We start from the raw sequence: 57,671 nt of genomic DNA, 5'->3' as shown, positions 1-57,671 counted from the left end.
CAGCGGCTGGGGCATAAAGATATTGTGACCACCTTACAAACGTATTCGCACATTTTAGACGAGATGGAACAAAAAGAATCTCGGCAGGTTGATCTCGCGATGGAGGAGCTCTACCATGCAAAATAGCCGTGCAAAATTCGTGCAAAATTTTTTCGAATTCTATCGTTTTCAATCGGATTTTCGAAAAATAAAAAACGACCGCAAACGCAGTCGTATCAAGGGTTTGGTGATTTTTAATCTGAACCATCGAGATAAAAAAAACGCCCTCGGCAGGATTCGAACCCACGCTAAGAGAACCGGAATCTCTCGTGCTATCCACTACACTACGAGGGCGCAATGATAAATGCACTTACCATTATAGTGAACACATAAAAAAATTGCAAGAGAAATGACGTTTAAAATTTTAGGAAGAGGAAACGATGTAAGAAGGGATGTAGAAGAAAAAAAGCGAATACATATAAGCAGAAGGTGTTTTATTTGACCTTTATTGACCTTTTTTGTATGATAGAAGTACATAAAAAACGATTTATTGGAGGAGGAAGAGTATGAACTTAATTCCTACAGTTATTGAACAAACGAGCCGCGGGGAGCGCGCCTATGACATTTACTCCCGTTTATTAAAAGACCGCATCATTATTTTAGGAAGCCCAATTGACGATCATGTTGCCAACTCGATCGTTTCTCAACTTTTATTTTTAGCAGCAGAAGATCCTGAAAAAGATATTTCTCTTTACATTAACAGTCCGGGTGGATCCATTACAGCCGGCATGGCAATTTACGACACGATGCAATTTATTAAACCAGACGTATCAACGATTTGTATCGGTATGGCTGCTTCTATGGGCGCATTTTTACTCGCAGCGGGCGCCAAAGGAAAACGGTTTGCGTTACCAAATAGCGAAATTATGATTCATCAGCCGCTTGGTGGCGTACAAGGTCAAGCGACAGAAATTGAAATTGCGGCAAAACGCATTTTATTCTTACGCGATAAATTAAACCGCATTTTGTCTGAAAATACAGGACAACCGATCGAAGTCATTGAGCGCGACACAGACCGCGACAACTTTATGACAGCTGAAAAAGCAAAAGAGTATGGTTTAATTGACCGCGTATTAACACGCGTTGACGAAAAATAAAAAAAGGCGGCATGCCCGCCTTTTTTTATTATGCTTCTTGTTCAACATAGTGAACAAGCTTGTTTAACGCTTCTTGTTCATCGGATCCATCCGCATAAATCGTAATGACCGCCCCTGTATGAATCGCCAAGCTCATGACGCCCATAATACTTTTCGCATTTACTTTTTTCCCGTCTTTTTCGATATAAACGTCAGCTGAAAAGCGGTTCGCTTCTTGAACAAACAACGCTGCTGGACGTGCTTGCAATCCTGTTTTTAGGCGTACTTCCACTTGTTTTTCTACCATCATGTATTCCTCCTATTAATTTTATAAAGATTTATGGAAATCAATTGGCTGACCGGCACGAAGTCGTTCCGCAATTTCATCTAATTTGCGCAGACGATGGTTAATACCAGATTTACTAATTTTTCCTCCTGTAACCATTTCCCCAAGTTCTTTTAATGTTACATCTTGATATTCCATGCGCAATTTTGCAATTTCACGAAGTTTTTCTGGCAGTTGATCAAGTCCGATCGTTTCATCAATATAACGAATGTTTTCGACTTGGCGTAACGCTGCACCAATCGTTTTGTTTAAGTTCGCCGTTTCGCAATTGACAAGACGATTGACAGAATTGCGCATATCGCGGACGATACGCACATCTTCAAATCGCAATAACGCTTGATGCGCGCCGATAATGCTTAAAAATTCCCCAATTTTCTCTGCTTCTTTTAAATACGTAATAAACCCTTTTTTTCGCTCGAGCGTGCGCGCATGTAAATGAAAATTCGTGTTCATCAGTTCACAAAGCGATTCGTTATGCTCACGATACAATGAAAAAATTTCTAAATGATAAGACGATGTTTCCGGATTGTTGACAGATCCCCCAGCTAAAAAGGCGCCCCGCAAATACGAACGCTTGCAACATTTTTTTTGCACAAGCTCTGGTGAAATGGAGCGGACGAAAGAAAATCCTTCTTCCATAATTTTTAAATCCGACAATAACTCATGCGTCCCTTCTACCACGCGTACAATATACACGTTATTTTTCTTTAGTCGCATCTTTTTACGAACAAGTAGTTCGACCGCTACGTCGTACCCTTTTTTTAATAACGTATAAATCCGCCTTGCAATTGCGGCATTTTCCGTTTGAATATTTAACAATAGTCGACGATTGGAAAACGAAATCGAACCGTTCATTCGAATTAAGGCGGACAATTCCGCTTTTAAACAACACGTCTTTACTTCGATATTCGTCAATTCTTTTTTTGTTTCCGATGCAAACGACAACAATCTCACCCCCTATGAATATGTGCCGTGGGAAGGAGGTGCAAGGAGCGAAAGGAGCAACGCCGCTACTTTTTTTGTATCGTGACGCACCGTTCCATCTCGCTCATCAATGATCGCATCACAAATGACTTGTAAACCGAGCGCTTCTAACTGCGCTGTATCGCAAACGACCGGCGCAGCCAATTCTTTTGCATATCGCTCCTTTGTTTCTGGCAAAATCGGCGCATCGTTTACAATGATTGCATCTAAAAATGCACACGCCATATGATCATACAGCGCTTTCACATGATCGCTCGCTGTATAGTTTAACGTTTCTCCTGCCTGGGTCATGACGTTGCATATATATACTTTTTTCGCTTTGGATTGACATACCTCTTCGCCAAGTTTAGGAACGAGTAGGTTCGGTAAAATGCTTGTGTACAAACTTCCGGGACCGATGACAATTAAGTCGGCCGACCGCAATTCTATAATCGTTTCTTCGAGCGGTTCAATATTTGTCGGAGTTAAAAATACACGCTTTATTTTTTTTCCGGAATACGGAATTTTTGACTCCCCTGATACAATCGTCCCATCTTCCATTTCTGCATGCAACACAACGCTTTCATTCGCTGCTGGCAACACTTTTCCACGCACATTTAACACTTTCCCCATTTCACGAACCGCATGCACAAAATCGCCGGTAATTGACGTCATCGCCGCTAAAATTAAATTGCCGAGCGAATGACCTGATAACCCATTTCCGTTTTCAAAGCGATGTTGAAATAATTCAATAATTAGCGGCTCCACATCTGAAAGAGCAGCAAGCACATTTCGAATATCTCCAGGCGGGGGCATATCGAGTTCGTCGCGCAATCTTCCTGAACTGCCACCGTCATCTGCAACGGTCACAATCGCTGTTAAATCGACATTATATTGCTTCAGCCCGCGAAGCAACACAGGGAGACCTGTTCCCCCACCAATGACAACAATTTTTTTCATCGGTACGTATCCTTTCTTTTTGCAATATCTCGATGTGACACGTGCGTTGTATATTCGTCTGCAAAATGGCTCGCGATATACTCGGCTAACGTAACAGAACGATGCTGTCCACCTGTACATCCGATTGCAATTACAACTTGGCTTTTTCCTTCTCGTTTATAGTGCGGAAGCATAAACGCCAACAAATCTTTGACTTTTTCAATAAATTTTTGCGTTTCCGTCCACTTTAATACGTAAGATGACACTTCTTCATCTAATCCTGTTTTCGGACGCATATGTTCAATGTAGTGCGGATTTGGCAAGAAGCGTACATCAAAAACGAGATCGGCATCAATCGGTAGACCGTATTTGAAACCAAATGAAACGACATTTACAGAAAAGGTTGTCGTTGTTGGTGTTGCAAATGTTTGAACAATTTTTTCACGCAACTCTCGCGGTTTTAAGCTGGACGTATCAATAATCATTTGCGCCCGCCCTTTTAATTCTTCAAGCAACTCGCGCTCCAACTTAATTCCTTCAAGCGGCAATCCGCTCGGCGCAAGGGGATGGGAACGGCGCGTTTCTTTATAACGGCTCACGAGCGTCGCATCGCTTGCATCTAAAAATAAAATTTGTGGAGTCACCCATGATGTTTCCGCTAAATCATCTAGCGCGGCAAAGAGACGGTCAAAAAAGTCACGGCTCCGCAAATCCATGACGAGCGCAATTTTATTCATTTTATTTCCTGATTCACGAATTAATTCAAGAAACTTCGGCAATAATGTCGGCGGTAAATTGTCGACACAAAAATAGCCTAAATCTTCAAAGCTCTGGATAGCCACCGTTTTTCCTGCCCCTGACATACCGGTAATAATAACCATTTGAATGTGTGCTGAACCTGTGCTCATCTTTCTCTCCCCTCTCTTTAACTCGGATCAAGTCGGTAAGACAACAGCTCAAATTCCTCTGTATACGTAAACGTGCCATACATGATTCCTGTTCCTTTAATGACATAATCAATAATATGGTAATCGCCCGGCGCCATCGGAAGCGTTGGAATGTGCTCAATGGGATGCCAAGCAAGTTCTCCTTCTTCACATTGTAATACGTTTTCACCTTCAAAATGTTCCGCAAAAAATGTGAACATCATCCACTCCGAAACGACTTCTTCTCCTCGTTTCATGACAAATGTAAATACCCCTTTTAATTGCGGGTTTTTAATATAAATGCCTGTTTCCTCACGATATTCACGCACACAAGCTTCTCGTACCGATTCCCCTTGTTCCATTTTTCCACCCGGCGCCACCCACCAGCCACGCCGAGGCTTTTTCAACAAAAGAACGTGTCCGTCTTTTACTAATACGCAGTTCGTTACTCGTTGCAACGTCCGTTCACCTCAATACTCAATAATGAATATGTTTTTTTCATTATACTATTTCTTACAAACGGTCACAAAGTATAAATTTTGAAACGTTTTCATCACATAAAAAAGAAAGCACGGGACGAAAGCCCGTGCCAACAAGTGTATATAAAAAGGGGGTCAATTACTTACTTTTATCATACTCTTTTATTGTTTCAAGCGTGTTACAGTTCAATTAAAGCAACATTACGTTTTTATTACTTAATGTTAAGCTTTTCCTTTAGTTCTTCCACGTAATGTTGTGCGCTTTGTGCCGCAATACTTCCGTCTCCTGTTGCCGTAACAATTTGACGAAGCGACTTTTCACGAACATCTCCCGCCGCAAAAATGCCAGCCACTTTTGTTTCCATCAGCTCGTTCGTTTCAATGTAGCCATTTTCGTTTGTAATGCCGAGTGAAACAAACGGCTTTGTTAATGGAACCATGCCGATGTAAATAAACACACCATCACATGGAAACTCACGCTCTTCCCCTGTTTGCGTATGAACGAGCGTCACGCTGCCGACACGACCATCTTTTTCGTTAATTTGCTTCACAGTATGATTCCAAATGAAATCAATTTTTTCATTTGCAAATGCGCGTTGCTGTAAAATTTTTTGTGCACGCAACTGGTCTCGGCGATGAACGATCGTCACTTTGCTTGCAAAGCGTGTTAAATATACGCCTTCTTCAACAGCTGAGTCTCCACCACCAACGACGACAAGCTCTTTCCCTTTAAAAAACGCTCCGTCACATACCGCACAATATGAAACGCCGCGTCCCCCTAATTCTTTTTCGCCAGGAACGCCGAGCTTTTTATACTCTGCCCCTGTTGCAATGATGATCGCACGAGCTTTATATTGTTGGTTGCTCGTCACAACCGTTTTGTATTCTTCGCCGTCAATCACTTCTTTTACATCACCATATGCGTATTCGGCGCCAAACTTTTTCGCGTGCTCAAACATTTTTGTCGCCAATTCCGGTCCAAGAATATGGTCATAACCTGGATAGTTTTCTACTTCTTCTGTATTTGCCATTTGACCACCGGGAACTCCACGCTCAAGCATAAGCGTCGATAAATTCGCCCGCGATGTGTACACTGCTGCCGTCATTCCTGCCGGACCTGCACCGATAATAATGACATCATAAATTTTTTCTTGTGACACGTTTCTTCCACCCTTTCTGCATGCTTCTCCATTTTATCGTTTCCATATTTCTATCGTAATACAACAAAACAAAAGGGTCTATTAACTTGCTCATTCGTGCCACGTTTGTTTAATCACTTTCACATACTTTCCAATCGTTGCGACGGACACTCCATAACGTTCTCCAAGCATTCGCTGCGTCACACGCTCACCACGATGTTTACGAAACATATATTCAAACGCCGCTGCCCAAGCCTCGTGATTGGAAAATGAATCGATTTCCCTCATCGCCTCAACAAAAAAAGAAAACCAAGCAATATATAAAGCCTCGTATTCAAAACCGTTATGTTGAACAAGTAACGTGACAATGCGGTGCGCATCTACCATAGGTTTTTGAGATTTATTTCCATATATATAATCGCTCCACTGCTGTAAAAACGGATGAGACCACGATTGCTTCGGAAACGGACAATCGTCTGCTACAAACGATTTGCTAATTAAATATAACGCATAAAATGAAGAAGCGATATCTTGCTTTTCAAATAGCGATTGAATATGCTCAATCGTCTGTTCACGATAGCGCCATGGCTCGCTTCCTTTTTTATCTGGATGAAGCACAATTAATTTTTGCCACATCGACTCCGCCAACGTGCGACATCCCATATGATATGCAGCATATGCATACCAATAATAAAACGGTGCATCTCCTTCAAAGCCGCGCCGTTGTAATTGACGAAACCATTGAAAAGCTAAGTCATAGCGTCCAACAATCGCAAACGTCACTCCAAGCTTATAACGATGCTCAAATGAAATCGGATATACGTTTTGCAACGAATGAGTGAGTAAAAACAATCGCTCTTGCTCCCGTAAATAATACGAAAATACCGCATCATTGCAAAGCGCATGTAAATTGCCTGGATTTTTTTCCAAAATATATTCGATCGTTCGTCTCGCTTTTTCGACATTCCCTTGATAAAAATAAGCGAGCGCTAAATTGTTGTAAGCGGCCCAATTTTCTGGATGTTGTTTAATCATTTCTTCAAACAAAGCAATCGCTTCCTGAAATTCACCTTTTTCAAGCAGCGAGCGAGCCCGTTCTTGTTTTATTAACATCTCGTCATAATTGAGCCACTCATCATCATCTTGTTCAATCGTTAAAATATCTAATAAATCGAGCGTATATTCCGCAAATTCCCCGTCTGGCTCGCGCTCCATATATTGTTCAGCATACTTCGCCGCCTCGCCAAATAACCCTAAGTGGGCATAGTTGTTTGCTAAAAAATAAAAGCATTCCGTTAAATCGTCATCACGTTCAATGACGCGCAATAACCATTCGTTCGATTGCGCATATTCCCCTAATTCTGACAATACAATCGCCAATTGACATGCAAATGTGGTTTGTTCTGGCTCAAGTTGTACCGCCCGTTGCAAATATGCTTTCGCTTTATGCAAATCACGGCGACGATAGCATGCTAACCCTTTATTAAAAAAGTACGTACCGTCTTGAATAAACGGAATAACTTTTCCGACACGTTTTTGCAAATGTTTTTCCATCGAACCCTCCATGTTGATTTCTTTCACCGAAAGAAAGTATACCACATTTTCGCTCCAGAACAACATGGATGGGCGAAAAAGCGTTATCGATGACGCTCCGCTAATACAGAAAGCACATCATCAAGCGACACGCGCTGTTCACGCAACAAAACGAGCAAATGATACAATAAATCGGCTGCTTCCCATCGCAGTTCTTCTTTTGAACGGTTTTTTGCTGCAATAATGACTTCTGCTGCTTCTTCCCCAACTTTTTTTGCGATTTTATCGATTCCTTTTTCAAATAAATATGTTGTGTACGATCCTTCAGGACGCTTCGCTTCACGCTCCGCAATGACCGATTCTAACACATTTAGCACTGCAAAACGATCTGGTTTGGCAACAGGCTTTTCATCTTGCAACCGATGATGAAAACAAGAATATTCTCCCGTATGGCATGCCGGTCCTTTTGGCTCAACAAGAATAAGAAGTGCGTCTGCATCGCAGTCGTAGCGAATGTCAACCACTTTTTGTACGTTTCCGGACGTTTCCCCTTTATGCCATAGCTCTTGCCGCGAGCGACTGTAAAACCATGTTTCTTTCGTTTCTAACGTTTTTTGTAGCGATTGCTCGTTCATATATGCTAATGTCAGCACTTCTTTACTGTGCGCATCTTGTACGATGGCCGGCACAAGCCCTTGCTCATTAAATCGAATATTCATCGAACGTTTACCCCCTTTTCGCGCACGTACTGTTTCACTTGTTGGACAGACGTTTCTTTATAATGAAAAATCGAGGCAGCTAATGCCGCATCCGCTTGAGCCATTTGAAACACATCAACAAAATGTTGAGCGCACCCTGCTCCTCCCGATGCAATGACAGGGACGGTCACCGCTTCACTTACTCGTTTCGTTAACTCTAAATCAAATCCATCTTTTCCGCCATCGCGATCCATACTTGTTAATAAAATTTCTCCTGCCCCGCGCTTCACAGCCTCTTTCGCCCAGTCAACGACTTCCCAATCCGTTGGGCGCCGACCGCCATGCGTATAGACGCGCCACGACTGCATCGTTGGATCATACTTTGCGTCAATTGCCACAACAATACATTGCGAACCAAAAAATTGCGCTCCTTCTGTAATAAGCTCGGGACGCAACAATGCCGATGTATTGACAGACACTTTGTCCGCCCCCGCACGCAAAATCGTTTTCATATCTTCTAATGTTCGAATTCCGCCTCCGACAGTAAACGGAATCGCAAGCTGAGCAGCAACACGGCGCACGACGTCTACCATCGTTTTTCGTCCTTCATGTGACGCAGAAATATCTAAAAAAACAAGCTCGTCCGCCCCTTGTTCATCGTATACGCGCGCAAGCTCAACCGGATCGCCCGCATCGCGCAAGGAAACAAATTGCACGCCTTTCACGACGCGACCATCTTTCACATCTAAACAAGGGATAATGCGCTTTGTAATCATTTCTCCACCGCCTTTAACGCCTCAGCGACGGTAAACTGATTTGTATATAACGCTTTGCCGACAATTGCTCCACATACTCCGTCGTTTTCGAATTGTTTTAAAGCGCGTAAATCATCAAGCGAGCGAATGCCGCCGGAGGCAATGACACGTTTGTTCGTTTCTTTCGCTAGCCGAACGACCGCGTCGATATTTGGTCCTGATAACATTCCATCTGTCGCGATATCAGTAAAAATAAACGTTTCCGCCCCAGCTTCCGCAAGCTGTTTGCCAAGTTCAACAGCATCGATCGTTGATGTATGCGTCCATCCTTCCGTCGCAACAAACCCATTTTTCGCATCAATGCCGATGACAATGCGCTCACCATATGTGCGAAGCATCGCTTTTACAAATGGAGGATTTGAAATGGCTGCGCTCCCTAAAATGACGCGTGCCACACCTCGCTCTAAATAATATGCGACATCTTCTTCCGTACGAATGCCGCCACCAATTTGAACACTCACCCCAAGCGTATTTGCTACTTCAACGACGAATGTATCATTCACTCGTCTCCCTTCTTTCGCCCCATCTAAATCGACCATATGAATCCATGTCGCGCCTTGTAAAACGAACGAACGAGCCATTTCAACTGGGGAATGACCGTATACCGTTTCTTGATTGTAATCTCCTTGTGTAAGGCGAACGCACTTCCCACCGCGCATATCGATCGCTGGATAAATAGTAAACATTAGCCCCTCTCCCTTTCTACAATCCTCGCATAGTTTTGCAATAGACGCATACCGAGCGTTCCGCTTTTCTCTGGATGAAATTGTGTACCAAATATTGCGCCACGTCCAACAACCGCAGGAACTTCCACATCATATTGGGCGCTAGCTAACACAACCGTTGGCTCACTCGTTTGCACATAATACGAATGAACGAAATATACGTGCCCTCGCTCAACACCATCAAAAAGCGGAGATCGTTGATGAAAAACGAGCTCATTCCACCCCATATGTGGCACTTTATATCGTTCTCCCTCTTTCGTCACACCGCTAAAACGAACGACGCGGCCTGGGAGCAATTTTAAACCAGACGTCAAACCATTTTCTTCGCTTTCTTCAAACAACAGTTGCATGCCTAAACAAATGCCGAGAATCGGCTTTCCTTTCGCTACTTGTTCGTGGATAAACGAGTCTAGATTCGTTTCCGTCAATATGTGTATCGCATCTTTAAATGATCCAACGCCCGGTAAAATGAAGCCATCTGCTTGGCGCAATTGATCTTGATGACTTTCAACAATATACGGTACGTTTAGCCGTTCTAACGCTTTACTGACGCTGTATAAATTTCCCATTCCATAATCAATGATGCCGATCATTTACAACATCCCTTTCGTCGACGGTACCGATTTTACGCGCGGATCGATCATCGTTGCCTCATCGAGCGCACGAGCGAGCGCTTTAAATACCGCTTCAATCATATGGTGCGTATTGCGACCGTAATGGATCGTGACGTGTACATTCATTCGTGCTTCTAACGCTAACTTCCATAAAAATTCGTGCACGAGCTCGACATCAAACGTGCCTACTTTTTCGCTTGGAAACTGACCGCGAAACTCGAGATGTGGACGATTGCTTACATCAATCACGACTTGGGCAAGCGCATCGTCCATCGGAACGAACGCATTTCCGTATCGTTTTATCCCTTTTTTATCGCCGAGCGCTTCTCGAATCGCTTGCCCTAAACAAATGCCGATATCTTCTGTCGTATGATGATCGTCAATGTGCGTATCTCCTTTTGCGTGAACAGATAAATTAAAATGTCCATGTTTTGTAAATAAATCAAGCATATGTGTTAAAAACGGTACCCCTGTTTTTAATTCTGCTTTTCCTTCCCCATCAATTGCAAACGAAAGCTCAATTTGTGTTTCATTTGTCACTCGTTTGACTGTCGCTGTTCGCATTATTTTTCTCTCCTTTTCAACCGTTCCTCTACTGCTCGCGCATGTGCTTCAAGTCCTTCTAACCGTGCAAACGCGGCTATTTTCGCTCCATGTTGTTGCCATGCTTGCTCGCTATAAAAAACGATGCTTGATTTTTTCGTGAATGCATCGACTGTTAGCCCAGACGAAAAACGGGCGGTCCCATTTGTCGGTAATACATGATTCGTTCCCGCAAAATAATCCCCAACCGGTTCAGAGCTGTACGGACCTAAAAATATGGCACCTGCATGTCGAATGTCACTTAATTGCTCAAACGGCTCGGCGGTCATAATTTCTAAATGTTCTGGCGCTAATTCGTTTACAACGTCAATCGCTTGCTTCATCGTATCGGTCACATAAATGACACCATAATCGCGAATCGCCTTTTGTGCGATGTTTTTTCGCGGGAGGGTAGCTAATTGCTTTTCGACTTCTTCTTCTACTTTTAACGCAAGCTGTAAAGACGGTGTAACAAATATGCTAACCGCTCGTTCATCATGTTCCGCCTGCGATAATAAATCCGCCGCAATTTCATTCGGCTTTGCCGTCTCATCCGCCAGCACAACAATTTCACTCGGTCCCGCAATCATATCAATATCGACTTGACCGAACACTTCCCTTTTCGCGAGTGCGACATAAATGTTTCCAGGTCCAAAGATCTTATCGACCGGCTCAATCGTCTCCGTGCCGTACGCTAATGCAGCAATCGCTTGAGCGCCGCCCACTTTATATATTTCTTGAACACCAAGCTCACATGCCGCAACAAGCACAGCAGCCGGCAACGTCCCACGCTCATTTGGCGGGGAAACGATAACGATACGCTTCACTCCAGCCACTTGCGCAGGAATGACATTCATCAGTACCGACGACGGATAAGCTGCTGTTCCGCCCGGCACATATAAACCGACCGCATCAAGAGGCGTCACTTTTTGTCCGAGAATCGTTCCATCTTCGCGCGTCATAAACCATGACGTCGCGCGTTGCCGCTCGTGATATTCGCGAATGTTTTGTGCCGCTTCGCGAATAATATGAACAATTTCTTCGTCAATGAGCCAATACGCTTCTTCAATTTCTTCTTGCGTAACCGCTAGCGTACGAAGTGAAATGCCATCAAACATTTCCGTATATTTTTTTAGTGCGGCATCCCCGTTATTTCGCACATCATCAATAATTCGTTTTACCGCTTGTCTTTGTTCTTCTGTTCCGCTTTCAATCGTCCGCCGAAGCGAAACCGTCCCTTGTACACGTTCAATTCTCATTGCTCTCCCCCGCTTTCTCAATCGCATATGTTAAGCGATCAACCATATGTTCAATCGCCCGATCTTGCATACGATAACTAACCGGATTCACAATAAAACGCGACGTTACATGAACAATTCGTTCGAGCTCAATAAGCCCGTTTTCTTTTAACGTTCTCCCTGTTGAAACAATGTCGACAATTCGTTCCGCTAAACCGATGAGCGGTGCTAATTCAACAGAACCATTTAGTTTAATAATTTCAACTTGTTCCCCTTGTTCCCGAAAATATGTCGATGCGATATTTGGATACTTTGTTGCGACTCTTGGGGCGATCGGGTGAACGCACGTGTTTGGCAACCCTGCCACCGCCAAATAACAAGGACTAATGCGCAAATCTAACATTTCATACACATCTCGTTCTTCCTCAAGAAGCACATCTTTCCCAGCAATGCCGACATCGGCAACCCCATGTTCAACGTATGTCACTACGTCCATTGGCTTCGCTAAAATAAAGCGCAGCTGTTCGTTTGGAACGTCAATCATCAATTTTCGTGAATGTTCTAAGTCATCAGGAATGTCGTAGCCCGCTTGTTTTAACAGTACGAGCGCCTCCGTAAAAATACGTCCTTTTGGCATTGCAACTGTCAGCATCATCGTTCATCCTTTCCGCGTTTCCCTAGTACATACACCACATCATCAAACGATGCCGTAAATTGATCCATATTTTGAATGCCTGCGACGTGCTGCAATACGACGTTTTCTCCTTTTTGTCTCATTTCCGTGGCTTTCGCATACGCCTCAGCAAAACGTTCTTGACTAAAAATGATGCACGTCGTTTTTTCTGTACGACGCTGCTCCCCAATCGCTTCCATCAGACGATCGAGCCGCACGCTAAAGCCAGTCGCAGGTGATGGGCGATGAAATTTCGCTAGCAATCCATCGTATCGTCCACCATTTCCAAGTAAAAATCCAACATTTTTTGCGTACACTTCAAAAAGAACGCCAGTATAGTAGCTCATATGACTCACTAAGCTCATATCTAATTTCACCATATCCGTAACGCCATATTGGTCAACATACGTCCATAATTGTTCTAATTCATCAAGAGCGCGCTGCTCTGCTTCTGTCGTGGCATACGTTTTTGCTTCTGCAATGACTTCCCCTCCACCCCTTAATGTTAAAAGGCGTAAAAGGCGATCGCGATCAATCGAAGAAAGCGACAATGACTTGACATGTTCTCGGTAACCGACGTAATTTTTTTCGTATAAAAAGCGGCGCAACGTTTCTACTCGTTGTTCTTGACGCAAAACATCAAAAAATAACGCATCAACGTAACCAATATGACCAATCGTTACTGTAAAATCACATAGTCCGGCCCGCTTTAACGCAAAAATCATTAAACTAATGACTTCCGCATCAGCATACATCGTACCGTCTCCGATGTATTCCACACCCACTTGTTCAAACTCTGCCGGTCGCCCTCCTTCCCGCTGTTGAGCGCGAAACACATTTGCCGCATACGCTAAACGGAGCGGACAACCTTCCTCATATAGCTTCGAGGCCGCTAAACGAGCAATAGGAGCAGTCATATCGGGACGCAATACGAGCGTATGTCCTTCACGATCAAGCAACTTAAATAGTTGCTGATCTAAAATGGCCGATGCCTTCCCGACCGTTTCATCATATTCTAACGTTGGCGTTTCAATAAACGAATATCCCCACGTTTCGATTTCTTCCATCATCGCTTCGCGCAACGCACGTTTTGTTTTATATACATCCGGCAACGTATCCCGCATGCCGAGCGGCTTTTCAAACATAAATACTCTCATTTTCGTCCCGTCCTTCTTTTACTTTAGTTCGCTAATATATTAGCAAAGTAAAGATTGTTATTTGTAGTTTACTCCCTGTTTTTTGTTTCGTCAACTACAAACTCATTCGATCTTTTTCGACTTGAATCCTTTCTATTTAATAAAAAAAACGCCTTAGCGTTCGCTAAGACGAATGATTTGCATCGGATTGCCACCAACAAATGCACCGGCTGGCACATCGCGATGTACGAGCGTACCTGCGGAAACAACGGCACGATCCCCGATCGTGACACCCGGCAAAATGGTTGTATTAGCTCCAATCATGACATCGTTGCCGATGATGACGTCTCCAAGCCGATACTCGTTCACTAAATATTCATGCGCTAAAATCGTTGTATTATAGCCGATAATTGTGTTATTGCCAATGCGAATTTTTTCTGGGAACAAAATATCTGGCATCACCATGAATGCGAGCGCCGCATGTTCGCCGATTTTCATGCGTAAAAACGTGCGATACAACCAGTTTTTCAGCGGAAAAAAAGGAGTATACCGCCCGATGAAAATGACGATGACATTTTTCAATACTTTCCAAAACGAAACAGTTCGATATAGTTGCCATAAAGAGTTTGCCCCTTGTACAGCATGGCGTTCAGTTTTTCTCAACGCCAGTCACCCCTAAAATACTTAGTAAATCGCTCATTTTCTCAAGCATAAAATCCGGCTCATATTTCGCTAAATGCTCGCGTCCTTTAATCGTCCAAGCCACCCCTGCCGTTTTTGTCCCCGCATGTTTTCCTGCTAAAATGTCATGGTGGTTATCCCCAACCATTAACGTTTCTTCCGGCTTTGCTTGTAAACAAGCGAGCGCTTTTTCAATCGGTTCCGGATGCGGTTTCGCATGCTCAACGTCATCAAGCGTAATGATGCATTGGAAAAACGAATCTAACTTTGTTAACTTCAATCCCATATTGACCGTATGACGAATTTTCGTCGTCACAATGCCGAGTTTAAACCCTTGTTCGTGTAACGTTTGTACCGTATCATATACCGTTTCATATTCTTTCACTAACGCATCATGATGGGCATGGTTAAACGCTCGATACGTTTCAATCATTTCATCGACGCGCTCTGGATCGATCGCTTCAAACGTATCACGCAACGGCGGGCCAATAAAAGCGAGCACATCTTCGCGCGTATATTGATTTGGATAGTAGTGGTTGAGCGTATGCAAAAATGATTCAATAATTAAGTCATTCGTATTAATAAGCGTTCCATCTAAGTCAAACAAAATCGTATTAATATTCATACGTTGCTTCCCTTCTTTTTCGATGTTCGATTTGATTCCAAATAAAACTAAGTGCAGCCGTTAATAAAATAGCTGTGACGAGCCGAATGACAAGAAGTGGCCAGACGGGAATGCCAAGCGGCACAAACAATAGCGTATCTTCTACAACCGCATGGCACGCTACTAGAAATAAAAACGTTAACGTTAAATCTTTTTTAGACACTCCATCTTCTTTTACCGCTTGAATCATCACGCCCGCGCCATAAGCTAGCCCAAACAATAAACCTGCCGCCATCGTCAGCGATGCATTTTCACGAATGCCGAGCAGGCGCGCAAACGGTGATAACCATTTCGAAAACGTATCAAGCCACTTTAATTCTTTTAACACTTGAATGGCAATCATCAACGGAATAATGATTAACGCAAGCTGTCCAATGCCGTATAACGCTTTTTCGATTCCTGTCCAAGCAATTTCCCCCCACGTATTCGGCGTTGTTGAAGCCTGCGGTACAAGTCCGTATTTCGCCATTTGTTGCCCACCATCCCAAAAGACGTGAATGAGCCAAGCAGCACTAAACGCTAACCCGACGCGAACCGCAACCGTCCACCAAACACGAACACCTACTTGCGCGGCAACGGCAGACTCAACGAGCATATTGTGCGAAAACGACAACATAACAGCTAAAATAAACACTTCTTTCACTGTCAAATCCATCGTTAACATCGCACCAATGCCAGCGTATAAATTTAAAAAATTGCCGAGCACTAAAACGAGCGCGGCATCCCCCGGCAAACCGATCCAGCGCATCATTGGCGTCAAACCATTTGTCACCCAAGGCAAAACGGGGGAATATTGTAGCAACGTCACAATGACGGTAATTGGAAAAATGACTTTTCCGAGCGTCCATGTCGTTTTCAATCCAACAAACAAACCCCTTCGCAACATGACCGCCTTCCCTCCCTTCGTTTAATCGTTATACCGCTCGTTTGCTAAACCTCGCATGCGGCGCAAAACGATCATTCCAACCGCAAATGCAATAAGCAACAATGAAATAAACTGCGCCATGCGAATTGTTTCTGTCAACATTAAGCTATCTGTGCGCAATCCTTCAATGAAAAAGCGCCCGATTGAATACCAAATGATATACGCAAAAAATAACTCTCCCCGCCTTAAATTTCTTCTGCGCAACGCAAGCAAAACGAGAAAGCCGAGCACGTTCCATAATGATTCATATAAAAATGTCGGATGGTAATATTGCCCTTGTATGTACATTTGATTAATGATCCAGTCCGGCAAATGCAAGCTTTCCAAAAACGCACGCGACACAGGCCCCCCGTGCGCCTCTTGGTTCATAAAGTTGCCCCAACGCCCGATCGCCTGCCCTAAAATAATGCTCGGTGCCGCAATATCAGCTAATTTCCAAAACGACAATTTTCGCTTTTTCGCAAAAACGATGCCCGTCACAATTGCACCAATTAAACCACCATGAATGGCCAAGCCACCGTGCCAAATTTGTGGAATTTCACTTATATGTTTGGAATAGTAGTCCCATTGAAAAATAACGTAATACGCACGTGCGCATAAAATCGCAATCGGCACAGCAATTAATACAAGATCAACAAACGTTTCTTTTCGTATACCTAGCCGCTCACTTTCTCGCGTAGCTAGCCAAAGACCAAGCAATACACCCGTCGCAATAATGACGCCGTACCAATAAATTGTAATTGGACCGAGCTGAAAAAAAACGCGATCGAGCGGTTCAATATGCATGAACATTCCCTCTCATCCTCTCATTCATAATCATGTTCCGCATCGCCAATCGCATCTGCCAAGCGTGCAGAAAATTCTTCCGCCGCATTCACGCCCATCCGTTTTAGACGGAAATTCATCGCCGCCACTTCAATAATGACCGCTAAATTTCGTCCCGGACGAACAGGGATCGTCAATTTCGTCACGTCCGTATCAATAATTTTTACCTTTTCCTCTTCAAGACCGAGACGATCGTATTGTTTGTTTGGATCCCATAATTCTAAATCAATGATGAGCGAAATACGTTTATGCGGGCGCACCGCTCCTGCTCCAAATAGCGTCATGACGTTAATGATGCCAAGTCCGCGAATTTCAAGTAAATGTTCAATGAGCTCTGGTGCGCTACCAATCAATAAGTTTTCATCTTCTTGGCGAATTTCGACGCAATCATCTGCCACGAGGCGATGTCCGCGCTTCACGAGCTCAAGCGCCGTTTCACTCTTTCCGACACCGCTTTTTCCTGTAATGAGCACGCCGACACCGTACACATCAACGAGCACACCGTGCACAGCGGTCGTCGGTGCTAACTTACTTTCTAAATAGTTTGTCAGACGGCTAGCGAGCCGCGTCGTTTTCATCGTCGAACGCATCACCGGCACTTCTTTTTTTTCCGATGCTTCAATCAGTTCTTTTGGCACTTCTAATCCGCGTGAGACAATAATCGCAGGGGTAATATCGGTACATAACTTTTCCATGCGCAATCGCTTTTCTACAGGTGTTAATCGTTCAAAAAAAGACAGTTCTGTCATGCCGAGCAATTGTACACGTTCCGCTGGATAATATGCAAAATAGCCGGCCATTTCAATGCCCGGACGAGATAAATCACTCGTTGTAATCGGGCGATGAATCCCTTCCGCCCCGCTGACAAGCTCAAATTGAAACTCATCAATTAAATCTTTTGTCCGCACTTTCGGCATATGAACCCCTCCTTCTTTCTTTTCTCATTGTAACACTTTCACGTAAAAATAAAAACGCTCACGCACGAAGCGGAACGTTTTACTTTTCTTTTCGCACCGACTCAATGATTAAGTGAAACAGCGAAATAGCAAGCGACGCAAATAATGCGGCACGAAAACCACCAATTTGAAACGAACTTCCCATGAGCCATGCTGTCATCGCTAATGTGATTGCGTTAATGACGAACAAAAACAATCCAAACGTCAATACAGTAACAGGAAGCGTCAGTAAAATAAGTAGCGGTCGAACGAACGTATTGAGAAAAGACAAAAGGACACTGGCAACGAGCGCCGCCCCAACGCTCGATAAATAAATGGAGTCAAAATATCCGGCTAGCGCCAGCAATAAAACAGCGTTGATTGCGATATGTGCAACCCATCTCATACGATGTTCTCCTCACTTGGAATAATTAACACTGCAAGCGCATATAAAATCGCAAATGGCATGAAGCCCGTAATCAATAATAAAGCGACAAACAATAAACGAACGACGGTTGCATCCATGTTCATGTAAGCTGCTAATCCGCTCAACACGCCCGCAACCATGCGATGATGACGAAGCCGAACAAGTTTTTTCACTCATATACCCCTCCCGCTTCCTGTATCACTTGTATACCTTTTATAATATTCCAAACGATCACAACAACATGTACAATGCCGCCAACTACCACTCCGATAAATGGAAGACCAATCCATCCGTCTATCCCAACGATCGCGAATATAAAAAACAATCCAAAAGCCGCCATTGCAATCGCAATAGGAATGAGATGGGACAATAATGATTTTTTCGCATGCTCTTTTACTCGTTCATGTTTTGTGACAAAATAAACAATAATCGGAAATAAAAACGGAGCAAAAAATACACTAAAATAACATAACGCCGCAAGCAATTTATTTCCTTCCATCTATATCCTCTCCTCCCTCTTTACTTATACATACGATTGATGGAAAAGAAAGTTTCATATAAAAAAACCGAGCGCATTATACGCTCGGCATACGTTTACGCATTCGTTCGCGGTCGCGTTGTAAAATCGGTTGTAAATACCGCCCTGTATATGATTGCTCTATTTGTGCAACTTGTTCTGGCGTACCTGCCGCAACGATTTGTCCGCCGCCATCTCCACCTTCTGGTCCGAGATCGATAATATAATCTGCCGTTTTAATGACATCTAAATTATGTTCGATGACAAGCACCGTATCCCCTTGTTCAACAAGCCGCTGCAACACGTTTAATAAACGGGCAATATCATCAACATGCAAACCCGTTGTCGGTTCGTCTAAAATGTATAACGTTCTTCCTGTTGAACGACGATGCAATTCAGATGCTAACTTCACCCGTTGCGCCTCGCCTCCAGAAAGCGTCGTAGCCGGCTGCCCGAGTTGCATGTAGCCAAGCCCGACATCGTAAAGTGTTTGTAGCTTTCGTTTAATTTTCGGGATATTTTCAAAAAACGTCAACGCCTCTTCGACTGTCATATCAAGCACTTCCGCAATGTTTTTATCTTTATATTTCACTTCCAACGTTTCGCGGTTATACCGTTTCCCGTGACATACTTCACACGGCACGTACACATCAGGCAAAAAATGCATTTCAATTTTAATAATTCCATCCCCGCGGCACGCTTCACAACGGCCGCCTTTTACATTGAAACTAAACCGACCTTTTTGATATCCGCGCATTTTCGCTTCATTCGTCGTCGCAAACAAATCGCGAATATCATCAAAGACGCCTGTATATGTCGCAGGGTTCGAGCGCGGAGTACGCCCAATTGGCGACTGATCAATGTCGATCACTTTATCTAAATAGTCGATGCCACGAATGTCTGTATGTTCTCCCGGCTTCACTTTCGCATGATGTAGTTTTTGCGCTAACGCCTTATGCAAAATTTCATTAATGAGCGTGCTTTTTCCTGAACCTGATACTCCAGTCACTGCAACAAACAGTCCGAGCGGAATGCGAACATCGACGTTTTTCAAGTTGTTTTCTCGCGCTCCGATCACTTCAAGCCAACGACCGTCTGGCTTTCTCCGTTCAATCGGCAGCGGAATAAATTTTTTCCCTGATAAATATTGACCCGTTAATGAATGCGAATCGTTCATTACTTCTTCCGGTGTTCCAGCGGCAACAACTTGTCCGCCGTGTGCCCCGGCTCCCGGCCCGATGTCAATTAAATAGTCCGCCGCAAGCATCGTATCTTCATCGTGCTCCACGACAATGAGCGTGTTCCCTAAATCGCGCATGCTTTGCAATGTCGCAATTAACCGATCGTTATCGCGCTGATGAAGTCCGATAGACGGTTCGTCTAACACGTATAATACACCGGTTAAGCGCGAGCCAATTTGCGTCGCTAGTCGAATGCGTTGCGCCTCGCCTCCGGAAAGCGTTCCTGCAGCCCGATGCAACGTCAAATAATCAAGTCCGACGTTTTTTAAAAAGCCAAGCCGTTCAACAATTTCACGTAAAATTAAATGGGCGATTTTTTGCTCTTTTTCCGTTAGGTGAAGCGTTTCAAAAAACGTTAACGCTTCGTTCACCGACATCGCTGTCACTTCGCCAATATGTTTGCCGCCAACGAACACAGCTAAACTTTCCTTTTTCAAACGATTGCCATGACACGTCGGACACGGCTGTTCGGTCATATATTTTTCCATTTGCTCCCGCACGTAATCGGACGTCGTTTCACGGTAACGGCGTTCAACATTGCGAACGACTCCTTCAAATTCCACATACGTTTCACGCACATGACCGAAGTCGTTTTCATAACGAAAATATATTTTTTCCCCATTCGATCCGTACAATAAAAGATCGAGCTGTTCTTTCGGCAACTGTTTTACAGGTACGTCCATATCGATGCCGTAATGTCGACATACCGTTTCTAACAATTGCGGATAATATTGCGAGCTTTGCGGTTCCCATGGCGCGAGCGCATGTTCACGAAGCGTCAGCTCTTTATTAGGAATGACTAAATCGAGATCCACTTCAAGTTTTGCCCCTAATCCGTCGCACGACGGACATGCACCGTACGGGCTGTTAAATGAAAATAGGCGCGGCTCTAGTTCACCGATTGAAAAACCGCAATGTGGACAAGCATGATGTTCACTAAACAACAATTCTTCTTGTCCGATCACATCGACGAGCACTTTGCCTTCTGCAAGCTTTAACGCCGTTTCAAGCGAATCGGCAAGACGCAACTGAATGCCTTCTTTCATCACAATGCGATCTACGACGACTTCAATCGAATGTTTTTTATTTTTTTCAAGCACGATGTCTTCCGATACGTCACGCAACTCTCCGTCGACGCGAACGCGCACATACCCTTGTTTTTTTATTTCTTCTAACGTTTTTACATGCGTCCCTTTTCGTCCGGAAACGATCGGGGCTAATATTTGCATCTTTGTCCGCTCCGGATATTGCATAAGGCGGTCAACCATTTGTTCAATCGTTTGTGACGTAATTTCAATGCCGTGCGTTGGGCAAACAGGACGGCCGATGCGCGCAAACAATAGACGTAAATAATCGTAAATTTCCGTCACCGTTCCGACTGTGGAACGCGGATTGCGGCTCGTCGTTTTTTGGTCAATTGAAATGGCAGGTGACAGCCCTTCAATTGAATCGACGTCTGGTTTGTCCATTTGTCCTAAAAATTGGCGAGCGTATGCTGACAACGACTCGACATAGCGCCGTTGTCCTTCCGCATAAATCGTGTCAAACGCAAGCGATGATTTTCCAGAGCCAGATAACCCGGTCAACACAACAAGTTTGTTGCGCGGAATAACGACGTCAATATTTTTTAAATTGTGGGCTCGCGCTCCTTTCACAACAATATGATCCATCTGTTACACCTCAGCTTTCAATTCTAAAATGAGATCACGCAGCTCAGCAGCACGTTCAAAATGAAGAGCTTTCGCTGCCTCTTTCATTTCTTGTTCAAGTTTGGCGATGAGCGCAATACGTTCTTCTTTCGATAAATAGCGAACGTCTTTTGTTTCATACGTTTCTTTTTCTTCTGCGGCGAACGTCGCACGAATGACATCTGGAATGTCTTTTTGAATCGTTTTTGGCACGATGCCATGCTCGCGATTGTACGCTTCTTGAATGGCGCGACGCCGCTTCGTTTCGTTAATCGCGATTTCCATCGATTTCGTGATCGTATCTGCATACATAATGACGTGGCCGTTTGCATTGCGCGCCGCCCGTCCAATCGTTTGGATTAGCGAACGCTCAGAACGTAAAAATCCTTCTTTATCCGCATCTAAAATCGCGACAAGCGACACTTCTGGAATATCAAGCCCTTCTCGCAATAAGTTAATGCCGACGAGCACATCATATTTACCTAATCGTAAATCGCGAATAATTTCAATGCGCTCAAGCGTTTTAATTTCCGAATGCAAATAAGCGACTTGAATGCCGATATCTTTTAAATAATCGGTTAAGTCTTCTGCCATTTTTTTCGTCAACGTCGTCACGAGCGTTCGTTCATTGCAAGCGATTCGCTTTTGAATTTCATCGACTAAATCGTCGATTTGTCCTGCGATTGGTCTCACGTCAATGGTCGGGTCTAACAATCCGGTCGGACGAATAATTTGCTCGACGACTTCTGGACAATGTTCCAACTCGTACGGACCCGGTGTCGCAGAGACGTAAATGACTTGATTTACTTTTTGTTCGAATTCTTCAAACGTGAGCGGACGGTTATCTAACGCCGACGGCAAGCGGAAGCCATGTTCGACAAGCACTTCTTTTCTCGCTTTGTCGCCGTTATACATGCCACGAATTTGCGGCAGTGTCACATGCGATTCATCAATGACAATTAAAAAGTCGTCAGGAAAATAATCTAATAATGTATAAGGCGTCGAACCAGGCGGTCGCAACGTTAAATGGCGCGAATAGTTTTCAATCCCTGAACAAAAGCCCATTTCTTTCATCATTTCAATATCGTAGCGCGTCCGCTGTTCTAGCCGTTGCGCTTCAAGCAATTTTCCTTGCTCACGCAGTTCGCTAAGCCGCTCTTCTAGTTCTTTTTCAATATTTTCAATCGCCAGTTTCATTTTTTCTTCGCGCGTAACAAAGTGAGAAGCTGGAAAAATTGCCACATGTTCTCGTTCCGCCATCACATGTCCCGTCAACGCATCTACTTCGCGAATACGCTCAATTTCATCACCAAAAAATTCAATGCGAATACAATGTTCATCGCGAGAAGCTGGGAAAATTTCAATGACATCTCCGCGCACCCGAAACGTCCCACGACGAAAATCAATATCGTTTCGTTCGTATTGAATGTCGACAAGCCGACGAAGCAAATGATCGCGCTCCATCTCCATACCGACGCGAAGCGAAACGACGAGTTCACGATATTCTTCCGGCGAACCTAGACCGTAAATGCATGAAACGCTTGCGATAATAATGACGTCTCGCCGTTCAAATAACGCAGACGTCGCGGAATGGCGCAATTTATCAATTTCATCGTTAATGCTCGCATCTTTTTCAATGTACGTATCCGTTTGTGGCACGTACGCTTCCGGCTGATAATAATCGTAGTAGCTAACAAAATATTCAACAGCGTTGTTCGGGAAAAATTGCTTAAACTCGCTATATAACTGACCCGCTAACGTTTTATTATGGGCGATCACTAGCGTCGGTTTGTTCACTTGTTGAATGACGTTTGAAATCGTAAACGTTTTTCCTGTTCCTGTTGCCCCAAGCAACGTTTGATGCTTTTTTCCTTGCTGAATGCCTTTGACAAGCTCCGCAATCGCTTTCGGCTGATCGCCACGCGGCTCATAAGCGGATACTAATTGAAATGTGCTCACAACGGTCCCTCCACTTCATTTCTACTTGATATTGTACCATACAAATGAAACGAAAAGCGAAAAATACGAACAAATATTCTATGAAAAAACCTGCCCATTTGGACAGGTTTACGATTGTTTTTGTTTCTCGACCATTTGTTTTGCATATAAAGATCCGACAATGAGAGACGCCAAATCTGCAACAATTTCGTACAACTGATCCGTATATCCTTTCACGTATGACGCCACTAACAATGCGACAGTAAGCAACGTACCGACATAATGGTTATACGTCACCCGCGTAAACAAAATGACTAACAACGCTGGTACAATTAATGCTAACACAAACCACATATCTATCCCTCATCTCTTACGAATAACAGTCCGAGTTCGTGATGTTCGCCTTCAAATAAAGCCGTTTGCGCAAAACGAACTTCCCCGCTTTCGTTTAGTACTTCTAGCTTACAAAACGCTCGATTTTGTTGCAACGCCGCGTAAAACTCATTTTCCGTCGCCACTGGTGTGCCGTTCACCTTTACGATCACTTCCCCGACTGAAAGCGCCATTTTATCCGCTGGCGTGTTTGGCAACACCCCTAAAATGACAAGCCCCGTCGCCCGCTTCGTAAAATATGGTGGAAATTTTTGTTCATATAACTTAGCGGATAAAACGATCCATTCTCTCCATAAAATAGCTACTACTGCAGCAACGATCGCGAGCGGCTTCACCCAGTAGCTACCGATCGCCAATAAACTAACGACACACGCTAACCAACCGATGCGCTTTGCCGTCCATTTCGCTAAATGGACAGGTAATCCCATTTGCACGCGTTGTGAAAAACCAAGCAAAAACGGAACGAGCACGAACGAATACGTATCGCCACCAGAAATGATTGGCCACCACGCCGCAAACGATTGCACGCCATCCCCCGGTACGGGGATAAGCAACGGGACAAGCCAAAGCCGCTGAACGAACTGTTCACCGATGACAAGCCCTCGCTTACTCGTCACAAGACGAGGAGAACTTAACTCTGCTCCTTCCCGATGAACGAGCCACATTTCGATAAACAAAAGCAACCCGATCAGAAACGCGACAGCTGTCACATTCGTTTCTATGATCTGTGGGAAAAAACGCGCAAAAAACGGCTGCGTCCACTCTGTTTGCGCAAAAAAACTAACGGTAAATATGACGATGCTTCCGACATATGCAGCCGACAACAATCGAAGCTGCATAAACAAACTGCATACGATCGTCACCATTGCCCAAAAGACGAGCGTATCATTCGGGAGAACAACCCCAGCCCCAACGGTCACAACTGAAAAAATGAGCGCGAACCAGCTGCGCGAGCGAATAAGGGCACGCCACTCACGCGATGTTCGGTACACGCGCGTATGAAAATCTCGCCGTTCTCGTTGCACGCGACGCCAGCCGATAAACCAAGCAAATATGACCGCATAATATAATAACGGTTGTAGCCAAAACGTTCCGAACGCTTTCAGCCATGCCAATCCCCATTCCATTTCCATCATCTCCATTTTTTCCGATCGTCTATTTTGTATTGTAACAAATTTCAAACGTTTATGGTTGACGAAAATTCACTTTCTTTGCCGAATGAACACTAGTTTTGTCAACGAACAAGGAATTTCATGAAAAGTGTCTAACTGTTTGTTCATATATGATCGGAAGGGGCGTGTGAAACGATGGAGTTAAAAACGAGCGCAGTAGCGAAGCGTCTTGGGGTATCGACAAAAACGGTGCAACGCTGGGTGAAAAAATATAACATTCCGTGCACAAAAAATGAAGCAGGACATTATGTATTTACGAACGAAGCGATCGAACAATTAGAAAAATATAAATTTCTCGGCGTGGATGAAGAAGAAAAAGAACATGTGGAATGGGAAGAAGTAGAACAACGTCTCGATGAACTTGAGCGAAAAATAGAACAAAAAGCAGATGACGTCGTCTCTTTTCAATTGCTGCAACATCGACGCGAAATGGAAGAAATGCTCCAATATATCCAACAGCTCGAACAGCGCATTATTGAACTTGAACGGCAAAAACAAACCGAACCGATCATCGAACAACCAACAAAACAAAAACGACGAGGCATCATCAGCTTCTTTTTATAAAAACTCCCCCTGCCTATGAAGGCGAGGGGGAGTTTGTTCACTTTCCAATGAGTTGTAATGCTTTTTTCAATTGTTCGTCGTATCGTTCGTCGCGAACTGCTTCCATCACTTTTGTTTGCAATACATTAGCCGTTTGCTTATCAATTTTCCCTGTCGCTTGTAATCCGTTTGCTTTTTGGAACGCTTGAACGGCCTGTTCTGTTTGTTTGCTAAAGTAGCCGTCTTCACGCCCTGGATCAAAACCGAGACCTTTTAACATTTGTTGCGCGCTTTTCACTTGTTCGTTATTCATGTCATATGCTAAAGGCTTGTCGATTTGAAGCGGATGCGCATAGAAAAAGTCAGGCTGTTTCACTTTGACATCTGGTTCAATTCCTTTTTCATGAATCCAATTTCCATTTGGGGTCAGCCACTTATATAACGTTAATTTAATATGGCTTCCGTCATTCATTGGCAACGCTTGTTGAACCGTTCCTTTTCCAAACGTTTTTTCACCAACGAGCATATACCCGCCCGCTTCTTTTAACGCCGCCGCTAAAATTTCCGATGCCGACGCGCTTCCGTTATCGATTAAAACGATAATAGGATATGGTTTTTTGTTCGTCATATTTGAGAAAAATCGTTGTTTATCGCCGTCGCGCTCTTCAATTTGTACATAAGGTTTTTCTTTTGTCACAAGCTCTTTTAAAATGTCTTCCACACTTTGCAAGTAGCCGCCCGGATTGCCACGTACATCAATGATCAACCCTGCGACGCCTTTTTCCTCAAATTCTGCTAACTTCTTTTTAAAATCTTCCGCCGTTTTTTCCGCAAACGATGTAATTTCAATATAGCCGATTTGCTTGCCGTTTGCTTGTTTGATGGATGCATATACCGTTTCAATTGGAATTTCATCGCGCACGACTTCAATCGTCAATACGCCGCTTACTCCCGGTCGAACGATTTCTAAGCGAGCGACCGTTCCTTTTTTGCCGCGAATTTTCAATACCGCTTCATATAAATCAAGACCTTCTAAACTTTCGCCATTCACTTTAATAATTTGATCGTTCGGACGAAGCCCGGCTTTTTCTGCAGGCGATCCTTTAAACGGCGCAACAATCGTCACTTTGCCGTCAACCATGCTTACTTCCGCTCCAATTCCTTCAAAAGAAGAATCGAGCGACTCGTTAAATCGTTCCGCTGTTTCTTTATCCATATAAACGGAATACGGATCTTTTAACGTCGCAATCATTCCTTGAATGGCTCCGTCAATAAGCTGTTTGTCATCGACATCATGAACGTATTTTTGTTTAATCATGCTGTATGCTTGTTCGATTTTTTGAAGCTCTTCATTCGCTGGCTTCTCCGTTGTCGTTGGGATATTGATCGTCATCGTTGACGTATCGGAAGAAAGCGACTGCATGCCGACATACGTCACCCCTGAACCGAACAACATCGATAAAGCCATGAGTGCTGCGATTGTTTTTTTGTTCATTGTTTGCCTCCTCACCCTTCGATACATGAAAGGCATCGCACCGTGTGCGATGCCTGTTTATTTTCATTATATGAATAGCTTGTACCGTTCATAACTATGATAAAGATGTATTTATTTTACACCGATCGCGCCACTTTCTCAACCAATACGTAAAAGCACAGCAAACAAGCTGTGCTTTAGAATGGAATATATTTTAGCGGGTCTACTGCATTTGATTTCGATGCGTTCCAAGAACCGCGATGCAACTCAAAATGCAAGTGCGCACCGAACGAACGACCGGTGTTGCCCATATAGCCGATCATTTGTCCTTTGCTGACGTTTTGTCCTTCGCCAACAAGACGTGATTCTAAATGAGCATATACTGTCGTATATACTTGTCCATCAATGTAATGCATGATAAAAATAACGTTTCCGTAGCTTGATGAATAGTATGAGCGATACACGTAACCATCAGCTGCCGCAACGACAGGAACGCTAGCGCCGCGTTTACCGATGTCAATGCCGTAATGAAATTCACCCCAACGAGGTCCAAATGTCGATGTAATTGGCCCATTTGCCGGGCGCATAAACGCCCCATCTGACACAGGCGGCAAGCCCACGTCTGACGAGCCACGGCTCGATAATGACCGTTTTCGTGCTTCTTCCTGCTCTTTTTGGCGGCGAATCATTTGTTGCAATTGATTTTTCATCGCCGCTTCTTGTTTTTCAAGCAACTCTTTTTCTTCTTCTAAAGCCAGTTGTTTTTCCTCTTCATGCTTTTGCTCTTCTTTTAACTGCGCCATTAGTTTTTCTTTTTCTGCAATTTGTCCGTTCAACGCCTGTTTTAATTGTTGAAGCTCCGTTAGCTGTTTTTGCAAGCTAACTAGATTATTGTTTAATTGTTGTTCTTTCGCTTGTTTTAACGCCTTATCTGCCTCTTGCTCTTTAATGATTTGACGATCCGCTTCAAAAATGGTCGCAACTGCGCTCATTCGGTCGATAAAGTCGCTAAAACTTTTCGCTCCAAGCAATACGTCTAAATAACTGACTATGCCACCGCTTTCTTGCAGCGAGCGCGCCCGCTCTTTTAACAACTCATTGCGTTGCTCAATGCGGGCAGCGACTTCTTCAATTTCTTTTTTCAGCGCAATGATTTGTTGTTTCGTTTCCTCTATGCTTTGTTGTTTCGCACGAATGTTGGCGCTCGTTTCTTCTACCGCCAAATCGAGCTTTTTGATTTCCGCATTTACTTTTTCTTGTTCTGCTTTTAACCGTTCAATTTCTTGTTGCGACTGCTCTAATTTACTTTCAAGCGATGATTGTTTTTGTTGCACGCTTTTAATTTCTTGCTTCTTTTGTTGAATGTCGCGATTTGTTACCGCATATGCAGGCGCAGCAACACTTGTAAACAGCATCACGACTGCAACGATCGTTCCCCATCTGTTTCGCACCGTAAACCCCTCTCTCTTTCTATACTTTTAAAAATCGTCTCACTGACATCATGCTTCCCCACATGCCGATGCACGCTCCTAATAAAACGAGCACAGCTGCCAACTGCCATGCAAACGGATAAAACGGGAGAAGTTGAAAAAATGTATTTTTCAACTTCGGATACAATAAGTCAAACACGTACGAGTAAGCGGAAAGAACGATGGCGATCGGAATGACCGAACCGAAAATGCCAAGCCATAGCCCTTCAAGAAAAAACGGCCAGCGAATAAACCCGTTTGTCGCCCCTACTAATCTCATAATCTCAATTTCGCGACGGCGGGCAAAAATCGTAATTTTAATTGTGTTCGAGATGAGAAACATCGCTGTAAATAACAACCCGATAATAAGCGCTAATCCGATATTGCGAATCGTTTTCGTTGCAGCAAATAGTTTTTCAATTTGCCCTTTTCCGTATTTCACTTTGCCGACAGATGGCAACGGTTCAATTTGCTTTGCGATTTTTTCTGTATCAAGCGGATTTTTCGCTTTCACGATAAATACGTCGCTTAACGGGTTATCTTGTTCAAATAAGCGGAATGACTTTCCGTCTTCTCCGAAACTTTCAATCAACTTTTGCAATTCTTCGTCTTTCGATGAATACGTTACTTTTTCGACGCCAGAAAGAGCTTCTAGCTTCGCTCTGAGCGCATCTTTATCTGCTTCTGTCGCACTTAAATCGACGTGCACACGAATTTCGACGTCGCGCTCAATTTGCTTCGTTATATGTTGAATGTTGAGCATAATGACGAGAAATACACCAACAAGCAAGAGCGTCACCGTGACAGCACTAATGGACGCAAACGTCATCCAACCGTTTCGTCCGAGACTTTTTAAACTTTCACGAAAATGACGGCGAAGGGTGTTAAGTTTCATAGCCATATTCCCCCTTCACTTCATCGCGCGCAATTTTCCCGCGTTCAATCGCAATGACCCGCTTACGAATCGTATTCACAATTTCACGGTTATGCGTTGCCATCACAATCGTTGTTCCGCGATCGTTAATGCGCTCGAAAATGTCCATGATTTCCCACGATGTATCCGGATCCAAATTTCCTGTCGGTTCGTCCGCAATGACAATCGACGGATTGTTGACGATCGAACGCGCAATCGACACGCGCTGCTGTTCTCCACCCGACAATTCGTTTGGATAAAAGCGCGCTTTATGTTTTAGCCGCACTAAGTCAAGCACTTCCATGACGCGCTTGCGAATGTTTTTTGGCGATTCTTCAATAACTTCCAAAGCAAACGCGACGTTTTCATATACGGTTAACTTTGGAAGAAGCTTAAAGTCTTGAAAGACGATTCCGATGTTTCGACGAAGCAACGGTACTTTGCTGTCTTTGATATTCGCCAAGTTCACGCCGTTAATCATAATTTTTCCGCTTGTCGGTTTTTCTTCGCGATACATCATTTTAATAAACGTCGATTTCCCAGCGCCGCTCGGACCGACGACATATACAAATTCTCCTTGCTTAATACGAACAGAAATTCCATTTAATGCAATCACTCCGTTCGGATACGTTTTATATACATCTTGCATTTCAATCATAAGCAACCACCTAAGTATTCGATGTTTTTCTACATATTCCTGCAAAATTCTTACCTCGTTCATTATATCATCATTTCCGACAAAAAAGGGGGCGAATTTTATTTACAGTTATATTTCAAGAGTGTTACAAATGAAAAGAGGATGCTCCCACTGGCATCCTCCTACTTTTTGGCTGCTAACCATTCCGCTACTTTATCGACATCGTCGCCTTGGAGCAGACCGCCTGGCATACCGCCGCGACCGTTCGCGATAATATCTTTAATTTCGTCCTGTGAATATTTTCCGCCTACTTTATCAAGTGCAGGACCAACGCCACCTTCCAAGTTTTGTCCGTGGCAGCTTGCACATGATTTTTTGTAAACGGCTTCTGCAGCTGAAGCTGTGTCCCCACCGCCATTTGCTGGTTTTTCGCTCGCGCTATCCCCACCGCCACAGGCCGCCAACACGATCGCTGTGCCAGCAAATAAGCTAAGTAGCTTTTTCTTCATACGAAATCCCCCTTGTCAACATTTTCATACACTTCTATTATATCGCATCGTTTTTACGTTAGGCACGTTTAAATCCTTCACCAAGCACTTCCGCCGCATCCATAACGACGACAAATGCAGACGGATCAATGGTTTTCACTAATTGTTTCAATTTTGTGAACTCACTTTGTGCCACAACACACATGAGTAGCGTGCGCTCTTTTTCTGTATATCCGCCGTATGCATGTAGTTTTGTCACACCGCGGTCAATTTTATGCAAAATCGCTTCGCGCACTTGTTCTTCTTTTGTTGTAATAATCATCGCCATTTTTGAATTGCCGAAACCAACTTGGACAAAGTCAATTGTTTTACTTGTCACAAATAACGCAATTAATGCGTATAGCGCCCGTTCTAAATCAAACACAAACGCTGCTGTTAAAACAATTAAGCCATCAATTAAAATGACGCACGTCCCTAACGATAACCCTGTATATTTATGAATAATTTGAGCAGCTAAATCAGTTCCACCTGTCGATGCGCGACCGCGAAAAACGATGCCTAATCCTACGCCGACGCCGATGCCGCCAAATAATGCTCCAAGCAATGGATCGTGCGTTGCCGGCGCCACGTCATGTGTCAAATAAACGACAAACGGTAAAAAGGCGGTACCGACTAACGTTTTTACACCAAACTGCTTTCCGAGCAATAGCACACCTGCGATAAATAGCGGAATGTTAAGCGCCCATTGTACGTATGCTGGCTGCCATCCAAGCGTCGCATGTAAAATTGTACTGATGCCGCTTACCCCACCTGATGCGATGCGATTCGGAAGTAAAAATAAATTGAATGACACAGCCACAACAGCCGAGCCGACAAGAATATATACGTATTCTAGCACTTTTTCAACGAATGGATTTGTTATGTTGCTTCTTTTTCGCATGCTTCTCACCTTCCCTCGTGAGTATAGCATGCCCGATATAGGAAGTAAATGACATCGAATTAACGCAATAATGATTTAATATAGTGAAGTCAATATACATCTCCTCGATGTAAATCATTTGCTCGTGGTGATCAATGCGGAAAAGAATGCGGTATGTGCCAAGCACGTAAACGGTACAAACCTTGTGTCGTCTCATTTTTTTAATGTCTTCTTGAGGAGGAATGTGAAGCAATCCTTTTAACGCTATAGCTATCCGTTCTTGTACTTCTTTCTCTTGCTTAGCAAGAAACTTTACCGCTTCCTTACGGTAAATCAATTTGTAAGCCAAATTCACGTTTTGCATCACCACCAGTCACATATCCTTCATCTTTAGTCGTCAATATATAAAAAGGTGCCCATATCGGACACCTTACCCTTGTTTTAATTTTGAACGTAAATATGCGTCGATAAAGACATCAATTTCTCCGTCCATAACCGCTTGCACGTTTCCGACTTCAGTATTTGTGCGATGATCCTTTACAAGCGAGTACGGATGAAACACATAAGAACGAATTTGGCTTCCCCAGCCGATTTCTTTTTGTTCGCCGCGAATTTCTGCCAGCTCCGCCTGTTGTTCCTCTAGCTTCTTTTGATACAATTTCGCTTTTAACATATTCATCGCTTTTTCACGGTTTTTAATTTGCGAGCGTTCCGATTGGCATGTGACGACAATGCCCGTCGGAATGTGTGTAATGCGTACAGCTGAATCTGTCGTATTGACGTGCTGGCCGCCGGCACCGCTCGAACGGTACGTATCAACTTTTATTTCATCCGGGCGCACATCAATTTCAATGTTGTCATCAAATTCAGGTACAACTTCGCATGAAACGAACGACGTATGACGGCGACCAGAAGCATCAAACGGTGAAATGCGCACGAGGCGGTGGACGCCTTTTTCCGCTTTTAAATATCCATACGCATTATGCCCTTTAATTAACAACGTGACACTTTTAATTCCTGCTTCCTCACCCGGTAAATAATCGAGCGTTTCCACTTTATATCCTTTTTTCTCCGCCCAGCGCGTATACATGCGCAACAGCATCGACGCCCAATCTTGCGACTCTGTTCCACCTGCGCCAGGATGAAGTTCTAAAATGGCGTTATTTTTATCATACGGTTCATTTAACAACAATTGCAGTTCAAATTCACTAAAGTCTTTCGATAATTTTTTCGCCTCAGACACGAGCTCTTTTTGCAATTCTTCATCTGGCTCTTCTTTGACAAGCTCGTATGTCACTTCTAAATTTTCAAATCGCTCTTCAAGCGAACGAAACTCACCAACTAAATCTTTTAGCGCATTTGCTTCACTAATGACCGCTTGGGCAGCTTTTTGATCGTCCCAAAAATCTGGGGCAGACATTTGTGCTTCTAGCTGTTCAATGCGCGCTTCTTTCGTTTCGAGGTCAAAGAGACCCCCTAATATCCGCTAATCGCTTAGCCATTTTCTCAAGCTCTTGCTTAATTTCTACTAAATCGATCATGTCATTCACCTCAACCATTATTGTATTCAAACGTCATCACGAACGCAACATAACGAAAGCGAGGGAAAAGTCCCTCACTTATCGTCCACAGCAATGTTTATATTTTTTTCCGCTTCCGCACGGGCACGGTTCATTCCGACCAACTTCCACCGCTTTTTTCACCGGCTTGCGCTTCACTTCTTCGCCTTCTTTCGGATGGACCGCCTCACCTTTCGCCACTTCTTGTCGCTCAAGGTTGTTTTCGATTTCTGCCTTCATAATGTAACGTGCGACTTCTTCTTCAATGGAAGCGATCATCGCTTCAAACATCGCATATCCTTCCATTTGATATTCACGTAGCGGATCAATTTGACCGTACGCACGCAAATGAATACCTTGGCGCAACTGTTCCATCGCATCAATATGTTCCATCCATTTCATATCGACGGCACGCAAGACGATGACGCGCTCAAACTCGCGCATTTGCTCGGCTGGAATGCGGCTTTCTTTTTCATCGTAACGTGCGCGCACTTTATTCCAAATGAATTCAATCATTTCGTCTGGATCTTTACCACGCAAGTCGTTGATCGTCACATCTCCTTCAGAAAGAAGGTTCGCTTGCACATAATCAACAATGGCTTGCACGTTCCATTCTTCTGGCAATTCATCTTCTGGCGTATGCATGCGCACGACGCGCTCGATGACCGATTGAATCATTTTTTCAACGATATCGCGCAAGTTTTCCGAATCAAGCACTTGGAAACGTTGACGATAAATAATTTCACGTTGTTCACGCAATACGTCGTCGTACTGCAATAGTTGTTTACGTGCATCGAAGTTGTTTCCTTCGACACGTTTTTGTGCCGACTCAACCGCCTTTGAAACAATTTTACTTTGAATCGGCTGTGAATCGTCCATGCCTAAACGATCCATCATCGCCATCATATTTTCTGAACCGAAGCGACGCATGAGTTCATCTTCAAGCGACAAGTAAAATTGCGATACCCCCGGATCTCCTTGACGACCAGAACGACCGCGCAGCTGATTATCAATGCGGCGGCTTTCGTGACGTTCTGTCCCGATGACCGCTAAACCGCCAAGCTCACGCACCCCTTCGCCAAGTTTAATGTCCGTTCCGCGTCCTGCCATGTTCGTCGCAATCGTTACCGCACCTTTTTGACCTGCTTGAGCGATAATTTCTGCCTCTTTTGCATGGTTTTTCGCATTTAATACGTTATGGCGAATGCCGCGTTTCGTTAACATGCTTGACAACAATTCAGACGTTTCAATCGACACCGTACCGACGAGGACAGGTTGTCCTTTCGCATGACGTTCCGCAATATCCTCGACAACTGCACGAAACTTTCCTTCCATCGTACGATAAATTAAATCTGGACGATCATCACGAATGACCGGTTTATTTGTCGGAATGACGACAACTTGCATATTGTAAATGTTGCGAAACTCTTCTTCTTCTGTTTTCGCTGTTCCCGTCATCCCCGCAAGCTTCTCGTACATACGGAAATAGTTTTGGAACGTAATCGTCGCAAGCGTCATCGATTCGTTTTGAATCTCAAGTCCTTCTTTTGCTTCGATCGCTTGATGAAGCCCATCGCTATATCGGCGTCCGCGCATGAGGCGACCGGTAAACGGGTCAACGATGACGATTTTTCCGTCTTCAACGACATAATCGACGTCGCGCTGCATGACAACGTGCGCACGCAATGCTTGGTTAATATGATGGTTTAACGTCACATGTTTTAAATCGAATAAGTTATCGATTCCAAACGCGCGCTCTGCTTTGTTCATTCCTTCTTCCGTGAGCTGCACGCTTTTCGTTTTTTCATCGTACGTATAATCGACATCCCGTTTTAATGTACGGACGAACGCATTCGCTTGAATGTACAATTTTGTAGACTTTTGCGCTGTGCCTGAAATAATGAGCGGTGTACGTGCTTCATCAATTAAAATCGAGTCAACTTCGTCAATAATCGCATAATGAAGCGGGCGTTGCACCATATGTTCTTTATATAGCACCATGTTATCGCGCAAATAATCGAAACCAAATTCGTTATTCGTTCCATATGTAATATCAGCGTTATAAGCCGCCTGCTTTTCTTCGCGCGACATATTGCTTAAATTCAGTCCGACAGATAAACCTAAAAACTGATACAATCTGCCCATTTCAGTCGCGTCGCGGCTTGCTAAGTATTCGTTTACTGTCACGACATGGACGCCTTTTCCTGTTAACGCATTTAAATAGACAGGCATCGTCGCGGTTAACGTTTTTCCTTCCCCTGTCTTCATTTCAGCGATGTTGCCTTCATGAAGCGCAATGCCCCCCATTAATTGCACCTTATACGGATACATGCCAAGCACACGCTTTGCTGCTTCGCGAACGACCGCAAACGCCTCAACAAGTAAATCATCAAGCGTCTCGCCTTTTTCAAGACGCGCCTTAAACTCTTCTGTTTTTTGACGCAATTCGTCATCGGAAAGCTGCGCCATTTGCGGACCGAGCGCATCAATTTCATTCGCGATTTTTTCTAATCGCGCAATTTGCCGTTTATTCGGATCAAACACTTTTTTTAACATTCCAAGCATACAAAAACGCCCCTTGCTTATATAGTCGCTAATTACCATCATATCACTTACAAGAAAAGGTGACAACTCATACGAAAAGGGGATGGGGAAAAAAGAAAAAACCAGCTTCCTCGCTGGATTACACTTGCGATTGTAGTTGCTCGATAGAGGCTTCGACTCTGAGTGAGCGTTTGTTGAGGGCGTAAATTTCAAATCCTTTTTCATCGATCTTTTTATAAATGTTTTCCAATAATGTACCCACATCGTTCGCTAGTTGAATTTCTAAACGATGCACTGTTTCTTTTACGTCGCCTAGTTGTGTTTCGACATGCTCAAGACGCTTTTTGACATCGCACATTTCTTTCTCAAGGCGACTGATGCGCTCATTTGTTTCTTTCATTTCTTGTTCAAGCGCAGCTAGCCGACTTTCCATTTTAGCAAACCGTTTGTCAATCTGGGCAAAGCGACCATCAATTTGCGCAAATCTTTCGCGCACTTCTTGTTGAAATTGAAAAAAATGACTCTCAATACTCGTCAACTTCCCTAAAATTTCGCGTAAAATCGCTTCCACCCTCTTTCACATTATACCACCCTCTGTCTTATGTCGACAGAGGGCGGGAGGATTAGTTCGCTTCAATTAAGCCATATTTGCCGTCTTTTCGTTTATAAACGACGTTTGTGCGGTTTGTTTCCGCATTAATAAAGACGTAAAAGTTATGACCAAGCATATTCATTTGTAAAATCGCTTCTTCACTATCCATCGGTTTTAAGCTAAAACGTTTCGTACGTACAACTTCAAACTCTTCTTCCTCGTGCTCTTCTGTTGCGACAGGAGCAGTTGTTGTGAGCGTCACACCATTTGCTTCTTTTTCGCGCATTTTTCGGTTCACTTTCGTTTTATGTTTACGAATTTGGCGTTCGAGTTTATCGACGACCAAATCGATTGCCGCATACATATCGTCGTGGCGCTCTTCCGCACGCAATACAATTTGTGGCATTGGGATCGTTACTTCAATTTTCGATTGTTTATCGTTATATACTTTTAAATTAACGTGAACAGTAACTCCTTCAGTCGTTTCAAAATAACGTTCTAATTTCCCAATTTTTTTCTCAACATACTCTCGAATTGCTTGTGTAACCTCGATGTTTTCTCCACGAACGTTGTATTTCATACGCTGTTCCTCCTTTTATGAAAGGTTAGTTACTTATTTCTACAATTCCCTACAAAACTCCTTCTCAATCGTCACATTTTTTGTGAAAAAATGATGAACAAAACGATGGATAATTATGCTATAATTTATAGATGATGAAAGGCGTTCGTATTTTTCTACTGAGGTGTTATCGCATGCGGAAAGTGCACATATTTGAAGCAAAAAGCGGCGATGTGCTCGCTGTCGACATTTATGGACCAAACGGAGCTGTTTTGCTTGCCAAAGGGGTAAAACTAACCGACTCATACATTCGTGGATTGAGGGAAAGCGGCATTCGCCATATTTATATTCACGATATTTTCACATTCGATATTGAAGAAAGTCCGACGATCAGCCCGGTTGTGCGGCAACAAGCGGTAAAAAAAGTGTATGAAACGATGACGGAACTCATCGAAGAACAAAAAGCTGTTCAACGCGTATCTTCGCTAGATCTCGGGCAAGAATATCAAAAAATATTTAAAGAAATTTTAGATTATTTATTGAGCCGCGAAAATTTGCTTATTAACTTATCAGATCTCGTTATTTCAAAAGGGTATTTTTTTCATCATTCAGTCAATGTAGCAACAATCGCAGGCGTTATCGGCTTAGCTAAAGGATACTCTTCACAGCAACTACTAGACCTAGGAGTGGGAGCGCTCTTATTCGATATTGGCATGACGCAAATTCCGAGTGCACTTTGGGCGAAAAAAGGGCCTCTTAGCCCTGATGAACGTCGAATTATATCCCATCATACAGAGTTTGGATTTGAACTATTGAAAAAGCAAAATAATATTTCACCGTCTTCCGCTTACTGTGCCTTACAACATCATGAACGTTTTGACGGTAGCGGTTACCCACACAAAGCAGCCGGCAAATACATTCACGAATTCGCGCGCATTATTGCGATTGCAGACGTATTCGATGCGCTTACTTCGCCGCGCGACCACCGCCAACAACATTCGCCACACGAAGCGGCCGAATATTTATGCGCAGCTGGCAACACGTTATTTGATTACGAGCTCATTAAAACGTTTTTGAAGTACGTCGCCATTTACCCGCTCGGCACAAACATCGTATTAAATACAGGATATCGCGGCGTCGTCTCGAAAATTTTCCCTGAATATCCGCTTCGTCCTGTCGTTCGTATTTTACAAAACCCAAACGGTGAAACGCTAAAATCACCATTTGAAATCGACTTGCGAAAAGAAGTAAATGTTACAATTACAGAGGCGTTTTAAATAATAGAAGGTGCGATCTGCTCGCACCTTCTATATATTACTGCTCAATATACGGACGAAGATGTTGCATCACGCTTACTTTCCACGCTTCAAACGCTGGTGCTAAATGTTTTTCAACGACTTGTTGCTTTGCGTTCGTGTCGTGCAGCTTTCCGTCTAACTTCCACGCTTCCTCGATGACAGAAGCAAAACGCTTCAACTCGTGCAACACCGCTTCCTCCCCAGCAAAAAATTGTGCGAATGACCGCTCGTTTACCGCATCAATTTGATCGAACGCTTCTAAAATGTCAGCAAGCACAGCATCTCCTTGCGTCCGCTCATAATCCACAAAACTTTCCTTAACGTACTGAAATCCTTCTTCGATCGTATCTAGTAACGTCGCATATTGACGAACGACTGTTAATTGTTCTGGAGTTAATTGTAACATATTCATACCTACCTTCGTTTATCATAAAACATGCCGTCTATGGATAACGGTTCATACAAATCATGATAGCGATGAGCTGCCTCTTTTGTTTGTTTCATTTGTTTTAAATCTTGTTGAATTTGTTGTTTCAGTTGGCGGAGAAGTTCATTTGCCTCCCGATCGAGCGCAATCAGCTCTTTCCCCATTTGTTTTTGTTCATCTGTCAGCGTATCGGGAAGTAGCTTGAGCAGCTGTTCCCGCTTTTCAAGCAACTCTTCAATTTGCTCAATGACTGCATCACGTCCATCTTTTTCAATAGGCTGATGAAGGCATGCAACTAACGCTTTCGTTGCTTGCAAAAGCTCCGCAACGACGTTCATTACACTTGACCGCCTTGTGCATATTGACGTTGACGATTCAATTGAATCACTTGCTTCCACGTATCACGAAACTCTTTGACGTACCCTTCGATTTCTTCCAAAATTACGATGTCGCTTTTAATATTTGCTTCCACTAATCGGCGATACATATAGTCATACATCGTCATCATCGATTTGGCTACTTCATATTCCATATTAAGCGTGACCATCAACTCTTGAATAATTTTTTGCGCTTTTAATAAATTTGTATTGCGCGCTTCAATGTTTTTTTCTTCAATCGCTTTTTTCGCTTGTGCAATAAACTTTAAGCAACCGTTATAAAGCATAAGCGTCAATTCCCCCGGCGACGCTGTTTGCACCGCGTTTGTTTGATAAGACTGATATGGGTTCATCGTTCAACCTCCTAATTATTGTCCTCCGCCGCCAAAAGCGTTCATGAGATACATACTTTGCTCATTCGAGCGCTGGATCGCCTTTTCCATCGCTGTGAACTGGCGCCAATAACGATCCTCAATATCCTTTAATCGATCTTCAAAAGCATCAATTCGTTTATCTAAATCGTTTAAGCTTTTTCCGATTTCAAACTGGTTGTTTGTCCAAATCGTTTTCCCAGCTTTCGTTTCAATTTTTCCAATCGTACTCTTGATCGTATCACGCAAACGTTGCGCGATGCCTTTTGTATCGAAATCAGATCCGCTCGCGTTAAACAATTGATAAATGGCATTCGGATCTTTTTCAATTGCGTCCCGCAACTTTGTTTCATCAATAATAAGCTTTCCGTTTTCTAAATAATTGCTTGATGTCGTAATCCCAATTTCCGAAAGCGTATCATAGTTTGTATTAACCGATGGGTCACTAACTTTACTGTAAATGTCCAAGCGCATTTGGCTTAAGCCGCTGGATAAAATCGAATCGCGGCGAAGCAGTCCGCTTTTCGCTTTTTCTTCCCATAGCTCAATTTGCTTTTCCGTCATCGCTTCTTTTTGCTCATCCGTCAGCGGTAAATAGTCGCGATACCGCTCTTCCGATAATTTAGCATTGATTTTCCCGATAGTTTCGTTATATTTGTCGACGAAGCCTTTGATTATATTGAACATTGCATCTGTATCGTTTGTTGTTGTAACAGAAGCGGTTCCTTCCTTTTTTAGCGTGTAAGTAACATTATTAATAGTAAACGTATTCGTTGAACGTGATGTCGCAAGACCGTTAATCGTAAATTGCGCATCCTCTCCTGCCGTTTTCCCCGTCAATTCCGCACCATTCGCAGCCCCCGTAAACCCGAGCTGTTGGAAAAACGAAGCAGTCGTTGCGTCCCCCATCACTAAACTTGCCGCTGCCCCCGTATCTTTCTTCATAATCGAGATTTTTCCTGTCTTTGTATCATGAAACACACTAATGCCAAGGTCACTGTTGCTGTTTAATTGAGCAATAACCGAATCCAACGATGAATTCGCTGCAATTGTAATGGTTACAGGGTTTGTTGGGCTCGTTCCGTCCCCATTTGTTACGTTAATTTTCAGCGTCGTATCTGTACCGCTTGGTGTATAACTAGCTGAAGAAGCTTCAGAAACCCAAGTGGCCGACGTAGCGACTTTCGTAACCGTTAAATTCGTGCTAATATTCGCTGCAGAAGCATTCGCTGTTGCCGTCACAACACTCTCATCAGAACTTGTTGTCTTTTTTTTGAGCATATTGCTTTGCAGCGTTAAGTTATTAAAAATATAACTATCCAAATCTTGAAGCAACGCATTCATCGAACGATAATCATCACGTTGCCATTCTAAAATTTGCTTTTTTTGATATAGCTTATCAAGCGGCATGCGCTCCGCTTTCATCAGATCGCTGACGAGTTGATCAATATCCATTCCGCTCGCCAATCCGCCAATCCGCATTGTGCTCATATGTGCCACCTCCTAAATTTTTCGATCAACAATCAACCCGACAAACTTCATCATCGCCGCGTACATATCTAATAGCTTTTTCGGCGGAATTTCGCGAACCACTTCTTTCGTTCGTTCATCAATAAGCTGAACATAGTACTCTTTCAAATCTTCATGTACGTTAAACTTTAACGACGTATGGCTCGGCTGTAAAAATTCGTTCATTCCCTTGACGATTTCTTCAAGCTTTTCTTTTGAAATGCGTTCTTCTTCTTGTTTTGCGTTCATTTGTTGTAGAGTGGTTTGTTCTTGCTTTGGCTGTTCTTTTGGGCGCTCCGCCGCTTTTTCGCTCGCCGTCTTTTCATACATATATGTGGAAGAAAGAGAAGAAGAAATGCGTTCAATCATCACCGTTCGCTCCTTTGCATATACGTTCCTACTGTTTATATCGGATAGAAGAAGGGAAGTTTGAAGGGAGCGAAAGAAAAAACCTCTCGTCATTAGAGAGGCTGCCACATTCAAGCTTTATTGCATCGTTGCTACTGTTTCAATGTCTTTAATCGCTCACTCGCCTTTTCATACCCTTCGTGTGCCGATTGCTCGTAAAAATGGATCGCTCTCTCCATTTGTCCCGTTGTTTCGTAAAATACACCAAGATTATATGCGGCTAAAAAACTGCCCGTTCCACGAACACGATCATACTGATCTGTTTCCCCAATTTGCAGACAACGAATAAAAGATTTCTCAATCATCGGAAATAAATGCACGTATTGATTCATATGATAAAAAATGGCGTCCATATAAAATAGTCCACATGCGAAATGGAAATCCGAGGAGTCATCTAATCTCCCTTGTTCTGCTGCGATCACTTGCAATCCTCGCTCAAACGAACGATTAGCAATAATCGTATATAAATAGTCAACAACTAAACTATGACGATACGACGCATAAAGAGGAACAAGACGATAACTTTCCTCAAAATACTTTTCCGCCATGTTAAATTGCTGCAAAAGTTTGTACTGTTTGCCAACTTGATATAAAACATAATCGTCAGTTGGATGTTGTTGTAGCTCTTGCAGTAACAGATCTAAGTTTCGCTCCGTTTTGTTCGTATGAACGTACCCATCATGATATACTTCTACATCAATATTTTGGCGTGGAAAAGGCGAATCGACTTGTTCGTGAACTTTACCGACGTATGTGACGCCTTTAGGAAGCAAACGCGATAAATAAGATTGGGCATATCGTCTCTCGCCATTTTGAATAAATTCGTTAACCATTTTAATACGTCCGATAGCGCGCTCATTTGTTTCAATAAAATGTCTGATGATGCTCTTACAGTCGTTTACAATATATTCATCAGCGTCAAGCACAAGATTCCAATCGCACGTTGATTGCATAAGCGCATAGTTGCGTGCTGCCGAGAAATCATTTGCCCACTCAAAATCAAACACTTTTGCTCCAAATGAGTAAGCAATACTTTTTGTCCCATCAGTAGAGCCCGTATCAACAATAACGATGTCATCAACGATTTTGTGGACGCTTCGCAAGCAACGAGCTAAATGTTTCTCTTCATTTTTTACGATCATAACTAAAGCTACCGTTTTCAACGTTTCACCTCATCCGCAGACAAAAAGTATTGTAGCGCTTCATGCCATGGGCGAAGAAGCGTGAATCCATTTAACTTTAAAGCCATATGATTGAGCACAGAATAAGCCGGCCGAGAGGCTAATCGCGGATAATCTTCTGTTCGACAACGCTGAATGCGAACATCGGCACGAATTTGAGCAAAAATCGCCTCAGCAAACTCGTACCATGAACAATAATCGGTATTCGATATATGATATAACCCGTATTTTTCTGTTTCGACAAGTTCACATATTTTTTGGGCTAAATCAACTGCATAAGTTGGACAACCATACTGGTCACCAACGACAAAAATTTCTTTTTTTTCTTTCGCTAATTGCAACATTGTCTTCACAAAATTATTTCCATTAGCCCCAAACACCCACGATGTCCGCACAATAAAAAACTTCGAATGAAAATCACGCACAAACTGTTCGCCTGCTAACTTACTTTTCCCATAAATATTGATCGGATGGGGGCTAGCAAATTCGTCATATGGTTCTTTTCCTCTGCCATCGAACACGTAATCTGTACTTATATACACAAGCTTCGCACCTACTTTTTCAGCAGCGACAGCGACATTTCTCGTTCCATACGCATTAATTAAAAAAGCTCGCTCTTTTTCTTTCTCCGCTTCGTCAACTTTTGTATATGCAGCCGCATGAATGACGACATGTGGGCGGATATTTGTAAATACATCTTTCACTTGCCGATCATCTGTAACATCAAGCTCGTCTTTTCCATATCCATACACGTCCCACCCAAATTGCCGCAATTGCTTAACGGCTTCTGTACCAAGCTGCCCTTTCGCTCCGGTAACGACAACTCTCTCACTTCTCATTTTCTTTCACCGTATTGTTTTTTATAATACGCCATATATTCCCCAGATTTCATTCGCTTCCACCATTCTTGGTTGTTCACATACCATCGAATCGTTTCCTCAACCCCTTGATTGAACGTATAACGAGGTTCCCAACCGAGTTCCGTTCTGATCTTCGCTGCATTAATCGCATAGCGCCGATCATGTCCTGGACGGTCAGGAACATATTTAATGAGCGATTTACATACACCAAGTTTTTCAACAATCAGATGGACAATTTCATTGTTTGTTCGTTCATTGTGTCCACCAATGTTGTATACTTCTCCTGCTTTTCCTTTATGAACGACTAAATCAATCGCTGCGCAATGGTCGAGAACATGAAGCCAGTCGCGAACATGTCGACCGTCTCCATAAATCGGAAGTTCTTTTCCTTCTAAAGCGTTTGTAATCATTAACGGAATAAGCTTTTCTGGAAATTGGTAAGGACCGTAGTTATTTGAACAGCGAGTAATATTAACGTTTAGCCCATACGTTTCGTGATATGCCCTTACAAGCAAATCCGCGCTCGCTTTGCTTGCCGAATAAGGACTGTTCGGAGCTAATGGAGTTTCCTCGGTGAAATATCCCGTTTCTCCTAAACTGCCATACACTTCATCAGTTGAAATTTGCACATATTTTTGAATGCCGTTCGCTTTAGCGACATTTAACAATACTTGCGTGCCAAGTACATTCGTTTTTACAAAAGCGGCTGGATCAACAATGCTGCGATCGACATGTGATTCAGCAGCAAAATTAACGATGACATCAATGGCATATGCTTTCACAACATAATCAACAAGCTGAGCGTTACAAATATCCCCTTTCACAAAAGTATAGCGTTCATTTGTTTGCACATCTTGTAGACTTTCTAAATTCCCTGCATACGTTAGTAAGTCATAGTTCACAATTTTATAATTGTCGTACTTATTTAACATATAGCGAATAAAATTGCTGCCAATAAAACCAGCACCACCAGTCACAAGAATATTCATGGCGTTCTCTCCCAAGTAAAATTAATATGTGCATCATCCAAAAGCGGAAGGTTCGCATCCTTCTCAGATAAAATCGCTTCCGTCACAGGCCAGTCGATTTTTAATTTTGAATCATTCCAAAAAATCCCTCTATCCAATTGTGCTGAGTAATGCTCATCTACCTTATATTGCACTTCTGTATTCGGTACTAATGTACAAAAGCCGTGCGCGAACCCCTTAGGCACAAAAAGCATTCTTTTGTTATACTCGCTTAAAATAAAACTGCGCCACTTTCCAAACGTCGGGGAGCCTTTACGAATGTCTACAACGACATCATAAATCACACCGCGTGTTACGCGCACAAGCTTTGCTTGCGCTTGCGGATGAAGTTGATAATGTAAGCCGCGTACTGTTCCTGCTTTTTCCGAAAGAGAATGGTTATCTTGAATAAATTTTACTGAAATGCCTAATTCATTTAAAGTACGCTCATTGAAACTCTCCATGAAAAACCCCCGAGCGTCTTCATGCACAATCGGCTCTAGTAAAACAACCGCATCAAAATCCGTTTGTATGACTCGCATGTACGTCACCTTTTTTAATTTTTCATGTTTTTATTAAACCATTGCCCGAAATCAATATCTTTCGCTAGCTCATTTGCCCGCAAATAAGATGCGTGCGTCCCCGCATCCGTCCACCACCCTTGCAATACGTCATATGTTAATTCATTGCGAGCAATGTAAGCATTATTTACATCAGTAATTTCTAGTTCTCCGCGGGCGGACGGTTTTAGTTTGCGTATAATATCAAATACGCTTGGATCATACATATAAATGCCCGTTACCGCATAACCGCTTTTCGGCTTTTTCGGTTTTTCCTCAATGCTTTTAATTCGTTCGCCGTCTAATTCAGGAACACCAAAGCGCTCTGGATCACTCACTTCTTTAATTAAAATTTTCGCGCCCGTCTGTTGTTTTTTAAAATTTCCTACATATGGGACGATGCTGTCTGAAAAAACGTTATCCCCTAAAATGACTGTCATGAGATCATTACCAACAAACGCTTCACACAGCCCAAGCGCCTGTGCAATGCCGCCTGCTTGATCTTGTACTTTATAAGTAAACTGAACGCCAAACTCCGAACCGCTTCCAAGCAAATTCACTACATCCCCCATATGCTCACGCCCAGTGACGATCAAAATATCGCTCATTCCTGCTTCTTTTAGCTTGTAAATGGCGTGATAAATCATTGGATATTTGCCGACTGGAAGTAAATGTTTATTTGTCACTTTTGTGAGAGGATACAGACGCGAGCCTGTCCCTCCCGCGAGGATGATGCCTTTCATATGATTAAGCACCTCTTTATTTAACTTTAGAATCCAATAAATGACTGAATAGTCTCCACAATTTGTGACTCACTCAATCCAAATTTTTCTCTAATATATGCCTGGCTACCGACAAAGTGCGAATATTGGTCTGGGATCGCTATTCGCTTAAATTTTACCCCCCTGCCACTTTCCGCAATTTGTTCAGCCACAATACTACCCAAACCACCAATAATATTATGCTCCTCTAAAGTAATAATTGGAAGTTCACTGTCAATTAACTCTGCCACTTTTAGGTGATCAAAAGGTTTTAGTGTATGAAAACTAATAAGTGAACATTTTACTCCTTGGCGTCTGAACACTTGAGCAACTTTATATCCAACATCTAACATGTTGCTTGTTGTCAAGATGGCAAACTGATCTCCTTCATGAACGACAACTGATTTTCCAATTTGAATTTCCGTATCATCAGGATGAATTTGTGGCTCACCGCTTTTAGCTAAGCGAATATACATCGGTCCTTGATACGTCACACTTTCTTGCACAATCCCCTTAACTTCCAACGGGTCTCCAGGGCAACAAACCGTCATATTCGGTAGTGCTCTCATAACTGCAATATCCTCAATAGCATGATGAGTAGCGCCTGCAGACCCATAGGAAAAACCGGCACCCACTCCGACTAATCGCACTTTTGTATTCATGTAGGCAACATCGATCCTTACTTGTTCAAAACAACGCATGGTTACAAAGGGAATAATACTATATACGTACACTATTTTTCCAGATAGAGCTAAACCAGTTGCTACACCTACCGCATTTTGCTCAGCGATCCCAACATTTAAGAATCTGTCAGGAAATTCTTCAGCGAAAGGCTCTAGGACTGAAAAACCTAGATCTGGGGTAATTAGAAATATATTCGGATTTTGTCTTGCCTCTTTGATAAGAGATTCAATAAATGTTTTTCTCATAACGCGCCTTCCAGCTCGCTTCGCGCCAATAAATATTCATCTTTGTTTGGGGATTTGTAGTGCCACTCCAACTTATTTTCCATGAAAGACACTCCCTTTCCTTTTATCGTATGAGCAATGATTGCTTTTGGCTTATCGGAAGGTCGTTTTAATTCTTTTTCTAATTCATCGACATTATGACCATTCACTTCTATCGCATTCCATCCAAAAGCAGACCATCTTTCATGTAAATTTTTTTGATTGATCACTTCGTTTGTTTCTCCAAATCCTTGAAGTTTATTATAATCTATAATTGCCGTCAAATTAGCCAACTGAAGATGAGAAGCTAACATAACGGCCTCCCATACGCTTCCCTCATTACACTCTCCGTCCCCAAGTAAAACATAAACGTTGCTTTTTTGATTTGCTATCGCCATTCCTATCCCAATAGACAACCCATGTCCAAGTGATCCGCCCGAACATTCTATACCCGAAGCAGATTTCATATCTAAATGACCTGGCAAACTTCCACCGTCCACATAATATTCTTCTAATTTTTTTTTATCGAAAAATCCCCTTTCACCTAAAGTAGCATATAAGGCTACACTACCATGAGCTTTACTCAGAATAAATTTATCATCAACTACTAAGTCAAATTGAGTTCCCCTAATTTTTAAAATTCGGAAGTATAACGTGTACAATATCTCAACGATTGAAAAACACGATCCAATATGTGATGAACGAGATGTATACATCATGTCCAATATCGATTTTCTAATATTTTTAGTGATTTGTACATCTTCCATCATCCTCACCCCTCTTTGATCGATACAATTTCCCCGCTGTATTTGTATTGATTCCTCAGCAACTCACTAATTTCCTTTTCGTAAGACGTTGCAAAAATAGCAATTGCATCTGGAGAATGTTCTTCTATTAACTGGGGTGGAACGATCTTACTGCCTATGCCGTTTAACGTCTTTCCATGCAACAAAGGATTGCTATCATATATGTACGGTATATTTTCGTTTGTTAAATTCGAACATCCTAAAATAGTAAACGTCCGATGAGATGCACCAAATCCGTGAACTATCTTATTTTGTGCATTCATCCGAGAAACTTTATCACTCAAAAGAGTATAGTATTGGTCGTATGCATCAAAAAATGACTTTATTTTGCTACGATCCAATTGCCTTTCTTCTTTCGTGAAAACATTTCCAGTTTCACCTTTCTTGTACACGCCGAAAATGGCTCCGCCATGAATATCGACACATTTCATGTACACAGGGGTCAGAGAGACTTTCGAAAGCAAATAGTTTAGTGTTTGCTCTGAAAAGTAATTTAGATGTTCATGAAAAATATTCGAGTAATTTTTCTGAATAATCATCTCGTTTAGGCTAGGTACTTCCACAATAACAATTCCATTTTCCTCAAGAACCTCATCGATAAGTTGCACAAACCCTTCTAACTCATGTATATGTTCTAATACATGCCTAACAATAACGCAGTCGTACTTCGTCCTTGAGTCATTTACGTATTCTCTATTAAAAAATCTCGGTTCTAAATTCACTTCAAATTTCCTAGCATCTTCGCATAGCTTATGGGAAGGCTCCACTCCGAATATTTCATTGCCACCAAAATCCCTTAAATATTTGAGCAACACACCATTGCTAGCACCTATTTCAAAAATACGCTTGCTCTCTAATTTAAACACTTCAACCAACTTCCGAGCCACCCATATCAAATGCTGCTCATAAGACAATGCTGAATTACCAATAAAATGGTACTGTTCGTATATAGAAGGATTGATCGTTTCCCTTAGCTGCACTAATCCACATTCATCACATAGTACGACTGTTAACGGTACATTTACGTGATGATGATCCGAATAAGAGTCAAAATATATACCTGCAACGGGTAATGACTTATTATGATATAATTCATCTAATTTCGTACTCCCACAAAGGCGACAATGTTCTGTAACATGATATTTTTTCATGCTAAACTTTCCTTCCCTCATTTTTTAGCATCCATTTTAAAACTCTCCTAATCCCTTCCCTCAAGTCAACATCTAAAATCGGAGCAAGAGCTCGCACTTTCTCAATGTTTGGACACGATATATTCGGACTTCCAACGAGATGAGAAGGCACTTTACCTCTAATTTTCACTTCTACGTTTTTCTTTAAGATTTCTTTCCCTTCCTCAGAAACAATGTCAGCTAGCTCCTTAATAGAAACGAGCTGATCGCTACCGATGTTGTAACATTCTCCGATATTCCCCTTGAAAATGACAGATAATATTTGGGAAATAGCAGTAGCAATATAACAAAATCCTCGCTTTGCCATGCCATCACTCAATATTTCAATGCTTTTCCCTTCCATCATATTATTTATAAAATCAGCCCAAACCCTACTATCATTTTTTTTAAATCCCGGTCCAAACACATGAATTGGGCGAATGATTTTTACAGGAACGTTGTATTGACGATAATAAGTTAAACATAATACTTCCGCAAATTTTTTTGATTCTACATAACACCCTCTCGGATGTAGGTGATTACTTCGCCCCACATAATCTTCTGGTGTAGGAACAACTTCTGGGTTCCCGTAAATCTCTCCGGAGCTAACATACAAGAAACATTTCAACTTATTACTATCTACTGAATGCCTTAAAAAGTAATCAGCTCCTTTAATATTCGAATAAATTGTACCGATTGGGTCACTTAAATACGCTTTAGGGGCAGCATTAGATGCGGCATGGATAACATAGTCATAATCCGATAAATTCGGGATACAAAACTCTTCACTCAGATCTGCTTTTAGAAACGAAATATAATCTTTACCATACATCCATCCGATGATTGGATGTTCTTCAATATTCTCCGTTCGGTGAACAACTGTTATTTCAATTTCACTCGATTCTCTCTGCTCATTTATCCATCCAAGAAATGCAGCCAAATACCCGCCGATAATTCCCGTACCTCCAGTAATCAGCCATTTAGTTCCGCGAAAATTTTTACAATCTACATAAGAAAAGATATCCGAAAAATCCTTCTCTACAATTTCATCCATTGTTTAAGCTCCACCTCGCTGTGAGACAAAATCATAAAATTTTTTAATCACATATTCCAACATTTCTTCGGTCAAACCTGGATAAACACCAATCCAAAACGTGTTATTCAACACGTAATCCGTATTTTTTAATTCTCCAACTACTTTGTAGCCACTTCCCTCCATGCGCAACCCGTCAAAACACGGATGTTTCAAAATGTTACCAGCAAACAACATTCGTGTTTGAATTCCATTCTCCTCTAAATAATGAATTATCTCTTGTCTCGTAAATGGAGCATCTTCTCTTACTGTAACTAAAAACCCAAACCAACTTGGATCAGAATTTTTTGATGGCTCTGGTAAAATGAAATATCCTTCTAATCCTCTTAAGGCATCCCTCAACTTCGCCCAATTATCCTTTCGCTTCTCCACAAAATAAAGGATCTTGTCAATTTGTGCGCAACCGATCGCTGCCTGCATATCAGTCACTTTTAAGTTGTAGCCGAAATGAGAATATGTGTATTTGTGATCATAACCATAAGGCAGTTCGCCTAATTGTTGATCAAATCGCCTGCGACACGTATTATCTTTTCCAGATGGACACCAACAATCTCTTCCCCAATCTCGAAGCGACTCAATAATCCGTTTTAGTAATGCGTTGTTCGTATACACAGCTCCACCTTCGCCCATAGTGATATGATGAGGAGGATAGAAGCTAGAAGTTCCAATATCCCCTATAGTACCTGTATAGCGCCAGTCACCTTTATAAAAATACTTTGATCCGAGGGCGTCACAATTATCTTCTATGAGCCACAGACCATGGCGATCACAAAAGTCTTTAACGACCTCCAAATCAAAAGGATTTCCTAATGTGTGCGCAATAATGACCGCTTTCGTCCTCTCAGATAGCGCTTCTTCCAACAACGAGCAATCAATGTTATAAGTAGGTAATTCGATGTCAACAAAAACAGGCACTGCCCCATATTGTATGAGCGGAGCAATGGTTGTGGGAAAACTACACGCAACGGTGATTACCTCATCTCCCCGTTTCACTCTTCTTTCACCTAAAAGTGGAGATGTTAGTGCCATAAAGGCTAACAAGTTCGCTGATGAGCCTGAGTTAGTCAAAGAACAATATTTAACACCAAGAAACTTTGCAAATTTCTCCTCAAATTGTTTTGCATATCTCCCTGTTGTCAACCAAAAATCGAGCGAAGAATCAATAAGATTTATGATTTCCTTCTCATCAAATACTCTTCCTGCATAAGGAATCGTGTCACCTTCTTTAAATTTTGCTTCATTTTTTACTCTATGAACTTCTTGATAATACTGCACTGCTGCTTCAATGACTTTTTTTCGTAACAACGTTTCTCTTTCATTAAAGTCCATTATTATTTTCACCCTCTAGTTGTCACTCATATATTGATTTATTTGCTTCAAACATACAGTAGAAATATCTCTTCCATCCACATACCATTCAAACCATTCGATTGTCTTATCGAGGGATTGCTCAATTCTCCATTTGGGCTTCCAACGTAATTTTTCCCTCGCTTTGGACCAATCTAACCTCAAATAGTTGGACTCAACGAATCCCTCATCATCACTAGCAATCATATAATTAATCCCATCCCTCCATTTTTGATCAATGTACTGAACAATCCATTCTACTGTTCGATCATTTTCCTGCGGACCAAAATTCCATGCCCCGCTATAATCTTTTCCATGTACATACATATGTTCCGCTAAAGTCAAATATCCGCCCAAAGCTTCTAAAACGTGCTGCCAAGGCCGAATTGCATTAGGATTCCTAATAATGAGCTTTTCCTGATTCATAATCGCCCGAAAACAATCCGGAATTAACCGCTCTTTCGCCCAATCTCCTCCACCTATAACATTTCCAGCCCGAGCAGTAGCAATCGATACACGTTCACACGTAGAGAAAAAAGAAGCTTGATACGCTTGGGTAACGAATTCAGCACACACTTTGCTGCTAGAGTAGGGATCTCTACCTCCGAGTGAATCAATTTCACGGTATGCCCAGACCCATTCTTTGTTTTCATAACATTTGTCTGTCGTTATATTAACAACCACTTTAACAGATTCACATTTTCTTACACATTCTAACAGATGGACTGTTCCCATAACATTTGTTTCATACGTTTCTATTGGATTGCGGTAAGATTCACGTACTAATGGCTGTGCAGCCAAATGAAAAACAATATCAGGCTCGAACGATAACAAACTTTCCTCAAGTTGAGCATAATCACGAATATCACCGAAATAACAATCTACAGAGCGATCTAAACGCGCTAAGTAAAAGAGGGAGTGAGACTCGACAGGCGGCAACGCATATCCTCGAACAATTGCTCCCATACTATTCAACCAAAGAGAAAGCCAAGATCCTTTGAAACCTGTATGTCCAGTAATAAATACTTTTTTTCCATTCCAAAACTCTTTTCTCATCTATTCACCTCCATACTTTCCAAGGAGCTCTACCACTATCCCATAATTCCTCTAGATTTCTTTTGTCTCTAAGAGTATCCATTGGATGCCAAAATCCCTCATGTTTATAGGCTACCAACTGACGATCATTTGATAAATCTTGTAACGGTCCTTGCTCAAGCACAGTATGATCTCCTTCTAAGTAATCAAATACCTCTGGTTCGAAAACAAAAAAACCAGCGTTAATCCAATGACCATCTCCTTTCGGCTTTTCCTGGAAACCAACAACTTCGTTATATGGTGATAACGACAACGCTCCGAACCTTCCAGCAGGTTGAACTGAAGTAACTGTTGCATATCTTCCGTGATTTCGGTGATAAACTACTAATTCTTGAATGTTTACATCTGACACTCCATCTCCGTAAGTAACTAAAAAGGGCTCATTACCAATATAAGGTTGGATTCGCTTAATTCGTCCTCCCGTCATTGTGTGAAGCCCAGTATTGACAAGCGTGACCCTCCAAGGCTCAGCGGAATGATGATGTATGATTTGCTGATTATTGTTTCTAAAATCAAATGTCACATCCGATTCATGCAAAAAGTAATGAGCAAAATATTCCTTGATATAGTATCCTTTATACCCAAGACAAATAATAAAGTCATTAAAACCGTAATAAGAATACAATTTCATAATATGCCACAATATAGGCTTTCCACCTATTTCTACCATTGGTTTTGGTCTCAAATGCGATTCTTCACTAATTCTCGTCCCGAAGCCACCTGCTAGTATGACCACTTTCATAATTGTTTGCTACTCCCTTATGAATTTTGTTGGTAACCTACTTCTTGGCGAATTCTCTCGAAAACGGCTTTAGCTTCTTCGAAATACGGTTCGTCCTTATAATAATTAAAAAATATTTGATCGAAATTCTCCAGACTTACTGGAATATTATTTTTTAAAATGTAGCGATACCAATAAAAAATAGTTGTTTCAAGCATTTTCTTCTTTTCTTCCCTGATTGTCTTTGAAGTAATATGTGAAATTGGCTCTCGACCCTTGAAATAATTTAAAATGTCGATATAATTTTTCACAAAAACTTCCCCATAATTATATCCACTTATATCATTTCCTTCTTGAGTAAAAATCGCATCACGAATAATACAAAAGTGTGGGTTTTGTTGTAAAATTTTATACTGAATATAAACTTGGTTAATGAAACTCCCTATAAACAATGTTGGATCCTCGATATTCAAATAATAATCTTTTCGGAACATGACGGATGACATAAAGGTACAATATATAGACGTTTCTTTACAGTATTCATCCAATCCCTTCCCTAAAATCACATCTTTTTTATCCTTCAAAACTTCCATGAAAAACAGGGAACATTGTGGGTGCTTATCCACTATTTGAGTAATGCGTTGCAAGGCTCCTTGCTTAAAATAATCGTCATCCCCATGCAAAAAGATGTAAGTACCAGTCGCTCTCTTAATACTTTCAATAATATTTCTCTCTGATCCGATGTTCTCTTGATTTCGGAAATATTTTATATTAGGATAACGTGCAGCATAAGCCTTCACTATCTCTTCGGTACGATCTGTTGAGGCATTATCAGAAACAATAACTTCTACTAATTCCGAATCTACTTGTGTGACAATAGAGATAATGCTTTTTTCTACTTCTTTAGCTCGATTATATGTTGGAATACATATTGAAATGAGCGGACGATCCTTTTTCCTTAACAACGGTACGGATGTTGATATTAAATATGTTTGGCAAAACTTCTCGCGTTCTTTATCATACGCTGTCCCTAAATGAATAACTCCACAATCATGTAAGCACCAAGGAGTTTCTTGTTTAGGCACGACAACCTTATATCCTCTCTTTATAAACTCTAAACTGTGGGAAGCATCATAAAAATGCCACCCCCTAAACACGTCTTCACGCCATGGAAGATCATATTGAGTAACCATAATGAGTCCATCAACGATCTGAACTGATGCAAAATCTTCATCAACTTCCCTAAAGCTAAGCAACTTCATTTTCCCGGTGTGACTATCGTACACTTTTCCTACCTTCGCTTCACTTTCCCACCATACACCGCTAAATGGGATTGATTGTGCTCCAGCAACACCGATCATCCCTATCTCTTTATCCGAACTGAAAATGTTTAAAACATCGCTTATAAAATGTTTATTCACAATAAACACATCTTGGTGCAAATACACTTTATATTTCGCATCTGTTTTTTTCATCCCTTCGTTATACCCAGAAGTGATGCTTTTTGCTCCTTCAATTGCTATAATTTCGATTTCGTATCCGTCCGGCACGTGAAGCGATCTCACATAACGGACAGATTCCTCATATAACTCCCGATTATTGACGCAATAAATAAATGCAACTTTTTTATCATTCATCATTCAAACTCTCCTCTTGCGATCTTTAACAGCTCCATCACTTGCTCATCAGGATGTTGAACTTTTCGTAAAAATGTTTCCGCTAGTGCATGTTCCCCATAAGTAAGAAGCACATATCCTAAGTTATATAACGTATCCTCATTTGTCGGCTCTTTTTCATAAGCGAGCTGCAAATATGGCAATACGTGGTCATGCACTCCTTGTTCAAAACACGCGATCGCAATGCTTTGAAGCACTTTTACTTTATGAATGATGCTCGTATGAATCACTTCTTTAATGAACGGCTCATCAAATTCGCCGCAAGCAAGTCGATCAACCAACAGTTGCTTTGCCTCATCAACATCGACATCAAACTCGAGACGACGCAACAAAAATGTAAGCTGCTGCGCCTTTTTCAATGATTGTTCGTTAATTTCCTCAAACAACTTTCTCACTTCATCATCTGGTTGGCGAATGAATGACAAATATCGATTCGCCAGCTCCTTCTCACCATAAGAGTTCAACACAAAAGCTAAATTGTATAACGTATCTGTATCATCTTGACATAACTCAAACGCTGCTTGTAAATAAGGTAAAACGTGTTCATGATAGCCATGCGCAAAATTTTCGATTGCAAGTTCATTTAATAATTCAACCGCATGATCTATTGTTTTTATTATATCGACCACTTCGTTAGTAGAAAAACGATGTAACTGTTGTAAAACATGGTGGCGGTCTTTTTTACATACGAAAGCGTCAATGAGTTTCCTTATATCCTCATTTTGCTTATAAGCGCGTACAACAAACGATTTTGGCACAAGTGAAAATTGAATATCCTCTCCATACAAAGCTTTCAGATGGTTGACTAATCGATGTTTGTCATCGTCTTCTGAAGTGGCTAAGCCTCTAACAAACATCAATAGCGAATGCCGTTTAAACAAATCACCTAATTGACCTAAGCTATATACATTGTGACGTTCAAATGGATTCTGTCCAGCGATCAGTTCTTCAATCACTCGGAAATGCCCTGCATTTTGCACATGAGCAACAAATTGCCCATTCGGCTTGAGATGTTCAACAACAAACCGAAGCAAGTCATCATCTAAAGCGAACGCACGACTGCTATATAAAATAACGTCAAATATTTGTTTCTTTATCTCACAATCATCCAAGTCATTCGCCACGTATGCACAACGTTTGGCTTCTTTTATCGCAAATGCATTTTGTTCTACACCGTACAACGTAGCATGTGGGTACTCTTGTTTCATTTTCAACAACGTTGCTCCTGCACCGCAACCGATATGCAACACATTGACACTCGTTTGGCGATCAATTGAAATTTGATTTAGCATATCCGTTTCTATGTCATACGCTTCCGCATCAACGTCCCATTTTTCTTCGAATTTTTTTTGATTATCTCGCAACAACTTCGAATAACCGCTGCCATCATCTTTCCATGATACGCTGCCATAATGGTGGATAAATGTGTCTTTACATAGTATTAAACGATAACCAGCTTGTCTCAAACGAACAGAGTAATCGTCATCTTCAAAATTTCCCGGTGTAAACCGCTCATCGAGCAGCCCTACTTTATCGGCCGCTTCTTTTTTGATGAGCATGCAAAATCCAATCAATTTTAACCTTTCTTCCCATTTATTTGGGTCTAAAACATTATATTGGGAAGCGAACGCGTGCATTTCATTAATCGACGTATAGCTTACTGGAATCGCAGAATAATAAGCAGCAGAATTTGTAACCGGTCCGACCGCCCCGATGTCATCTGCGCTGTGTAAGCAAACTAGCAAATGATCAAGCCAATTCTTTGTAACGATGACATCGTTATTTAATAAAAGAATGTTCTCTCCCGTTGCGACTTGTATTCCTTGATTACATCCTTTTGGAAAACCAACATTTTCGTTGTTAAAAATCGTCCGTATATCTTTTTGTGATCGTAACCATTCCACTGTTCCGTCTGTAGAGTGATTATCCACGACAATGATTTCATACGTTCCTTCTCTCGTATATTGGCGAATACTTTCGATGCATTGCTTCGTATAATCTAACTTATTATGAGTTAGTATGATGATGCTTGTTTTCATTTTGCTTCCCCTTTTATTTTTCTTTCTGCTTCAACCATTCGCTGTCCGGATATAATTGTTTCGCTTGTTGAACGATTTTTCTTCTTTCTTCACTCATCCCACATATATCCATCAGTTCGATGACATATTTATACAAACGAAAATCGTGATGACCGAAGCTAATCGCTAATAGACCGTACTGCATCGCTTCCACAATCTCATTTTTTGCTACTAACGCTTCCATCACATTGACAAACGCACCCGCATCCCAATCGTTCATATTATCGACTGAACGATATAGTTGGAGCGCTACATCCATAAATTCATAGCGATGAAGCAAGTGTGCGATTTGAATATGAACAGATGGGGCAAACCGATTTTTCAAAGCAAGAAATTGCTCAAACAGCTCGTACTCTTTTAGCTGAATCGTTCGTTCGAGTAAAAATAAGTAAAACATCGATTCAGGTGCTTGTTCATGCTCATTCAACATAAACAGCAAAAACTCTTTCTCTTTTTGATCGGAAACAAGATGAAGCAACAAACGAACGACATCCAATTGATTCGTTTTGAATGCCAAGACTAATAAATCGTAAGAGTCTAAACTGCCCGAACGAACATACGTCTGTAAATCGGCCACAGAACTTTTCAATATTTTCTGTAAGGCGTCGTCATAAGCATTTTGTAACATATTTGCTTTAATTTCAAATCCACGTTGAATGACGAGTCAGTCAAGACTTTGTGGAGAACATTTTTTCGGTTCACTACGGGTGTTGTCAATCACTAGTTAGCGAACCATTTTCAGGAATTGATATCGTAAGCGCTTTTGGACTCTCATCCCTCATCTTGAAGTGATGATATTGTATTCCATTTTTTTACACCCAACCAAAATCCCGAAGCGCCGACAACGCTTGATGGATCGGCGTCCCGGATGACCGCTGCAGACACGGTAGATTCTGACGCACCACATCTGCCCACAACCGTCCTGCCTTCCGTTTGGCCTGTTCAACCCGCTTGGA

60 protein-coding genes, 1 tRNA gene and 3 pseudogenes (1 of these 64 running past the window's edge) are annotated in these 57,671 nt (G+C 42.2%); 4 read left to right on the top strand and 60 right to left on the bottom strand.

What is annotated here, in order from left to right:
• Positions 1-126 (top strand): annotated as a pseudogene (locus LH47_RS15015) (tyrosine-type recombinase/integrase) (its annotated part extends 99 nt beyond the left edge of the window); the annotation flags it as partial.
• 135 nt (positions 127-261) lie between these two features.
• Here LH47_RS15015 and LH47_RS03775 read toward each other — a convergent pair.
• Positions 262-333, bottom strand: a tRNA-Arg gene (locus tag LH47_RS03775).
• 212 nt (positions 334-545) lie between these two features.
• On the opposite strand from LH47_RS03775, the gene clpP reads away from it, so the two are divergent.
• On the top strand, positions 546-1,136 hold the full coding sequence (gene clpP / locus LH47_RS03770) for an ATP-dependent Clp endopeptidase proteolytic subunit ClpP (protein ID WP_004892507.1): 591 nt from the start codon (positions 546-548) through the stop codon (positions 1,134-1,136).
• A 28-nt stretch (positions 1,137-1,164) separates the two neighbouring features.
• On the opposite strand, the gene LH47_RS03765 is transcribed toward clpP, so the two are convergent.
• From LH47_RS03765 to LH47_RS03635, 27 genes are all read right to left on the bottom strand, one after another.
• A complete protein-coding gene (locus LH47_RS03765; RefSeq protein WP_035062829.1) occupies positions 1,165-1,422 on the bottom strand; it encodes an HPr family phosphocarrier protein in 258 nt (85 codons plus the stop codon).
• Positions 1,423-1,443: 21 nt separating this feature from the next.
• Positions 1,444-2,406, bottom strand: a complete 963-nt coding sequence (whiA, locus tag LH47_RS03760) for a DNA-binding protein WhiA (protein WP_043964835.1) — start codon at positions 2,404-2,406, stop codon at positions 1,444-1,446.
• 12 nt (positions 2,407-2,418) lie between these two features.
• The gene (locus tag LH47_RS03755) at positions 2,419-3,384 is read right to left on the bottom strand and encodes a gluconeogenesis factor YvcK family protein (RefSeq protein WP_043964834.1); all 966 of its coding nucleotides are present in this window, start codon (positions 3,382-3,384) and stop codon (positions 2,419-2,421) included.
• Entirely contained in the window at positions 3,381-4,271 is an 891-nt protein-coding gene (gene rapZ, locus LH47_RS03750) for an RNase adapter RapZ (RefSeq protein WP_043964833.1), read from the bottom strand. Before rapZ ends, LH47_RS03755 begins: the two co-directional genes overlap by 4 nt.
• 17 nt (positions 4,272-4,288) lie before the next feature.
• Positions 4,289-4,747: an NUDIX hydrolase gene (locus tag LH47_RS03745; RefSeq protein WP_043964832.1), complete on the bottom strand. Its 459-nt coding sequence runs from the start codon at positions 4,745-4,747 to the stop codon at positions 4,289-4,291.
• A gap of 233 nt (positions 4,748-4,980) precedes the next feature.
• Positions 4,981-5,928 carry a thioredoxin-disulfide reductase gene (trxB, locus tag LH47_RS03740; protein WP_043964831.1) on the bottom strand — a complete coding sequence of 316 codons (948 nt, stop codon included), beginning with the start codon at positions 5,926-5,928 and terminating at the stop codon, positions 4,981-4,983.
• A gap of 90 nt (positions 5,929-6,018) precedes the next feature.
• Positions 6,019-7,461: a tetratricopeptide repeat protein gene (locus LH47_RS03735; protein ID WP_043964830.1), complete on the bottom strand. Its 1,443-nt coding sequence runs from the start codon at positions 7,459-7,461 to the stop codon at positions 6,019-6,021.
• Between the two features lie 83 nt (positions 7,462-7,544).
• Positions 7,545-8,159 carry a bifunctional phosphoribosyl-AMP cyclohydrolase/phosphoribosyl-ATP diphosphatase HisIE gene (hisIE, locus tag LH47_RS03730; RefSeq protein WP_043964829.1) on the bottom strand — a complete coding sequence of 205 codons (615 nt, stop codon included), beginning with the start codon at positions 8,157-8,159 and terminating at the stop codon, positions 7,545-7,547.
• Positions 8,156-8,914, bottom strand: a complete 759-nt coding sequence (gene hisF, locus LH47_RS03725; protein WP_043964828.1) for an imidazole glycerol phosphate synthase subunit HisF — start codon at positions 8,912-8,914, stop codon at positions 8,156-8,158. The genes hisIE and hisF overlap by 4 nt, the downstream gene beginning before the upstream one ends.
• Positions 8,911-9,639, bottom strand: coding sequence for a 1-(5-phosphoribosyl)-5-[(5-phosphoribosylamino)methylideneamino]imidazole-4-carboxamide isomerase (hisA, locus tag LH47_RS03720; protein WP_043964827.1), 729 nt, complete (start codon positions 9,637-9,639; stop codon positions 8,911-8,913). The genes hisF and hisA overlap by 4 nt, the downstream gene beginning before the upstream one ends.
• Positions 9,639-10,271, bottom strand: coding sequence for an imidazole glycerol phosphate synthase subunit HisH (gene hisH / locus LH47_RS03715; protein ID WP_043964826.1), 633 nt, complete (start codon positions 10,269-10,271; stop codon positions 9,639-9,641). The genes hisA and hisH overlap by 1 nt, the downstream gene beginning before the upstream one ends.
• A complete protein-coding gene (gene hisB / locus LH47_RS03710) occupies positions 10,272-10,856 on the bottom strand; it encodes an imidazoleglycerol-phosphate dehydratase HisB (protein WP_407637148.1) in 585 nt (194 codons plus the stop codon).
• Entirely contained in the window at positions 10,856-12,133 is a 1,278-nt protein-coding gene (gene hisD, locus LH47_RS03705; RefSeq protein ID WP_043964824.1) for a histidinol dehydrogenase, read from the bottom strand. The genes hisB and hisD overlap by 1 nt, the downstream gene beginning before the upstream one ends.
• Positions 12,123-12,764, bottom strand: coding sequence for an ATP phosphoribosyltransferase (gene hisG, locus LH47_RS03700; protein WP_200890845.1), 642 nt, complete (start codon positions 12,762-12,764; stop codon positions 12,123-12,125). The genes hisD and hisG overlap by 11 nt, the downstream gene beginning before the upstream one ends.
• The gene (locus LH47_RS03695) at positions 12,764-13,942 is read right to left on the bottom strand and encodes an ATP phosphoribosyltransferase regulatory subunit (protein WP_043964822.1); all 1,179 of its coding nucleotides are present in this window, start codon (positions 13,940-13,942) and stop codon (positions 12,764-12,766) included. The genes hisG and LH47_RS03695 overlap by 1 nt, the downstream gene beginning before the upstream one ends.
• 153 nt (positions 13,943-14,095) lie before the next feature.
• The gene (locus LH47_RS03690) at positions 14,096-14,584 is read right to left on the bottom strand and encodes an acyltransferase (RefSeq protein ID WP_043964821.1); all 489 of its coding nucleotides are present in this window, start codon (positions 14,582-14,584) and stop codon (positions 14,096-14,098) included.
• Positions 14,571-15,227: a pyrophosphatase PpaX gene (gene ppaX / locus LH47_RS03685; RefSeq protein WP_043964820.1), complete on the bottom strand. Its 657-nt coding sequence runs from the start codon at positions 15,225-15,227 to the stop codon at positions 14,571-14,573. The genes LH47_RS03690 and ppaX overlap by 14 nt, the downstream gene beginning before the upstream one ends.
• Positions 15,217-16,152, bottom strand: a complete 936-nt coding sequence (locus LH47_RS03680; RefSeq protein ID WP_043964819.1) for a nucleoside recognition domain-containing protein — start codon at positions 16,150-16,152, stop codon at positions 15,217-15,219. The genes ppaX and LH47_RS03680 overlap by 11 nt, the downstream gene beginning before the upstream one ends.
• Positions 16,153-16,173: 21 nt before the next feature.
• A complete protein-coding gene (lgt, locus tag LH47_RS03675) occupies positions 16,174-16,983 on the bottom strand; it encodes a prolipoprotein diacylglyceryl transferase (protein WP_043964818.1) in 810 nt (269 codons plus the stop codon).
• A 14-nt stretch (positions 16,984-16,997) separates the two neighbouring features.
• On the bottom strand, positions 16,998-17,933 hold the full coding sequence (hprK, locus tag LH47_RS03670; RefSeq protein ID WP_043964817.1) for an HPr(Ser) kinase/phosphatase: 936 nt from the start codon (positions 17,931-17,933) through the stop codon (positions 16,998-17,000).
• 79 nt (positions 17,934-18,012) lie between these two features.
• Entirely contained in the window at positions 18,013-18,357 is a 345-nt protein-coding gene (locus tag LH47_RS03665; protein ID WP_043964816.1) for a phage holin family protein, read from the bottom strand.
• Entirely contained in the window at positions 18,354-18,551 is a 198-nt protein-coding gene (locus LH47_RS03660; protein ID WP_043964815.1) for a PspC domain-containing protein, read from the bottom strand. Before LH47_RS03660 ends, LH47_RS03665 begins: the two co-directional genes overlap by 4 nt.
• The gene (locus LH47_RS03655) at positions 18,548-18,877 is read right to left on the bottom strand and encodes a DUF4870 domain-containing protein (RefSeq protein WP_043964814.1); all 330 of its coding nucleotides are present in this window, start codon (positions 18,875-18,877) and stop codon (positions 18,548-18,550) included. Before LH47_RS03655 ends, LH47_RS03660 begins: the two co-directional genes overlap by 4 nt.
• Positions 18,878-18,953: 76 nt before the next feature.
• Positions 18,954-21,806 (bottom strand): excinuclease ABC subunit UvrA, encoded by a 2,853-nt coding sequence (gene uvrA, locus LH47_RS03650; RefSeq protein WP_043964813.1) that lies wholly within the window; start codon positions 21,804-21,806, stop codon positions 18,954-18,956.
• A 3-nt stretch (positions 21,807-21,809) separates the two neighbouring features.
• On the bottom strand, positions 21,810-23,783 hold the full coding sequence (gene uvrB, locus LH47_RS03645; protein ID WP_043964812.1) for an excinuclease ABC subunit UvrB: 1,974 nt from the start codon (positions 23,781-23,783) through the stop codon (positions 21,810-21,812).
• A 108-nt stretch (positions 23,784-23,891) separates the two neighbouring features.
• Positions 23,892-24,116 (bottom strand): CsbA family protein, encoded by a 225-nt coding sequence (locus tag LH47_RS03640; protein WP_043964811.1) that lies wholly within the window; start codon positions 24,114-24,116, stop codon positions 23,892-23,894.
• A gap of 2 nt (positions 24,117-24,118) precedes the next feature.
• Entirely contained in the window at positions 24,119-25,282 is a 1,164-nt protein-coding gene (locus LH47_RS03635; RefSeq protein WP_407637147.1) for a PDZ domain-containing protein, read from the bottom strand.
• Positions 25,283-25,462: 180 nt separating this feature from the next.
• Between LH47_RS03635 and LH47_RS03630 the strand changes: the two genes are divergently transcribed.
• The gene (locus LH47_RS03630) at positions 25,463-25,891 is read left to right on the top strand and encodes a MerR family transcriptional regulator (RefSeq protein ID WP_043964809.1); all 429 of its coding nucleotides are present in this window, start codon (positions 25,463-25,465) and stop codon (positions 25,889-25,891) included.
• A 37-nt stretch (positions 25,892-25,928) separates the two neighbouring features.
• Here LH47_RS03630 and LH47_RS03625 read toward each other — a convergent pair whose 3' ends face one another.
• The 11 genes from LH47_RS03625 to hpf all read right to left on the bottom strand — a co-directional run bounded on the left by LH47_RS03625 (position 25,929) and on the right by hpf (position 37,045).
• A complete protein-coding gene (locus LH47_RS03625) occupies positions 25,929-27,365 on the bottom strand; it encodes a S41 family peptidase (protein WP_043964808.1) in 1,437 nt (478 codons plus the stop codon).
• 176 nt (positions 27,366-27,541) lie between these two features.
• The gene (locus tag LH47_RS03620) at positions 27,542-28,795 is read right to left on the bottom strand and encodes a murein hydrolase activator EnvC family protein (RefSeq protein WP_052585008.1); all 1,254 of its coding nucleotides are present in this window, start codon (positions 28,793-28,795) and stop codon (positions 27,542-27,544) included.
• A gap of 19 nt (positions 28,796-28,814) precedes the next feature.
• Positions 28,815-29,708 (bottom strand): permease-like cell division protein FtsX, encoded by an 894-nt coding sequence (ftsX, locus tag LH47_RS03615; RefSeq protein ID WP_043964807.1) that lies wholly within the window; start codon positions 29,706-29,708, stop codon positions 28,815-28,817.
• Positions 29,698-30,384: a cell division ATP-binding protein FtsE gene (gene ftsE, locus LH47_RS03610; protein ID WP_009362324.1), complete on the bottom strand. Its 687-nt coding sequence runs from the start codon at positions 30,382-30,384 to the stop codon at positions 29,698-29,700. Before ftsE ends, ftsX begins: the two co-directional genes overlap by 11 nt.
• A gap of 161 nt (positions 30,385-30,545) precedes the next feature.
• Entirely contained in the window at positions 30,546-30,872 is a 327-nt protein-coding gene (gene cccB, locus LH47_RS03605; RefSeq protein ID WP_043964806.1) for a cytochrome c551, read from the bottom strand.
• A 58-nt stretch (positions 30,873-30,930) separates the two neighbouring features.
• Entirely contained in the window at positions 30,931-31,791 is an 861-nt protein-coding gene (locus tag LH47_RS03600; RefSeq protein WP_043964805.1) for a YitT family protein, read from the bottom strand.
• The gene (locus tag LH47_RS17200; RefSeq protein WP_407637146.1) at positions 31,754-32,140 is read right to left on the bottom strand and encodes a type II toxin-antitoxin system RelE family toxin; all 387 of its coding nucleotides are present in this window, start codon (positions 32,138-32,140) and stop codon (positions 31,754-31,756) included. The genes LH47_RS03600 and LH47_RS17200 overlap by 38 nt, the downstream gene beginning before the upstream one ends.
• Positions 32,141-32,200: 60 nt before the next feature.
• Positions 32,201-33,308 (bottom strand): peptide chain release factor 2 gene (prfB, locus tag LH47_RS03590; RefSeq protein ID WP_152619593.1). Its coding sequence is split into 2 segments (ribosomal slippage): positions 32,201-33,235 and positions 33,237-33,308, totalling 1,107 coding nucleotides; the frame shifts between segments, so codons are not numbered across the junction.
• Between the two features lie 81 nt (positions 33,309-33,389).
• Complete coding sequence (gene secA / locus LH47_RS03585) at positions 33,390-35,894, bottom strand: preprotein translocase subunit SecA (RefSeq protein WP_043964803.1); 2,505 nt, start codon at positions 35,892-35,894, stop codon at positions 33,390-33,392.
• A 118-nt stretch (positions 35,895-36,012) separates the two neighbouring features.
• Positions 36,013-36,444: a hypothetical protein gene (locus tag LH47_RS03580; RefSeq protein ID WP_043964802.1), complete on the bottom strand. Its 432-nt coding sequence runs from the start codon at positions 36,442-36,444 to the stop codon at positions 36,013-36,015.
• 52 nt (positions 36,445-36,496) lie between these two features.
• A complete protein-coding gene (gene hpf, locus LH47_RS03575; RefSeq protein ID WP_043964801.1) occupies positions 36,497-37,045 on the bottom strand; it encodes a ribosome hibernation-promoting factor, HPF/YfiA family in 549 nt (182 codons plus the stop codon).
• Positions 37,046-37,218: 173 nt separating this feature from the next.
• On the opposite strand from hpf, the gene LH47_RS03570 reads away from it, so the two are divergent.
• The gene (locus tag LH47_RS03570; RefSeq protein WP_043964800.1) at positions 37,219-38,301 is read left to right on the top strand and encodes an HD-GYP domain-containing protein; all 1,083 of its coding nucleotides are present in this window, start codon (positions 37,219-37,221) and stop codon (positions 38,299-38,301) included.
• Between the two features lie 37 nt (positions 38,302-38,338).
• On the opposite strand, the gene LH47_RS03565 is transcribed toward LH47_RS03570, so the two are convergent.
• From LH47_RS03565 to LH47_RS15010, 21 genes and pseudogenes are all read right to left on the bottom strand, one after another.
• Entirely contained in the window at positions 38,339-38,728 is a 390-nt protein-coding gene (locus tag LH47_RS03565) for a hypothetical protein (protein ID WP_043964850.1), read from the bottom strand.
• A gap of 8 nt (positions 38,729-38,736) precedes the next feature.
• On the bottom strand, positions 38,737-39,087 hold the full coding sequence (locus tag LH47_RS03560; protein ID WP_043964799.1) for a flagellar protein FliT: 351 nt from the start codon (positions 39,085-39,087) through the stop codon (positions 38,737-38,739).
• Positions 39,087-39,479 carry a flagellar export chaperone FliS gene (gene fliS / locus LH47_RS03555; protein WP_043964798.1) on the bottom strand — a complete coding sequence of 131 codons (393 nt, stop codon included), beginning with the start codon at positions 39,477-39,479 and terminating at the stop codon, positions 39,087-39,089. Before fliS ends, LH47_RS03560 begins: the two co-directional genes overlap by 1 nt.
• Positions 39,480-39,494: 15 nt before the next feature.
• Positions 39,495-40,979, bottom strand: coding sequence for a flagellar hook-associated protein 2 (locus tag LH47_RS03550; RefSeq protein WP_200890844.1), 1,485 nt, complete (start codon positions 40,977-40,979; stop codon positions 39,495-39,497).
• A 21-nt stretch (positions 40,980-41,000) separates the two neighbouring features.
• Positions 41,001-41,375 (bottom strand): flagellar protein FlaG, encoded by a 375-nt coding sequence (gene flaG, locus LH47_RS03545; RefSeq protein WP_043964848.1) that lies wholly within the window; start codon positions 41,373-41,375, stop codon positions 41,001-41,003.
• 131 nt (positions 41,376-41,506) lie between these two features.
• Positions 41,507-42,577: a glycosyltransferase family 2 protein gene (locus tag LH47_RS03540; protein WP_235341037.1), complete on the bottom strand. Its 1,071-nt coding sequence runs from the start codon at positions 42,575-42,577 to the stop codon at positions 41,507-41,509.
• Positions 42,574-43,434, bottom strand: a complete 861-nt coding sequence (gene rfbD / locus LH47_RS03535) for a dTDP-4-dehydrorhamnose reductase (RefSeq protein WP_043964796.1) — start codon at positions 43,432-43,434, stop codon at positions 42,574-42,576. The genes LH47_RS03540 and rfbD overlap by 4 nt, the downstream gene beginning before the upstream one ends.
• Positions 43,431-44,444 (bottom strand): dTDP-glucose 4,6-dehydratase, encoded by a 1,014-nt coding sequence (gene rfbB, locus LH47_RS03530; RefSeq protein WP_043964795.1) that lies wholly within the window; start codon positions 44,442-44,444, stop codon positions 43,431-43,433. Before rfbB ends, rfbD begins: the two co-directional genes overlap by 4 nt.
• Entirely contained in the window at positions 44,441-45,004 is a 564-nt protein-coding gene (gene rfbC, locus LH47_RS03525; protein ID WP_043964794.1) for a dTDP-4-dehydrorhamnose 3,5-epimerase, read from the bottom strand. The genes rfbB and rfbC overlap by 4 nt, the downstream gene beginning before the upstream one ends.
• A 14-nt stretch (positions 45,005-45,018) precedes the next feature.
• Positions 45,019-45,765, bottom strand: a complete 747-nt coding sequence (locus LH47_RS03520) for a sugar phosphate nucleotidyltransferase (protein ID WP_043964793.1) — start codon at positions 45,763-45,765, stop codon at positions 45,019-45,021.
• 26 nt (positions 45,766-45,791) lie between these two features.
• Entirely contained in the window at positions 45,792-46,712 is a 921-nt protein-coding gene (locus LH47_RS03515) for a transketolase family protein (protein WP_043964792.1), read from the bottom strand.
• Entirely contained in the window at positions 46,709-47,500 is a 792-nt protein-coding gene (locus LH47_RS03510; RefSeq protein WP_235341035.1) for a transketolase, read from the bottom strand. The genes LH47_RS03515 and LH47_RS03510 overlap by 4 nt, the downstream gene beginning before the upstream one ends.
• A gap of 2 nt (positions 47,501-47,502) precedes the next feature.
• Positions 47,503-48,687 (bottom strand): class I SAM-dependent methyltransferase, encoded by a 1,185-nt coding sequence (locus LH47_RS03505; protein ID WP_043964791.1) that lies wholly within the window; start codon positions 48,685-48,687, stop codon positions 47,503-47,505.
• 1 nt (position 48,688) lies between these two features.
• A complete protein-coding gene (locus LH47_RS03500; protein WP_052585007.1) occupies positions 48,689-49,759 on the bottom strand; it encodes an NAD-dependent epimerase/dehydratase family protein in 1,071 nt (356 codons plus the stop codon).
• Positions 49,760-49,762: 3 nt separating this feature from the next.
• Positions 49,763-51,127, bottom strand: a complete 1,365-nt coding sequence (gene rfbH, locus LH47_RS03495; protein WP_043964790.1) for a lipopolysaccharide biosynthesis protein RfbH — start codon at positions 51,125-51,127, stop codon at positions 49,763-49,765.
• Between the two features lie 15 nt (positions 51,128-51,142).
• Complete coding sequence (gene rfbG / locus LH47_RS03490; RefSeq protein WP_043964789.1) at positions 51,143-52,201, bottom strand: CDP-glucose 4,6-dehydratase; 1,059 nt, start codon at positions 52,199-52,201, stop codon at positions 51,143-51,145.
• 4 nt (positions 52,202-52,205) lie between these two features.
• Entirely contained in the window at positions 52,206-52,982 is a 777-nt protein-coding gene (gene rfbF, locus LH47_RS03485) for a glucose-1-phosphate cytidylyltransferase (protein ID WP_043964788.1), read from the bottom strand.
• Between the two features lie 17 nt (positions 52,983-52,999).
• On the bottom strand, positions 53,000-54,601 hold the full coding sequence (locus tag LH47_RS16360; protein WP_161792572.1) for a glycosyltransferase: 1,602 nt from the start codon (positions 54,599-54,601) through the stop codon (positions 53,000-53,002).
• Positions 54,602-55,623: 1,022 nt separating this feature from the next.
• Positions 55,624-56,676 (bottom strand): annotated as a pseudogene (locus LH47_RS17195) (glycosyltransferase); the annotation flags it as partial.
• A gap of 13 nt (positions 56,677-56,689) precedes the next feature.
• Entirely contained in the window at positions 56,690-57,304 is a 615-nt protein-coding gene (locus LH47_RS03470; protein WP_235341034.1) for a hypothetical protein, read from the bottom strand.
• 223 nt (positions 57,305-57,527) lie between these two features.
• Positions 57,528-57,671 (bottom strand): annotated as a pseudogene (locus LH47_RS15010) (UPF0236 family protein); the annotation flags it as partial.

The sequence above is a fragment of the Anoxybacillus thermarum genome (assembly GCF_000836725.1).
In the GTDB taxonomy this organism is placed as follows: domain Bacteria; phylum Bacillota; class Bacilli; order Bacillales; family Anoxybacillaceae; genus Anoxybacillus; species Anoxybacillus thermarum.
The sequence above is the reverse complement of the archived record's forward strand: the minus strand, read 5'-3'. Positions and strand labels throughout refer to the sequence as shown.

What these genes read in the sequence shown, in the direction of transcription:
- fliS (WP_043964798.1), bottom strand. Translation starts at nt 39,479, where the DNA reads ATGAACCCATATCAGTCTTATCAAACAAACGCGGTGCAAACAGCGTCG.
- rfbH (WP_043964790.1), bottom strand. Translation starts at nt 51,127, where the DNA reads ATGGACTTTAATGAAAGAGAAACGTTGTTACGAAAAAAAGTCATTGAA.
- LH47_RS03655 (WP_043964814.1), bottom strand. Translation starts at nt 18,877, where the DNA reads ATGGAAGGAAATAAATTGCTTGCGGCGTTATGTTATTTTAGTGTATTT.
- rfbG (WP_043964789.1), bottom strand. Translation starts at nt 52,201, where the DNA reads ATGAGAAAAGAGTTTTGGAATGGAAAAAAAGTATTTATTACTGGACAT.
- rfbB (WP_043964795.1), bottom strand. Translation starts at nt 44,444, where the DNA reads ATGAATATTCTTGTGACTGGTGGTGCTGGTTTTATTGGCAGCAATTTT.
- clpP (WP_004892507.1), top strand. Translation starts at nt 546, where the DNA reads ATGAACTTAATTCCTACAGTTATTGAACAAACGAGCCGCGGGGAGCGC.
- ppaX (WP_043964820.1), bottom strand. Translation starts at nt 15,227, where the DNA reads ATGAATATTAATACGATTTTGTTTGACTTAGATGGAACGCTTATTAAT.
- hisG (WP_200890845.1), bottom strand. Translation starts at nt 12,764, where the DNA reads ATGCTGACAGTTGCAATGCCAAAAGGACGTATTTTTACGGAGGCGCTC.
- hisB (WP_407637148.1), bottom strand. Translation starts at nt 10,856, where the DNA reads ATGCGAACAGCGACAGTCAAACGAGTGACAAATGAAACACAAATTGAG.
- LH47_RS03505 (WP_043964791.1), bottom strand. Translation starts at nt 48,687, where the DNA reads ATGAAAAAATATCATGTTACAGAACATTGTCGCCTTTGTGGGAGTACG.
- lgt (WP_043964818.1), bottom strand. Translation starts at nt 16,983, where the DNA reads ATGTTCATGCATATTGAACCGCTCGATCGCGTTTTTTTTCAGCTCGGT.
- LH47_RS03735 (WP_043964830.1), bottom strand. Translation starts at nt 7,461, where the DNA reads ATGGAAAAACATTTGCAAAAACGTGTCGGAAAAGTTATTCCGTTTATT.
- hpf (WP_043964801.1), bottom strand. Translation starts at nt 37,045, where the DNA reads ATGAAATACAACGTTCGTGGAGAAAACATCGAGGTTACACAAGCAATT.
- flaG (WP_043964848.1), bottom strand. Translation starts at nt 41,375, where the DNA reads ATGATTGAACGCATTTCTTCTTCTCTTTCTTCCACATATATGTATGAA.
- ftsX (WP_043964807.1), bottom strand. Translation starts at nt 29,708, where the DNA reads ATGAAACTTAACACCCTTCGCCGTCATTTTCGTGAAAGTTTAAAAAGT.
- secA (WP_043964803.1), bottom strand. Translation starts at nt 35,894, where the DNA reads ATGCTTGGAATGTTAAAAAAAGTGTTTGATCCGAATAAACGGCAAATT.
- LH47_RS03665 (WP_043964816.1), bottom strand. Translation starts at nt 18,357, where the DNA reads ATGAGATGGGTTGCACATATCGCAATCAACGCTGTTTTATTGCTGGCG.
- LH47_RS16360 (WP_161792572.1), bottom strand. Translation starts at nt 54,601, where the DNA reads ATGATGAATGATAAAAAAGTTGCATTTATTTATTGCGTCAATAATCGG.
- rfbC (WP_043964794.1), bottom strand. Translation starts at nt 45,004, where the DNA reads ATGCGAGTCATACAAACGGATTTTGATGCGGTTGTTTTACTAGAGCCG.
- LH47_RS03695 (WP_043964822.1), bottom strand. Translation starts at nt 13,942, where the DNA reads ATGAGAGTATTTATGTTTGAAAAGCCGCTCGGCATGCGGGATACGTTG.
- ftsE (WP_009362324.1), bottom strand. Translation starts at nt 30,384, where the DNA reads ATGATTGAAATGCAAGATGTATATAAAACGTATCCGAACGGAGTGATT.
- hisD (WP_043964824.1), bottom strand. Translation starts at nt 12,133, where the DNA reads ATGAGAATTGAACGTGTACAAGGGACGGTTTCGCTTCGGCGGACGATT.
- LH47_RS03565 (WP_043964850.1), bottom strand. Translation starts at nt 38,728, where the DNA reads ATGTTACAATTAACTCCAGAACAATTAACAGTCGTTCGTCAATATGCG.
- hisA (WP_043964827.1), bottom strand. Translation starts at nt 9,639, where the DNA reads ATGTTTACTATTTATCCAGCGATCGATATGCGCGGTGGGAAGTGCGTT.
- LH47_RS03680 (WP_043964819.1), bottom strand. Translation starts at nt 16,152, where the DNA reads ATGTTGCGAAGGGGTTTGTTTGTTGGATTGAAAACGACATGGACGCTC.
- LH47_RS03755 (WP_043964834.1), bottom strand. Translation starts at nt 3,384, where the DNA reads ATGAAAAAAATTGTTGTCATTGGTGGGGGAACAGGTCTCCCTGTGTTG.
- rfbD (WP_043964796.1), bottom strand. Translation starts at nt 43,434, where the DNA reads ATGAGAAGTGAGAGAGTTGTCGTTACCGGAGCGAAAGGGCAGCTTGGT.
- rfbF (WP_043964788.1), bottom strand. Translation starts at nt 52,982, where the DNA reads ATGAAAGTGGTCATACTAGCAGGTGGCTTCGGGACGAGAATTAGTGAA.
- hisIE (WP_043964829.1), bottom strand. Translation starts at nt 8,159, where the DNA reads ATGAATATTCGATTTAATGAGCAAGGGCTTGTGCCGGCCATCGTACAA.
- LH47_RS03640 (WP_043964811.1), bottom strand. Translation starts at nt 24,116, where the DNA reads ATGTGGTTTGTGTTAGCATTAATTGTACCAGCGTTGTTAGTCATTTTG.
- LH47_RS03560 (WP_043964799.1), bottom strand. Translation starts at nt 39,087, where the DNA reads ATGAACGTCGTTGCGGAGCTTTTGCAAGCAACGAAAGCGTTAGTTGCA.
- hisF (WP_043964828.1), bottom strand. Translation starts at nt 8,914, where the DNA reads ATGATTACAAAGCGCATTATCCCTTGTTTAGATGTGAAAGATGGTCGC.
- LH47_RS03635 (WP_407637147.1), bottom strand. Translation starts at nt 25,282, where the DNA reads ATGGAATGGGGATTGGCATGGCTGAAAGCGTTCGGAACGTTTTGGCTA.
- LH47_RS03765 (WP_035062829.1), bottom strand. Translation starts at nt 1,422, where the DNA reads ATGGTAGAAAAACAAGTGGAAGTACGCCTAAAAACAGGATTGCAAGCA.
- rapZ (WP_043964833.1), bottom strand. Translation starts at nt 4,271, where the DNA reads ATGAGCACAGGTTCAGCACACATTCAAATGGTTATTATTACCGGTATG.
- LH47_RS03510 (WP_235341035.1), bottom strand. Translation starts at nt 47,500, where the DNA reads ATGATGGAAGATGTACAAATCACTAAAAATATTAGAAAATCGATATTG.
- LH47_RS03600 (WP_043964805.1), bottom strand. Translation starts at nt 31,791, where the DNA reads ATGCGAAAAAGAAGCAACATAACAAATCCATTCGTTGAAAAAGTGCTA.
- hprK (WP_043964817.1), bottom strand. Translation starts at nt 17,933, where the DNA reads ATGCCGAAAGTGCGGACAAAAGATTTAATTGATGAGTTTCAATTTGAG.
- LH47_RS03500 (WP_052585007.1), bottom strand. Translation starts at nt 49,759, where the DNA reads ATGGATGAAATTGTAGAGAAGGATTTTTCGGATATCTTTTCTTATGTA.
- LH47_RS03630 (WP_043964809.1), top strand. Translation starts at nt 25,463, where the DNA reads ATGGAGTTAAAAACGAGCGCAGTAGCGAAGCGTCTTGGGGTATCGACA.
- LH47_RS03520 (WP_043964793.1), bottom strand. Translation starts at nt 45,765, where the DNA reads ATGAAAGGCATCATCCTCGCGGGAGGGACAGGCTCGCGTCTGTATCCT.
- uvrA (WP_043964813.1), bottom strand. Translation starts at nt 21,806, where the DNA reads ATGGATCATATTGTTGTGAAAGGAGCGCGAGCCCACAATTTAAAAAAT.
- LH47_RS03515 (WP_043964792.1), bottom strand. Translation starts at nt 46,712, where the DNA reads ATGAGAAAAACATTTATTGAATCTCTTATCAAAGAGGCAAGACAAAAT.
- cccB (WP_043964806.1), bottom strand. Translation starts at nt 30,872, where the DNA reads ATGAAGAAAAAGCTACTTAGCTTATTTGCTGGCACAGCGATCGTGTTG.
- LH47_RS03550 (WP_200890844.1), bottom strand. Translation starts at nt 40,979, where the DNA reads ATGCGGATTGGCGGATTGGCGAGCGGAATGGATATTGATCAACTCGTC.
- LH47_RS03570 (WP_043964800.1), top strand. Translation starts at nt 37,219, where the DNA reads ATGCGGAAAGTGCACATATTTGAAGCAAAAAGCGGCGATGTGCTCGCT.
- LH47_RS03625 (WP_043964808.1), bottom strand. Translation starts at nt 27,365, where the DNA reads ATGAACAAAAAAACAATCGCAGCACTCATGGCTTTATCGATGTTGTTC.
- hisH (WP_043964826.1), bottom strand. Translation starts at nt 10,271, where the DNA reads ATGATCGGCATCATTGATTATGGAATGGGAAATTTATACAGCGTCAGT.